We start from the raw sequence: 57,671 nt of genomic DNA, 5'->3' as shown, positions 1-57,671 counted from the left end.
GTCAGGCCGATATGGCCGTGGCCGAAGTTGTAGAACACCTGCGGCAGGCGCCGGGCCGGGCCGAGCACCGGCTTGCTGTCCGGCAGCGAGGAGCGGAAGCCCATCCAGCGCGACACCGGCTCGTGCTGCAGGCGCAGGAAGCGCCGCGTGCCGCGGGCCAGGTAGCGGTAGCGGGCCTCGGCGGGCAGCGCCTCCAGCCCGGCGAATTCCACCGTGCCGGCCACCCGCAGGCCCTGGGCCATGGGCGTCATGTAGAAACCGCCGGCGGCCCAGCAGACCGGGCGGTTGAGCACTTCGCCGGCATGCTCGAAGAGCACGTGGTAGCCGCGCTCGGTGTCCTGCGGCACGGCATCGCCCAGTTGCTGCGTGAGGTGCCGCGACCAGGCGCCGGTGCACAGCGCCACCCGCGCCGCGACGATCCGCTCGCCGCTGCTCAGATGGGCCTGCACGGCATCGCCGCCCTCGCCCGCCGGCTCGATGCCCAGCAGCTCGCCGCGGCGGAAGTCGCCGCCCAGGGCCAGGAAGCGCTCGAACAGGCGCCGGCTGAGGGCGTAGGGGTCGAGCGTGCGGCTCACCCCGGGCAGCTCCACCGCGCAGGCGGCGCGGGCGTTGAGCGCCGGCTCCAGCGCGTGCAGTTCCGGGCCTTCCACCAGGCGGATGGGCACCTCGAAGCGCCGGTGGTAGTCGACCATCTCCAGCGCCGCCTGGCGCTCGTGGGCCTCGAAGATGTACAGCGAGCCGTCGTGGCGCACCAGGTCGTTGGCCTGCGCATCGTCCAGCAGCACCTGCCAGGCGGCCATGCACGGCCGCAGCAGGCTGTTCAGGTCATGGCCGATGGCTTCCACCCGCTGCCGCCGCGATTCGGCGAGGAAGCGCCACAGCCAGGGGGCGATGCGCGGCAGATAGGCCGGGCGGATCGCCAGCGGGCTGTCCGGGCGCAGCAGCATGCCCGGCGCCTTGCGCCAGATGCCGGGGGTGGCCACCGGCTCCACGGAATAGGTGGCGAAGGTGCAGGCGTTGCCGAACGAGGTAGCCAGGCCCGGCGGGTTGCGGTCCAGCAGGCTCACCGCCCAGCCCTGGCGCTGCAGGCACAGGGCGGTGGCCAGGCCGACCACGCCGGCACCGACCACCAGGACGTTCCCTCGAAGGCTATCGGGCCGGCTCATGTGCCGCTCTTCACGCGGGTCCACAGGCGGGTGTTCAGGCGCATGCCGGCCGGGGACAGGGTGCGGATCGGGAACAGGCTGTCGAGCACTTCCTGCGGCGGGTAGACCGCGGGATTCTCACGCAATGCCGGGGCCACGTACTGCAGCGCCGCGGCGTTGCCGTTGGGATACTGCACGGCGTTGCTGATGTCGGCGATCACCTTGGGTTCGAGCAGGTAGTTCAGGTAGGCGTAGGCGCTGTCCAGGTGCGGCGCGTTCTTCGGGATGACCACGGTGTCCACCGCGATGGTGGTGCCCTCGCGGGGCAGACTGAAGCCGATCTTCACGCCGTTGCCGGCCTGCTGCGCGGTGCTCATGGCCTGCAGCACGTCGCCGCTGAAGCCGACGGCCACGCAGATGTTGCCGTTGGCCAGGTCGCTGACGTACTTGGACTGGTGGAAGTAGCGGATCGACGGGCTGATGGCGCGCAGCGCGGCCTCGGCCTTGGCGAAGTCGGCGGGCTTCTCGCTGGCGGGGTCCAGGCCGAGCACGCGCAGGGTGATGGGCACCATCTGCGTGGAGTTGTCGATCACCGCCACACCGCACTGGGCGAGCTTGGCGATGTTCTGCGGGTCGAACAGCAGTTGCCAGCTATGAGTGACGTCGGTATTGCCGAAGATGGCGCGGATCTTCTCTTCGTTGTAGCCGATGCCCACCGTCACCCAGAGGTAGGGCACGGCGTAGCGGTTGCCTGGGTCGCTGGCCTCCAGGACCTTCATCAGCTTGGGATCGAGGTTGTGCCAGTTGGGCAGCTTGGCGCGGTCCAGTTCCTGGATGGCGCCGGCCTGGATCAGCCGCGGCAGGAAGTGGTTGGAGGGGCTGGCCAGGTCGTAGCCGCTGGCGCCGGTCATCAGTTTGGCTTCAGTGGTCTCGTTGCTGTCGACCACGTCATAGGTGGTCTGGATGCCGGTCTGGCGGGTGAAGTTGGCCAGGGTGTCGTCGGCGATGTAGCCGCTCCAGTTGGCGATGGTGACGGTCGGCGCCGCCTGCGCGGTGCCGGCCAGCAGCGCCAGCGCCAGGCCGGCCAGGTGCGAGTGTCGTAGGTTCATGCTGCCCTCGTTTGTTGTTCTGGATGGGGGTGGATGGGAAGGAGTCGATCAGCCTTCGGCCTGCGCGCGGCGGACCTCCCAGGCCATGCGCAGCGCGGCGCCGATGTCGAAGAAGGGGCGCGGCGGCAGGTAGCCGGGGCGCGCCTGGGCCAGCACGTCGGCCAGCAGCGGCGAGTCGATGCCGGCGGCCATTTCCGCCAGCAGGCGGCCCCACAGGGTGCCGCGGGCCACGCCCGAGCCGTTGCAGCCGGCCACGGCGTGCAGGCCGTCGGCCACGCGGGCGAAATAGGGTTCGCCAGAGCGCGTGCCGCTGAGGTGGCCGGTCCAGCTATAGGCGATGTCCGCAGCCTGCAGGCCGGGGAAACGCTTCTGCAGGCCCTCCAGGTGGCGCTCCCGGCGCTGGGCCAGGGCCGGGCCGTCGAGGTCATGCCGGCGGTATTCCACGGTGTTGCGGATCAGCAGCCGGCGGCCGGGCAGCAGGCGCAGGGTGGCGCCGCCCGGCAGCGGCGCCAGTACGCCCCACTGGCGCTCGCCGAACAGCGCCTGCCAGTAGGCTTCGTGCAGTGGCCGGGTGATGCTGGCGCTCAGCTCCAGGGGGAAGGTGCCGCCGCCGCGCAGGCCGGTGCGGGCCAGGAAGGCGCCCACACAGACCAGCACCTGCGGCGCCGTCACCTCGCCCTCCCCGACGCGCACCGTCCACAGTCCGCCCGTGCGGCGCAGCCCGCTGACGTCGCTGTGCTCGTACAGCTCCACCTGCTCCGGCAGGCTCTCCGCCAGGCCGCGCACGTAGCGCGCCGGCTGCAGCAGGCCGTTGCCGCCGGCGCAGTGGATGGCCCGCGCGTAGAAGCCGCTGCCCAGGCGCCGCGCCAGGGCGTCGCCCTCCAGGTACTGCGCCGTGGCGCCCACCGAAGCCAGGGTGGCGAGGGTCGGTTCGGCGTCCAGGTGCGCGGGGTCATGGGCGGCGAAGTGGTAGCCGTCGTCGCTCAGCTCGCAGTCGATGCCCAGCTCGGCGATGCGCTGGCGGACTTCGCGGCCGGCAGCCACGCCGATGCGCGAGGCCAACTGGTAGGCGGCGTAACCGGGCTGGCCCAGCAGCTCGCCGGCGTGGGGCAGCTCATGGCTGACCACGAAGCCCGAGTTGCGCGCCGAGGCGCCCTGGGCCACGCGCTGGCGCTCCAGCAGCAGCACCCGCTGTTGCGGAAAGCGCCGCGCCAGGGCGTGGGCCGCCGACAGGCCGGTGATGCCGCCGCCGATGATCAGCCAGTCGGCCCGTTGCTGGCCGACGAGGCGCGGCCGGGGTGTGCCCTCGCCCGCCAGGGCGATCCAGCCGCAGTGATTGTTCATGGCCCGTCACTCCTTCAGAATCCATGCGCAGGGGGTATCCAGCGAATACCCTGCTTGCGCGTCGAATGCCGAATCTACGGGCTCTTGCTGGCCTCAGGCCAACGCTGATATTTCATCCAACCATTCGGAAAACGCATGGATAAACTGCTTCGCGTTCCCTCCCTGCAGGCCCTCCAGGCGCTGGTCCACGTCGCCGAGGCCAGCAGCTTCACCGCCGCCGCGCGCCAGTTGCACCTGACGCAGAGCGCCATCAGCCGGCAGGTGCAGCAACTGGAGGAGTACTACCGGGTGCCGCTGTTCGACCGCACCAGCCGCAAGGTGGTCCTGACCGACGCCGGGCGCGAGGTGTACGGCGTGGCGCGGGACATGCTCAAGGCCCTGCTGCGCCTGGAGGAGCGCCTGGCGCCGGTGCCCCTGGAGCGGCCCTTCCGCATCCGCATCTTCGTCTCGCTGGCAGTGCGCTGGCTGCTGCCGCGCCTGAGTTCGTTCTACGCCGCCAACCCCGGGCTGTGCCTGTCCATCGAGAGCGTCGGCGGCGAAGTGGTGGACGACGGCGGCGATTGCGACGCCTACGTGCTCTACCTGCCCGGCGGCCTGGACGAGCGCCCGCTCACCCCGCTGTTCGATGAGTACCTGGTGCCGGTCTGCGCGCCGCGTCTGGACGACGGCCAATCACCGCCGCGTTCGCTGGAAGAACTGGCGCGCCACGCGCTGATCCACGCCTCCACCGGCCGCCACGAGTGGACGCAATGGCTGCGCGCCCAGCCCGACAGCGCGCCACGCCAGTTCAAGCACATCCTGTTCAACCTCGACGACCTGGCCCTGGACGCCGCCACCCGCGGCCTGGGCATCGCCATGACCGACCGCATGCTGGCCCAGGACGCCCTGCAGCGCGGCGACCTCATCGTGCCCTTCGGCGAGGCGCTGAAGACCGACGGCGTCTACGCCCTGTGGCTGCGCGACAGCGGGGCGGCCCATCCGGCTTGTCAGACGGTGCTGGACTGGTTCGAGCAGCAGGGCAAGGGGGGTGTGCAGAGGGGGTGAAGCTGGTTGGCGTGCTTTGTGGCGGGCGCGTAAGGCGGCCGTGGGTCCGCCGGGTGTTCTGGTGCGTGGGGTCGAGACCGCCCCTCTCCCTAACCCTCTCCCTGAAGGGAGAGGGGACCGTTGGGCAGGGTTGGGGATTCTGGAGTCAGCCGGCAGCTCCGGTGGTTTCCAGCTGAAACCATTTCTTCTCTCGGCACGGACTAGCCCCCTCTCCCTTCAGGGCGGGGCGCGCAGCCGAGGGCTGGGGAGAGGGAACGGAGTCGATCCAAAACACCTCGGCCCCCGGAAAACACCCTCCACCATATTCTCCAAAATCGTAGGGCGCATAACACCCCAGCGTTATCCACCATTTCCACAAGCCAACCTACCTCACCGACTTCACACACCCATGGCGCACCTCCTTCGACGGCGGATACCCGTAGAAGGACGTGTAGCACTTGCTGAAATGGCTGGGCGAGACGAAGCCGCAGGCCAGGCCCACCTCGAACATCGGCAGATCCGAGTGCTGCAGCAGGCGGCGGCTTTCAGTGATGCGCAGCTCCAGGTAGTAACGCACCGGCGTGGTGCCCAGTTGCTGCTGGAACAGCCGCTCGATCTGCCGCTTGGAGCGGCCGACATAGCGCGCCAGTTGCTCCTGGCTGAGCGGCTCCTCGATGTTGGTGCTCATCAGGTTGATGGCCTCACGCAGCGGTTCGCTGAGCTTCTCGTGCAGCGCCGGCCGGGCGCGGCGGAAGCGCGATTCCTCGAAGGCGAGGATGTCCGCCACGGCCTCCACCAGCTCGCGGCCATGCAGTGCGTCCATCCACTCCAGCACCATATTGAAAGCCCCGGTGGGGCTGGCGGCGGTGAGGCGGTCGCGGTCAACCATGTAGCTCTCGCTGGTGACTTCACTGTGCCGGGCAATCTCCGCCAGGGCCGCGCGGTTCTCCGGATGCACCGCGCAGCGGTAGCCGTTCAGCAGGCCGGCCTGGCCGAGGAACCAGGCGCCGTTCCACAGCCCGGCGAGGGCCACGCCCTTCTCCGCCGCCAGTTGCAGCAGGCGCGTCAGTTCCGATGTGGCACGCAGCGGCGTGCGCAGGCCGCCGCAGAGCACCAGCAGGTCCAGCCCGGCGAGCGCTGCCGACGCCAGTACCGCGCCCGGGCAGATGACCAGGCCCAGGTCGCTGGTGACCGACTCTCCGTCCAGGCTGAAGGTGTGGGTGGCGAAGGCCCCGGCGCGGATCAGGTTGGCGGTGACCAGGGTATCCAGCGCCTGGGTGAAGGCCGGCAGGGAGAAATGCTCCAGCAGCAGGAAGCCCACCCGCCCCTGGCGTTGCGCGCCCGCCCGGGGCGCGGAAAGGAACCTGAGGTTGCGGCCCTGCATGGCGCCGCTGAATTGCCGCCGTTCGACCAATCGCGACTCCTGTCTTCAGCCGGCCGAACGCAACGGGTCGAAGCGGCTGCCGGCATGGGCGCCCTGGCGCCGGGTGATGAAGCTCAGCAGCACCGTGGCCACGGTCAGGCCGAGGGTGGAGCTCACCTCTACGCGGTGCTCCGGCAGGATGAGCATCACCACCAGCACGGTGCTGATGAAGGCGATCACCGCCCAGGTCAGCCAGGGGAACAGCCACATGCGGCAGGCGATCTCCTGGTTATTGCGCTGCAGATTGGCGCGCATGCGCAGCTGCGAGACGGCGATGGCCAGGTACACCAGCAGCGCGATGGAGCCGGAACTGGCGAGGAGGAAGTCGAACACCCGCGCCGGGGCGACGAAGTTCAGCACGGTGGTGAGCATGCCGATCAGCGTGCTGGCGATCACCGCGGCTCGCGGCACGCCGGCCGCCGAGGTGCGCTGGATGAAGGCAGGCGCGTCGTTGCGGCGGCTCAGCGAGTAGATCATCCGCGAGGCGATGTAGATCGAGGAGTTCAGGCAGCTGGCCACGGCCACCAGCACCACCAGGTCCATCATCAGCTTGGCGTGGGGCACGTTCATCAGCTCCAGGGCGCGCTGGTAGGAGCCCTGCGCCGTGAGCATGGGGTCGTCCCAGGGCACCACGGAGATGATCACCAGGATCGACAGCAGGTAGAACACGCTGATGCGCCAGATCACAGCCCGCGTGGCCTTGGCGATGTTGCGCCGCGGGTCGCTGGATTCGGCGGCGGCGATGGTCACCGCCTCGGTGCCGATGAAGCTGAACAGCGTGGTGATCAGCGCGGTGAAGATGGCGCCCCAGCCGTTGGGCAGGAAGCCGCCGTGCCCGCGCATCAGGTTGCCCAGGCCGCTGACCTCGTGCCCCGGCAGCACGCCGAGCAGCGCCGCCGCGCCCAGGCTGATGAACAGCACGATGGCGCCCACCTTGAGCATGGCGAACCAGAACTCGAACTCGCCGTACTTGGCCACGCTGAACAGGTTGGTGACGGTCAGCAGCAGCGTCATCACCAGGGCGAACACCCAGGTCTGCACCTGCGGGAACCAGCTGTTGAAGATCACCCCGGCGGCGATCGCCTCGATGGGAATCACCAGCACCCAGAACCACCAGTACAGCCAACCGATGGTGAAGCCGGCCCAGCGACCGATGGCCTGGTCGGCGTAGGCGGAGAAGGAGCCGGTGTCGGGGCGGGCCACGGCCATCTCGCCGAGCATGCGCATCACCAGCACCACCAGCAGCCCGGACAGCGCGTAGGCCAGGATGGCGGCGGGCCCCGCGGCGGCGATGGCATGGCCGGAACCGACGAACAATCCCGCGCCTATGATCCCGGCAATGGACAGCATGGTCACATGGCGCGGCTTGAAGCCCTGGACCAGTTCGCCACTGGCGCCTTTCGCACTTGGAATACTCATCGGTCGGCCTTTGTTGAATTTGTTATGCGGTGGCAAGGCGCCACCTGGCGGGCGTCCCGGACTGCGGGACGCGGGCACAACCCTATTCCAGGGCGTCATCCGGGCATTTGCCCAGGATCGCCATGGGCATGAGAAAAAACGACATGGCCTCGCCCGCGAGCGCCCAAGGCCGGGGCTGGCGATGCCATGAAAACGACATCAGCGGAGGGAAAGAGGAAGGGCAGCGGAGTTGCTGCTAGATGTAGCCACCATCCACGGACAGCGTCTACGTGGAGGTATAGGGCGCCCGGTCAGGGGCGAGGCAGGATGCGGCGTCGATCAGCGAGCGCCAGGCTGGCGGGTCGAGGTCGCGGAGCTTCGATTGCGAGCGGGAATTTTTCGGGCACAAACGAAAAGCCCCGCAATGCGATGCGGGGCTTCGGGCACCAGAAGGTGCGCTTACAGGGCTTGAACCTGCTCGGCCTGCGGGCCTTTGGCGCCGGCAGTCACGAGGAAGCTGACGCGCTGACCTTCGTCGAGGGTCTTGTAGCCGGTGGATTCGATCTGACGGAAGTGAACGAATACGTCCGGGCCGCTTTCCGGGGTGATGAAGCCGAAGCCCTTCTCAGCGTTGAACCACTTGACGGTACCAGTTTGGCGGTTTGCCATGATGTAGATCTCCAAGGTAGGAACGAGCACAGGCGACATGCCTGGCTGGAACTGAATGCAGAGTGAAGAGAAACCGAGGAGATGGAAATCAGAACGGACTGAACATCAATACGGAGCCGCTAAACTGGCAGGCAGTTGCAGCAGAATACAGGGTTCGGCGGATTTGAACAGCATTTTCTTTTCCGCACCGCGATTCTGGACGGCCGGTCGCCTTTCCATGCCGAGCAGAAGGCATCTCCCAGCACCTGTAGGAGCGGGCCCTGCCCGCGATTCGCGCGCAGGGCGCGCTCCTACCACACCGGTGGGGATGGCTTCTTGTAGGAGCGAGCTTACTCGCGAATGAGCCCCGCAGCGGAGTCTGTTCGCGAGCAAGCTCGCTCCTACGAAGAGCATCCCAGCGCGGTCTGCAAGACAGCCGCTCCTACATCCCACGAAAGCACCTCGACGCCCCACATACCCCGGGAGATGCACCTTCGGTGCCGCGGCGGGGTCGAATGGATAACGCGAAGAGCCCCGCTCAGCCCCTCCCGTCGAGCTGGTCCACCCAGCGCTCGGCCGCAACGAAAGAAGCCTCGAAGGCGGCCTCATGGGAATCCCAGGGCCCGATGACGACGTCCAGCGGCGACACGCTCGGCGGCACCTTCGCCAGCGAAAGCAGCATCTCGGCGACCTTGCCGGGGCCGGCGTAGCGCGGTGAGATGAGCACCGCCACCCCGCTGGAGGTGGTGTACTCGCTGGGCGGCATGAAGTTCGGTTGGCTGGCGTGCTGTTGCATGCATCGTTCCCCCCGGCCCGCTGGCAGGCCGTTCACATGGTTGGAGTTGCGCGAGATGGCGGACGGTCGCCCACCCTTTCACGGACTCTCCAGCTTGCCAGCGGTTCCGGCGGATCGCCCCTGCCGAAGGCATGGCCGCCGGGCGGTAGCCGGGCCGCCCTGCCCCGGCAGCGGGCTCAGGCGTTCGCGGCCAGGGCCTGCAGCGCCTGGTAGGCGCCCAGCAGGTGGTAAGGCGTGGTGGACGGCATGTCCGGGCGCAAGACCTCGCCGTCCGGCCCCAGCACCTCGTGCCAGCCGCCGTCGTGGAGGAAGCGCGAACGGAAGCGCTCGGTCCAGAGCGCCAGGGTATCGAGGGATCGGGCGCTACCCTCCACGGCCAGGGCGCGGGCGAACTCGGTCTGCGCCCAGATGCGCTGGGTGGCGTCCTGCAGGGTGCCGTCCGCCGCCAGTGCGGCGCCGACGCCGAGGCTGCCAGCGGCCACGCCATGTCGCTGTGCGAAGGCGAAGGCGCGGCGCAGCGCAGCCTCCAGGGCCGAACCGGCGAACAACGCCGGCTCTCCCATGACCAGGGAGAACCATTCGAACTGGTGCCCCGGCTCGATGCGGTTGCCCGCCTCACCCTGCGGCAGTTCGGCCACGCAGCCGCTAGCCGGATCGACGAAGCGCGCCAATACCGCGGCGCCGATCGCCTGCAGGCGCTCTCCGTACCAGGGGGCGCCGGCGATGGCATAGGCCGCCAGATAGGCCTCGGTGAGGTGCATGATGGGGTTCTGCAGCACGGGCGCGCCGTCGTCTGCGAAATCCTCGGCCAGCGCGGACAGGTACAACCCCTGGCCATCGGCGAAGCGCTGCTCGATCAGCTCGGTGGTGCGCGTCATCAGCTCCAGCGCAGCCGCGTTGCCACTGAGCTTGTGATACTGCGCGCAGGCGAACACCACGAAGGCGAAGGTGTAGAGATCGCGGCGGCTGTCCAGCGGCTTTCCGGCCGTGTCGATGCTGTAGAGCCAGGCCCCGTGGCCATCGCCGAAGTGGCGTTGCAGCGAGGCGAACAATGCCTCTGCCCGAGCAGCGCCGGCAGGCCCCGCGTGGCTGAAGACGAACAGCTGGCGGGCGCAGGCCATGGCGCGGTAGCGCACCGCGGGCAGGGGCTGCCCGCTGCGATCGTCGAGCGACTCGTAGGGCAGCTGTAGCGCCTCGTTCCAGCCGGCGGCGCGCCACAACGGCAGGACGGTGTCGGCATAGTGACGGGTCAACGCCGCGATACCGGCAGTGAGGGATGGCGCAAGGGACGACGGGACGGGCATGCGGCGAGTCTGCGTGAGGAAGGAAGGCGCAAGCGCAGAAGATAGAGGAAAAGCCCCCCGGAAAGAACCCGCCCGCGCAAGGACGGGTTCGCCAGCCGCTCGACTCGGCGTCCTGCGTGTGCGCCCCAGCCAGAGTGTAAGCCGGTGCCTGGCGCCGGCTCCGGGCACTGTTATGCTGGCGACCCATCGAAACACCGCCCAGGGAGTGGACTCATGGCCCCATTGACCGACGAGCAGGTAGTGGCGCTGGCGCTGCGCAACCCGATCAACGAAGCCTTGCTCGAGGTGCTGGCCAGGCTCGACCTGCCCGCCTGCATGCTCACCGCCGGCTGCCTGTTCCAGGCGGTCTGGAACCACCGCTGCGGCCGTGCCGCCGGCTGGGGCGTGAAAGACTACGACGTCATCTACTTCGACGAAGACCTGTCCTGGGAAGCCGAGGACCAGGTGATACGACAGGTGCGCCAGGCCTGCCACGACCTGGAGGCGAACGTGGAGGTGCGCAACCAGGCGCGGGTGCACCTCTGGTACGAAGGCCGCTTCGGTTCCGCCTGCCCTCCCCTGCAGGCCGTCACCGACGGGATAGACCGCTACCTGATCAACGCGACCTGCCTGGGGCTGGACGCGGGCAGCGGCGAACTCTACAGCACCCACGGCCTCGACGATCTGCAGGCCGGAATGTTGCGGAGCAACCCATTGAACCACCAACCCGAATGGTTCGCGCGCAAGGCCAGCAGCTACCAGGCGCGCTGGCCCTGGCTGACGATCGAGCCCTGAGCGCTTCGCCCGCCGCCTTTTTACCGGGAACCTCCATGAACAACCATCTCGAAGAACACGACCGTGAATGCATGCGCCTCGCCCTGGCCCAGGGACGCCGCGCGCTATCGAGCTGCCTGCCCAATCCGCCGGTCGGCTGCGTGATGACGGCCAACGGCATGCTCGTAGCCAGCGGCTTCACCCAGCCGCCCGGCGAGCCTCACGCCGAAGCCATGGCGCTGGCGCAGTTGGCTGGGGCCACGGCCGAACTCACCGCCTACGTGACACTGGAGCCCTGCTCCTTCGCCGGCCGCACACCCTCCTGCGCCCGCGCCCTGGTGGTCTGGGGCGTCAAGCGGGTAGTGGTCGCCATGCTGGACCCCGATCCGCGCAATGCCGGCGCCGGCATCGCGATACTGCGCGAGGCAGGTGTCCAGGTGAGCGTCGGGCTGCTGGAAGAAGAAGCCCGACGGGACATGGGGCCCTATCTACTGGGCGCTTGCAGCCACTGAGCCACCGAGGGCAACGACCTCACAACGAGCGACGACGGTACTCGCGGTAGCGCGGCGCCCAGAAGTTGCGCTCGATGGCGGCATGGAGCATGTCGTCCGGGGTTTCCAGCGCTACGCCCTCGGCCTGGGCCTGCTTGGCCACGGCGAAGGCGATGCGCCGGCTGACCTGCTGGATGTCGCGCAGCGGCGGCAGCACCGCGTCGCCCTCCCCCGTCACCACCGGCGAGCATTCGGCCAGGGCGTTGGAAGCGGCCATCAGCATCGCCTCGGTCACGCGCCGGGCGCCGGCGGCGATCACCCCCAGGCCGATGCCGGGGAAGATATAGGAGTTGTTGCACTGGGCGATGTGGATGCTGCGCCCGCCGTGCTCCACCGGCTGGAACGGGCTGCCGGTGGCGACCAGCGCGCGGCCCTCGGTCCACTGGAGGATTTCCGCCGGCGTCGCCTCGACCCGCGAGGTCGGGTTGGACAGCGGCATCACCAGCGGCAGCGGGCAGTGCTTGTACATCTCGCGGATCACCGCCTCGCTGAACAGCCCGCGCTGCCCGGAAACGCCGATCATCACCGTCGGCTTGGCCCGGCTGACCACTTCGAGCACGCCGATGCCGTCCTCGCCGCGCTGCCAGCCGGCCACGTCGGCGGCCTTCTGCGCCAGCTTGCGTTGGAACTCCAGCAGGCCGTCCATGCCTTCCACCAGCAAACCGTGGCGGTCGACCATGAAGATGCGCTGGCGCGCCTGCGCCTCGGACAGCCCTTCCAGCTGCATGGCGGCGATGATGTGCTCGGCGATGCCGCAGCCGGCGGAACCGGCGCCGACGAAGGTGATCACCTGCTCGCTGAGCTTCTGCTGCTTGACCTTGCACGCCGCCAGCAGGGTGCCGACCGCCACCGAGGCGGTGCCCTGGATGTCGTCGTTGAAGCAGCACAGCTGGTCGCGGTAACGCTCCAGCAGCGGCATGGCGTTGGTCTGGGCGAAGTCCTCGAACTGCAGCAGCACGCCCGGCCAGCGGCGCTGCACGGCGCGGATGAACAGCTCGACGAATTCGTCGTAGTCCTTGCCGCTGATGCGCGGGTGGCGCCAGCCCATGTACAGCGGGTCGTCCAGCAGCGCCTGGTTGTTGGTGCCCACGTCCAGCACTATGGGCAGCGTATAGGCCGGGCTGATGCCGCCGCAGGCGGTGTACAGCGACAGCTTGCCGATGGGGATGCCCATGCCGCCGATGCCCTGGTCGCCCAGGCCGAGGATGCGCTCGCTGTCGGTGACCACGATGATCTTCACCTTGTCCTTGGTGGCGCTGCGCAGCACGTCGTCGATGCGCTCGCGGTCCGGCCAGGAGACGAACAGCCCGCGGTGGGTGCGGTAGATCTTCGAGAAGTCCTGGCAGGCCTGGCCCACCGTGGGCGTGTAGATGATCGGCAGCATCTCCTCCAGGTGGCCTTCGAGCAGGCGGAAGAACAGCGTCTCGTTGTTGTCCTGGATGGAGCGCAGGTAGACGTGCCGGTCGAGGTCGGAGGCGCATTGCAGGTACTGCTGGTAGACACGCTCGGCCTGTTCCTCGATGGTCTCCACGGTCTGCGGCAGCAGGCCGATGAGGTTGAAGTCGATGCGCTCCTGCGGGCTGAAGGCGCTGCCCTTGTTCAACAGCGGCATCTCCAGCAGGGCCGGGCCCGAATAGTGGGTGTACAGCGGGTAGTTCGACTTGCGTTCGGTCATGGCTTTCTCCACTGCCTGCATGACGGGCTTCAGGAAACGACAGCGCCCCGTGCAGGGGCGCCGTAGAGGGTAGCGCGTGAAGCTTTCAATGATCCATCGATGCTTCGAGCGCCGAGGGTCCGGCGGCCAGTTCGCGATGCAGGGTTTCCTCGTCCAGCTCCTTGCACCACTTGGCTACCACAACGGTGGCCACGCCGTTGCCCACCAGGTTGGTCAGGGCGCGGGCCTCGGACATGAAGCGGTCGATGCCGAGGATCAGCGCCAGGCCGGCGACCGGCAGGTGGCCCACGGCGGACAAGGTAGCAGCCAGGACGATGAAACCCGAGCCGGTGACGCCGGCCGCGCCCTTGGATGCGATCAGCAGCACCGCCAGCAGGGTCACCTGGTGGATGATATCCATCTGCGTGTCGGTGGCCTGGGCGATGAACACCGCGGCCATGGTCAGGTAGATCGAGGTGCCGTCGAGGTTGAAGGAATAGCCGGTGGGAATCACCAGGCCGACTACAGTCTTGTCGCAGCCCAGTTTCTCCATCTTGGCGATCATCCGCGGCAGCGCGGACTCCGACGAGGAAGTGCCGAGCACGATCAGCAGTTCCTCGCGGATGTAGTTGATGAAACGCAGGATGTTGAAGCCGTGGAAGCGCGCGATGCTACCCAGCACGAGGAGCACGAAGAGGATGCAGGTGAGGTAGAAGCAGGCCATCAGTTCACCCAGTTGCACCAGCGAACCTACGCCATAGGCACCGATGGTGAAAGCCATGGCGCCGAAGGCGCCGATAGGGGCGACGCGCATGATCACGTTGATGATGTTGAACATCACCTGGGTGAAACGCTCGATGAACAGGAAGATCGGCTGGCCCAGGCTGCCCATGCGGTGCAGCGCGTAGCCGAAGAGCACGGAGAAGAACAGCACCTGGAGGATGTCACCGTTGGCGAAGGCGCCGACCACGGTGTTGGGGATGATGTTGAGCAGGAACTCGATGGTGCTCTGCTTCTCGCCGGCCGAGGCGTAGGCGGCGACCTTGCTGGTATCCAGGCTGGCCGGGTCGACGTGCATACCCACACCCGGCTGGACGATGTTGACTACCGCCAGGCCGATGATCAGAGCGATGGTGGAAACCACCTCGAAGTACAGCAGCGCCATGCCACCGGTCTTGCCCACCGCCTTCATGCTCTGCATGCCGGCGATGCCAGTGACCACTGTGCAGAAGATGATCGGCGCAATGGCCATCTTGATCAGTTTTACGAAGCCGTCGCCCAGGGGCTTCATCAGCACCGCGGTCTGCGGATAGAAGTGGCCCAGGGCGATGCCAATGGCAATGGCGATCAGCACCTGCACGTAGAGGCTCTTGTAGAAGGGTTTCTTGCTCATGGCGGCTACCTTTCTCCAGATCGGCGCCGGCCCTCCTGGCCACGGCACCCGACTCCACGAACGGGCCTCCCCATCCTCGAGAGCGCGTCCTGCAGACGGTGGACTCCCGGCGAGCAGTGGCGGTGGCCGGGAACTTGTTACCTATTGTTTCTGACTATAGGCGCTACACAGCGAGGCGAAGTTCCGAATGTCTGCCTGCCGAGCGGGCACGGCTTTTCGTAGGAGCGAGCTTGCTCGCGAATGAGCCCCGTCGCGGAGTCTGTTCGCGAGCAAGCTCGCTCCTACGAAGAGCACTACAGCCTGTAGACAATTGCTCCTACGGGCGCAGGAGACATGCCCTCGTAGGATGGCGTTGAGCGAAGCGATACCCATCACCATGGCCTCGCCTCACGTGTAGGAGCGGGCCCTGCCCGCGATATCGCGCGCAGGGCGCGCTCCTACAAGGGGAATGCAATGGCGCGGGTATCTGCTCCCATCGCCCCGGCTTTTCCGCGCCCCAAAGCAAAACCCCCGACCAGCCAGGCTGATCAGGGGTTTTGGGATAGGTGCTTGACGATGACCTACTCTCACATGGGGAAACCCCACACTACCATCGGCGATGCGTCGTTTCACTGCTGAGTTCGGGATGGGATCAGGTGGTTCCAACGCTCTATGGTCGTCAAGCAATTCTTTCGGATGCTCGTGGCTTGCGCTCACGCTCACCCAGATTCGGGTATGTGACAGGTCTTCTTTGCGGTTCACACGAACTTTCGGTTCGTCGACTTCACCGTCCAACACACAAATTGTTTGGGTGTTATATGGTCAAGCCTCACGGGCAATTAGTATCGGTTAGCTCAACGCCTCACAGCGCTTACACACCCGACCTATCAACGTCGTAGTCTTCGACGGCCCTTCAGGGGAATCAAGTTCCCAGTGAGATCTCATCTTGAGGCTAGTTTCCCGCTTAGATGCTTTCAGCGGTTATCTATTCCGAACATAGCTACCCGGCAGTGCCACTGGCGTGACAACCGGAACACCAGAGGTTCGTCCACTCCGGTCCTCTCGTACTAGGAGCAGCCCCTCTCAAATCTCAAACGTCCACGGCAGATAGGGACCGAACTGTCTCACGACGTTCTAAACCCAGCTCGCGTACCACTTTAAATGGCGAACAGCCATACCCTTGGGACCGGCTTCAGCCCCAGGATGTGATGAGCCGACATCGAGGTGCCAAACACCGCCGTCGATATGAACTCTTGGGCGGTATCAGCCTGTTATCCCCGGAGTACCTTTTATCCGTTGAGCGATGGCCCTTCCATACAGAACCACCGGATCACTAAGACCTACTTTCGTACCTGCTCGACGTGTCTGTCTCGCAGTCAAGCGCGCTTTTGCCTTTATACTCTACGACCGATTTCCGACCGGTCTGAGCGCACCTTCGTACTCCTCCGTTACTCTTTAGGAGGAGACCGCCCCAGTCAAACTGCCCACCATACACTGTCCTCGATCCGGATAACGGATCAGAGTTAGAACCTCAAGCATGCCAGGGTGGTATTTCAAGGTTGGCTCCACGCGAACTGGCGTCCACGCTTCAAAGCCTCCCACCTATCCTACACAAGCAGGCTCAAAGTCCAGTGCAAAGCTACAGTAAAGGTTCACGGGGTCTTTCCGTCTAGCCGCGGATACACTGCATCTTCACAGCGATTTCAATTTCACTGAGTCTCGGGTGGAGACAGCGCCGCCATCGTTACGCCATTCGTGCAGGTCGGAACTTACCCGACAAGGAATTTCGCTACCTTAGGACCGTTATAGTTACGGCCGCCGTTTACCGGGGCTTCGATCAAGAGCTTCGCTTTCGCTAACCCCATCAATTAACCTTCCGGCACCGGGCAGGCGTCACACCCTATACGTCCACTTTCGTGTTTGCAGAGTGCTGTGTTTTTAATAAACAGTCGCAGCGGCCTGGTATCTTCGACCGGCGTGGGCTTACGCAGTAAATACTTCACCCTCACCGGCGCACCTTCTCCCGAAGTTACGGTGCCATTTTGCCTAGTTCCTTCACCCGAGTTCTCTCAAGCGCCTTGGTATTCTCTACCCGACCACCTGTGTCGGTTTCGGGTACGGTTCCTAGTTACCTGAAGCTTAGAAGCTTTTCCTGGAAGCATGGCATCAACCACTTCGCTCTCTAAAAGAAAGCTCGTCATCAGCTCTCGGCCTTGAACACCCGGATTTGCCTAAGTGCCCAGCCTACAACCTTAAACTTGGACAACCAACGCCAAGCTGGCCTAGCCTTCTCCGTCCCTCCATCGCAGTAACTAGAAGTACAGGAATATTAACCTGTTTCCCATCGACTACGCATTTCTGCCTCGCCTTAGGGGCCGACTAACCCTGCGTCGATTAACGTTGCGCAGGAACCCTTGGTCTTTCGGCGTGGGAGTTTTTCACTCCCATTGTCGTTACTCATGTCAGCATTCGCACTTCTGATACCTCCAGCAAGCTTCTCAACTCACCTTCACAGGCTTACAGAACGCTCCTCTACCGCGCATCTTACGATGCACCCGTAGCTTCGGTGTGTGGTTTGAGCCCCGTTACATCTTCCGCGCAGGCCGACTCGACTAGTGAGCTATTACGCTTTCTTTAAAGGGTGGCTGCTTCTAAGCCAACCTCCTAGCTGTCTAAGCCTTCCCACATCGTTTACCACTTAACCACAACTTTGGGACCTTAGCTGACGGTCTGGGTTGTTTCCCTTTTCACGACGGACGTTAGCACCCGCCGTGTGTCTCCCACGCTGACACTTCCAGGTATTCGGAGTTTGCATCGGTTTGGTAAGTCGGGATGACCCCCTAGCCGAAACAGTGCTCTACCCCCTGGAGTGATACGTGAGGCGCTACCTAAATAGCTTTCGAGGAGAACCAGCTATCTCCGAGCTTGATTAGCCTTTCACTCCGATCCACAAGTCATCCCCTACCTTTTCAACGGGAGTGGGTTCGGTCCTCCAGTCAGTGTTACCTAACCTTCAACCTGCTCATGGATAGATCGCCCGGTTTCGGGTCTATACCCAGCGACTAAACGCCCTATTAAGACTCGCTTTCGCTACGCCTCCCCTATTCGGTTAAGCTCGCCACTGAATATAAGTCGCTGACCCATTATACAAAAGGTACGCAGTCACCCAACAAGTGGGCTCCCACTGCTTGTACGCATACGGTTTCAGGTTCTATTTCACTCCCCTCTCCGGGGTTCTTTTCGCCTTTCCCTCACGGTACTGGTTCACTATCGGTCAGTCAGTAGTATTTAGCCTTGGAGGATGGTCCCCCCATGTTCAGACAACGTTTCACGTGCGCCGTCCTACTCGATTTCACTTCCTGGAACCTTTCACATACGGGGCTATCACCCACTATGGCCGCACTTTCCAGAGCGTTCTGTTAGATTCCAAGAAGCTTAAGGGCTAGTCCCCGTTCGCTCGCCACTACTAAGGGAATCTCGGTTGATTTCTGTTCCTCAGGGTACTTAGATGTTTCAGTTCCCCTGGTTCGCCTCACACACCTATGGATTCAGTGTGTGATAACCAGCTTGTGCTGGCTGGGTTCCCCCATTCAGAGATCTCCGGATCAAAGTCTGTTTGCCGACTCCCCGAAGCTTATCGCAGGCTACCACGTCTTTCATCGCCTCTGACTGCCAAGGCATCCACCGTATGCGCTTCTTCACTTGACCATATAACCCCAAGCAATCTGGTCATACGTCTCGAACGTGAAGACGACATTCGCCGAAAATTCGCGCTTGAACTCGCAAATTTTACCTTGACTTGAATGATCACCAGTGAAAGAGATCATTCAGTCTACTTCTATCACATACCCAAATTTTTAAAGAACGGTTCCGGTACAAAGACCAGACAGCAAGGTTCGTTCTATCGAACATTCCTGTCTGAGCTTTACGACGATTGCGGAAGATGGTGGAGCCAAGGAGGATCGAACTCCTGACCTCCTGCGTGCAAAGCAGGCGCTCTCCCAGCTGAGCTATGGCCCCATCAGATCAAGGCACCACCACAACAATTGGTGGGTCTGGGCAGATTCGAACTGCCGACCTCACCCTTATCAGGGGTGCGCTCTAACCAACTGAGCTACAGACCCAATCGTTTCGGCCCTGCAGGTCGACCTCACCCTACTCTCAATCCAAGAGCCTGGGGTGCGCTCTAACCAACCGAGCAACAACCTAATCGTCTAACCAGTGAATCAAGCAATTCGTGTGGGAGCTTATGAGAAAGCTGAGATCATCGATTAAGGAGGTGATCCAGCCGCAGGTTCCCCTACGGCTACCTTGTTACGACTTCACCCCAGTCATGAATCACTCCGTGGTAACCGTCCCCCTTGCGGTTAGACTAGCTACTTCTGGAGCAACCCACTCCCATGGTGTGACGGGCGGTGTGTACAAGGCCCGGGAACGTATTCACCGTGACATTCTGATTCACGATTACTAGCGATTCCGACTTCACGCAGTCGAGTTGCAGACTGCGATCCGGACTACGATCGGTTTTCTGGGATTAGCTCCACCTCGCGGCTTGGCAACCCTCTGTACCAACCATTGTAGCACGTGTGTAGCCCTGGCCGTAAGGGCCATGATGACTTGACGTCATCCCCACCTTCCTCCGGTTTGTCACCGGCAGTCTCCTTAGAGTGCCCACCATAACGTGCTGGTAACTAAGGACAAGGGTTGCGCTCGTTACGGGACTTAACCCAACATCTCACGACACGAGCTGACGACAGCCATGCAGCACCTGTGTTCCGATTCCCGAAGGCACTCCCGCATCTCTGCAGAATTCCGGACATGTCAAGGCCAGGTAAGGTTCTTCGCGTTGCTTCGAATTAAACCACATGCTCCACCGCTTGTGCGGGCCCCCGTCAATTCATTTGAGTTTTAACCTTGCGGCCGTACTCCCCAGGCGGTCGACTTATCGCGTTAGCTGCGCCACTAAGATCTCAAGGATCCCAACGGCTAGTCGACATCGTTTACGGCGTGGACTACCAGGGTATCTAATCCTGTTTGCTCCCCACGCTTTCGCACCTCAGTGTCAGTATCAGTCCAGGTGGTCGCCTTCGCCACTGGTGTTCCTTCCTATATCTACGCATTTCACCGCTACACAGGAAATTCCACCACCCTCTACCGTACTCTAGTCAGGCAGTTATGGATGCAGTTCCCAGGTTGAGCCCGGGGATTTCACATCCATCTTACCAAACCACCTACGCGCGCTTTACGCCCAGTAATTCCGATTAACGCTTGCACCCTTCGTATTACCGCGGCTGCTGGCACGAAGTTAGCCGGTGCTTATTCTGTTGGTAACGTCAAAACAGCAAGGTATTAACTTACTGCCCTTCCTCCCAACTTAAAGTGCTTTACAATCCGAAGACCTTCTTCACACACGCGGCATGGCTGGATCAGGCTTTCGCCCATTGTCCAATATTCCCCACTGCTGCCTCCCGTAGGAGTCTGGACCGTGTCTCAGTTCCAGTGTGACTGATCATCCTCTCAGACCAGTTACGGATCGTCGCCTAGGTGAGCCATTACCCCACCTACTAGCTAATCCGACCTAGGCTCATCTGATAGCGTGAGGTCCGAAGATCCCCCACTTTCTCCCGTAGGACGTATGCGGTATTAGCGCTCCTTTCGGAACGTTGTCCCCCACTACCAGGCAGATTCCTAGGCATTACTCACCCGTCCGCCGCTGAATCCAGAAGCAAGCTCCCTTCATCCGCTCGACTTGCATGTGTTAGGCCTGCCGCCAGCGTTCAATCTGAGCCATGATCAAACTCTTCAGTTCAATACTGATCGGGTTTTGAGAAAACCCTAAACTTGGCTCAGCAATCGCAAAAAACTCTCGAATTCACGAGTGTTACTTGTGATGCTGATAATCTTGCGATCACCAGTCTTAGCTCACAAGCACCCACACGAATTGCTTGATTCAACTTGTTAAAGAGCAGTTGGTTAAGGCTTTCGTCTCAACCGAGGCCGCGCATTTTACAGCAACCTCACTTCCCGTCAACACCTAATTTAAAAAATATTTTCTTTAAATTCAGCGTCTTATGTAAAACCCTATGGGCTTTGCCAGTTGACGGGCGGCGAATTATATAGACCTCCGAATGGTTGTCAACACTTCTTTCAACATCGTGTTTCCCGATTGGAGCCATGCGGTTCAGGCCCGACTCCGGCGCCCGCCATGATTAGGCGGCCTCTATATAGATAGCGCCGCCACTCCACTGGCGCCACAGCCGGTCGCCCGACACTTGCCTGATCGCCAGCGCCCCGGCAGCATGTCCAGCGGCACCGCCAAGGAGACCCAGGCGACCGCCATACATTTCTATGAATTTCCCAGGGAACATTGGATATGGATATCAAGGTCATCGCATTCATCTGCCTGGCAGCTTTGGCATTGGAGCTGCTGCGCGTCTACCGCAGCTCCACCGACAGGCGCCGGGACCAGCGGCAGACCGGGCAGTAGGACTACTGCCCAAGGCAAGAGAGCTGATCCCCCACCTCACCGCTGAAGCATCGCCCGATGCCGGCGAGGCGGGGGAATCGCTTCTGTAGACAGCGCCACGGCGACAAGTTCCCCCTCCCCTGCATTTCTGCGCGCTGCCTTCTCCGCGAAGGACGCATTGGGCATCGATGCCTGCCGCTCCCAGGCCAGGTGTCGGGCTTACCGACCAACCCCACTTTCCTCTTCCACTCCCAGCAATTCCAACGCCACGTCGCGGAACTGCCGCACCACCCGGCTCTCGTTGTCCGGGTTGCACACCAGCGCCAGGCCAACGGTGCGCTCCTGGTGCGGCGTCTCCAGTTCCAGGAAGCACACCGGCGCCGCCGAATTGCGCGCGTGCAGCGCCGGCACCAGGGCGACGCCCAGGCCGCAGGCCACCAGGCTGATGGCCGCCTGCACCTGGGTGGTGGAATGCACCAGCTGCGGCACGAACCCCGCCGCCTGGCATAGCTGCAACAGCACGTAGTGCAGCCCTTCGCTGTGCGGGTAGTCGATCAGCGGCTGGTCGGCCACCTCGGCCAGGTGCACACGGCGGCGGCCATCGCCAGCCAGCGGGCTGTCGCGCGGCACCACCAGCATCATCGGCTCCCACTCCAGGGGAATCAGTTGCAACGACGTTGGCTGGGGCAGCGGGAAGCGCACCAGGCCGACGTCCGCGCGGCCGTTCTCGACCAGCTCCAGCACCCCGCTGGAAGGCAGCTCGCGCAGCTCCAGGGCGATGCCCGGGTAGCGCCGGCGAAACTCGGGGATCAGCCGCGGGACCAGCGACAGCGTCGCCGAACCCACCGAGCCGAGGGTCAGCTGGCCGCGAGCGCCGGCGCCCGCTTCCAGCGCGTAACGCTGCGCCTGCTGCAGGTGCAGCAGCACCTTGCGCAGCTCCGGCAGCACGGCCTGGCCCGCTTCGGTCAGGCTCACCTGGCGCGTGGTGCGCTCGAACAGCGGCAGGCCGATCTCCTCCTCCAGCTTGCGGATCGACACCGACAGCGGCGGCTGGGACATGTGCAGGCGCTCGGCGGCCTCGCGGAAGTTCAGGGTCTCGGCGAGGGCGAGGAATTGGTGAATCTGGCGCAGCTCCACACTGATACTCCATACGTATCAATAATGCGCCAAATAATATTGGATGAACGAGGATACCGACCATAGCCTGAAGCCACTCGATGCCAACAATCCCAACAGGAGAGTGACTCCATGGCGCACAACGAAATCGCCCTCGGGCAAGGCTATCACTGGCAGGACCTCGAACCCGGCCAGCGCTTCCGCACCTACCGCCGCACCGTCACCGAGGCCGACCTGATCGGCTTCGTCGGCGTCACCGGGCAAACCGAGGTCATCTTCATCGACAGCACCTTCGCCGGCGCCATCCAGGGCCGCCCGGTGCCCGCCGCGCTGAGCTACAGCCTGATCGAGGGCATCCTCATGCAGACCATGCTGCAGGGCACCGGCCTGGCCCTGCTGGAACTGCACAAGAGCGTACGCGGCCCGGTGGTGGTGGGCGACACCCTGGAAGCGCTGGTGGAAATCGAGGAGGTCCGCCCCACCTCCAAACACGGCCGCGCCGTGGTCACTTCCCGCGTCAGCGTGCTCAACCAGCGCGCGGAAACGGTGATCGAATATCAGGTCAAACGCCTGCTGGCCGGACGGGGTGAAGGCTGATGCTCGAAGCCCTCGACTTCCGCCCCCTGCCGCCCCGCCACGAGGCCCTGCGCAGCGAGCTGCGCACCTTCCTCGCCGAGCGCCTGGGCGACTATCCGCTGGACCTGCGCGCGCGCAGTTGGCAGGGCTTCGACGCCGACTTCAGCCGGGCCCTGGCGGCGCGCGGCTGGGTCGGCCTGACGCTGCCCCGCGAGTATGGCGGCGCCGGCCTCGACCCCCTGGCCCGTTTCGTGGTGGTGGAAGAGCTGCTCTGCGCCGGCGCGCCGGTAGCCGCCCACTGGATCGCCGACCGCCAGAGCGGGCCGCTGCTGCTGCGCTTCGGCAGCGAGGCGCAGAAGCGCTTCCACCTGCCGGCGATCTGCCGTGGCGAGCAGTTCTTCTGCATCGGCATGAGCGAACCCAATTCCGGCTCGGACCTGGCCAGCGTGCGCACCCGCGCCGAGCGCAATGCCACCGGCTGGCGGCTCAATGGCCAGAAGATCTGGACCACCTACGCCCAGCACAGCCACTACATGATTGCCCTGGTGCGCACTTCCGGCAGCGCGGAGGACCGCCATGGCGGCCTGTCCCAGGTGATCGTCGACCTGACACTGCCAGGCGTGAGCATCCGCCCGATCCGCGACCTCACCGGCGCCGAGCACTTCTGCGAGGTGTTCTTCGACGACGTGCAGCTACCCGAGGGCGCCCTGGTCGGCAAGGAAGGCGAAGGCTGGAAGCAGGTCACCGCCGAGCTGGCCTTCGAGCGCAGCGGGCCGGAACGCATCTACTCCAGCATCGCACTGCTCGATGCGTGGATGGACTGGCTGCGCGTACGGCCGCAGCCCGGCCATGAACGCCTGCTGGGCCAACTGCTCGGCGAACTGATGGTGCTGCGCGCGCTTTCGGTGAGCCTCGCCGCGCAACTGGCCGACGGCCGCAGCCCGGTGGTCGAGGCCGCGCTGGTGAAGGACCTGGGCACCGCCTTCGAGCAATCCATCCCCGCCCTGCTCGGCGACGTGCTGGGCGCCATCGACGGCGCCGAGGCGCCGCACCTGCTGCGGCGCACCCTGGCCTACCTGGAACGCATGGCCCCGGTGTTTTCCCTGCGCGGCGGCACCCGCGAAATCCTCCGCGGCGTAGTCGCCCGCGGCCTTGGCCTGCGATAGGAGCCCGCCATGAACCTCGACACCCTGATCATCGACGCCTTCGGCCAATGGCTGGAAGGCGAAGTCAGCCCCGAACGGGTCCGCCGCATCGACCTGGGCGAGCCTGCCGATGCCCTCTGGCGCTCACTGGCCGAACACGGCTTCGCCGACCTGCTGTTGCCCGAAGCCCAGGGCGGCGCCGCGGCCAGTGCGCAAACCGCCTGCCGCCTCCTGTTCGCCGCCGGCGGCGCGGCCCTGCCGTTGCCCCTGGCCAGTACCTGGTGGGTACGCGCGGCGCTGGCCGAAACCGGCCTGCCGCTGCCCGAAGGCCCCATCGCCCTGGCAACCGGCCGGCGCGAGGGCGCCACCCTGGGGTGCCGCCAGGTGCCCTTCGCCGCCAGCGCCCAGTGGCTGCTGGCCGAGCTGCCGGATGGTGCCTGGCTGCTGCCGCTGGCCTCGGCGCAACGCCAGGCCAACGGCGTCTACGCCAGCCTGGCCCAGGACCTGAGCTGGCCCGGTCTGCCCGCAGACGCCCTGCGCCTGCCGGCCGGGCGCGACTGGCGCGCCCTGGGCGCCGCCTTCAGCGCCGCGCTGATCGCCGGCGCCGGCGAACGCGTCCTGCAGTTGACCCTGGAATACGCCAATACCCGCCAGCAGTTCGGCAAGCCCATCGGCCGCTTCCAGGCCATCCAGCAGCAGCTCAGCGTATTGGCCGAGGAAGTCTTCGCCGCACGCATGGCGGCACAGCTGGCGCTGCATGGCGCCTCGTGGCCGGCCAGCGTTCCGGCCGCGGTGGCCAAGGCGCGCTGCAGCGCTGCCGCCGAACGCATCTGCGCCATCGCCCACGGCGTGCTCGGCGCCATCGGCGTCACCGAGGAGTACGACCTGCAACTGTACACCCGGCGTCTCCACGAGTGGCGCGCCGACTACGGCAGCGAGTCGGCCTGGCAGCCGCTGATCGGCCGCGCGGCCCTGGATGGCCCGGGAAACAGCCTGGCCTTCCTCGAACGCCACCTGCCCGCCGCCTGATCCGCGGCACCCGTGCTTCTCATAACAATCACAATGGAGAACACCCATGGCCCAGCTACTCAGCCAAACCCAGCAGGCCCCGGCGCTCGCCGGGGCCGCCCCGCGCGCCGGCACGCCCATCGCCTGGCGCACCATCGTCGCCGGTAGCATCGGCAACACCGTGGAATGGTTCGACTGGACGGTCTACACCGCCTTCGCCCTCTACTTCAGCCACCAGTTCTTCCCCTCCGACAACGAGACCACTGCGCTGCTGGCCAGCTTCGCCGTATTCGCCATCGGCTTCGCCATGCGCCCGCTGGGCGGCTGGGTGATCGGCGTGTTCAACGACCGCGCCGGACGCAAGGCGGCGCTGAACCTGACCATCCTGATGATGGCCCTGCCTTCGCTGCTGATCAGCCTGATGCCCACCTATGCCAGCATCGGCATCGCCGCGCCGCTGCTGATGGTCCTGGCGCGCATGGTCCAGGGCCTGTCGGTGGGCGGCGAATACGGCGCCGCGGCGACCTTCCTCGCCGAGTCGGCGCCGGCCAGCCAGCGCGGGCTCTATTCGGGCTTCTTCTTCGCCAGCATCGCCCTCGGCCTGCTGGTGGCCTCCGGGCTGGCCTGGCTGCTCAGCCAGTGCCTGAGCCGCGAGCAACTGATGGATTTCGGCTGGCGCATCCCCTTCTTCATCGGCGGCCTGGGCAGCCTGGCGGGTTTCTGGATCCGCCATGGCGTGGAGGAGACCGCGGCCTTCCGCAAGGGCCACGAACAGCGCCGCGGCCAGCGCCTAGAGCAGCCGCTGCGCACGCTCTGGCGCGAGCATCCGCAGGCGGTGAAACGCCTGGTGGGCATCAGCCTGCTGGGGGCCTTCGCCTTCTACCTGTTCGTCAGCTACCTGCCGGTGCACGCCATCCGCAGCCTCGGCGCCTCGCCGGGCACCGCCTACGGCGCCAGCAGCCTGGCACTGGTGGTGTTCATGCTTTCGCAGCCGCTGTTCGGCTGGCTGTCCGACCGCATCGGCCGGCGCCCGCAGCTGATCGTCTTCGCCCTCGGCTACGCCCTGCTGCTGTACCCGGTGGTGCGCTCGATGAACGCCTCCTTCGGCGCCATCCTCGCCGTGGAACTGTTCGGCCTGCTGCTCTACGGCCTGTACTCGGCCATCGCCCCGGCGATCAAGTCGGAACTGTTCAGCACCGACATCCGCGCCCTGGGCATCGGCCTGCCCTACAACCTGGTGGTGGCGATCTTCGGCGGCACCACCCCATACCTGATGACCTGGCTGCAGAGCCGCGGCGACGAGCAGTGGTTCCTGGTCTACGTCTCGGCCATGGCCGTCATCACCCTGGTGGCCTTCCTGCGCATGCCGGAAACCCGTGGCCAACCCCTGCACTGATTCGGAGAACAGCATGAGCAACACGCAAGCCACCCACCAAGGCCCGCTCGCCGGCCTGCGCGTCCTCGACCTGTCGCGGGTCCTGGCCGGCCCCTGGGCCACGCAGGTCCTCGGCGACCTGGGCGCCGACGTGATCAAGGTGGAACGCCCCAGCCGCCGCGACGACACCCGTACCTGGGGCCCACCCTTCCTGGAAGACAGCGGCCAGACCTGGGACGCCGCCTACTACTTCTGCGCCAACCGCAACAAGCGCGCCATCGCCGTGGACTTCGGCCATCCGGACGGCGCCGCCCTGCTGCGCCGGCTGGCCGCCTCGGCGGACGTGCTGGTGGAGAACTACAAGGTTGGCACCCTGGCCCGCTACGGCCTGGACTACGCCGCACTGAAGGCGCTCAACCCGCGCCTGGTGTACTGCTCGGTCACCGGCTTCGGCCAGACCGGCCCCTACGCCGGGCGCGGCGGCTACGACTTCCTGGTGCAGGGCATGAGCGGGCTGATGAGCATCACCGGGCACCGCGACGACGAGCCCGGCGCCGGGCCTCTGAAAGTCGGGCTGCCGGTCAGCGACCTGTTCTGCGGCCTGTACGCCACCATCTCCATCCTCGCCGCCCTCAACCACCGCCATGCCAGCGGCGAGGGCCAGCACATCGACTGCGCGCTGCTCGACAGCCAACTGTCGCTGATGGCCAACCAGGCCATGAACTTCCTGGTCGGCGGCCAGGTGCCGCAGCGCCTGGGCAACGCCCACCCCAACGTGGTGCCCTACCGCGACTTCGCCTGCAGCGACGACTACATCCTCGTGGCCTGCGGCGCCGACGGCCAGTTCCAGGCGCTGTGCCGCCTGCTCGGCCGCGATGACCTGGCCGGCGACCCGCGCTTCACCCGCAACGCCGGGCGCAGCCAGCATCGCCGCGAACTGGAAGTGGAGCTGGCGAAGACCATCGGCACCTGGCGCGCCGCCGACCTGCTGGCGGCCATGGAAGAAGCCGGCGTCCCCGGCGGGCCGATCAACGACCTGCAACAGGCCCTGGCCGACCCGCACGTGCAGGCCCGCGGCATGCTGCAAACGCTGCAGCGCCAGGACGGCACGCCGGTCACCCTGCTCGGCTACCCGGCCAAGTTCTCCGCCACGCCGCCCAGCTACCGCCTGGCGCCGCCGGTGTTCGCCCAGGACACCGCCAGCCTGCTGGGCGAGGAACTGGGCCTGGCGACCGCGCAACTGGCCGAGCTGGCCGCCAAAGGCGCCATCGCCCTGGCCCAGCCATCGACCGTACGCGCCGCCAAGGCCGGTTGAGGTTCAGCCCGGCAACCGCTCCACCCCGCGCAAGTGGGCCAGCACCTGGTCCACCGCGCGGTCCAGGCAGCCCTTGAAGAAATGGTTGGCGCCGGCGAACAGGGTGACCGGGCGCTGTTCGGGCCGCGCCCAGTCCAGCAGATTGGCCAGCGGCGCCATTTCATCGGCCTCTCCGTGCAATAGAAGGCAGTCCGCCGGTAGCGCCATGGGTTCGTAGTGCCGGCCGCCGGGCACCGTGCCCACCGGCAGGCCCATCAGCACCAAGGCCTCGGCCGGCTGCGCCAGGTCGCGGGCGGTGCGGGCAAACACGTAGGCGCCGAAGGAAAAGCCCACCAGCGCCAGGGGCAGGTCCGGGTAGCGCTCGCGCAGATAGGCAACCACCGCCTGGCTGTCCTGCGCTTCGCCGATGCCCTCGGCGTACTCGCCCTCGGTGCCGTCCACCCCGCGGAAGCTCGGGCGCACCGCCAGCCAGCCGGCCTTGCTCAGGCGCCGCGCCAGGGTCAGCGGCACCAGGTGCCGCGGGCTGCCGCCGAGCAGCGGCTGCGGGTGGCTGACCATGGCCACGCCGCGGGCCGGGCCGGCCGGGGCGTCGATGAGCAGCTGGACCCGGCCTGCCGGGCCATCGATCAGCAGCGGGTTGCGGTCTTCATCGGGCATCGCGGTGTTCTCGTTCGGAAAGCGGGTGGCCAGGGTAATCCAGGCAGTCCCCGGGGTGGGCAAAAAGCACGCATGCGACCGCCCATGCCCCGCCTCTGCCATCCCCGGGCGAGCTGATACACTGCTCTACTGCCGCCGGGCCCGGGGCCTGGCGTCGAACAAGCAGTGAACGAGGACAGTATGAAAGCCGATTTCGCGACCACCCACCTGCAAGCGGCGGTGACAGCATGATCGAGGTAACCGAGGTTTCCATTGCCGAGCTGCGCGACGCGCTCGAGTCCGGCAGCACCACCGCGGTCGAACTGGTCAAGGCCTATCTCGCGCGGATCGATGCCTACGACGGCGCCGACACCCCCACCGCGCTGAACGCAGTCGTGGTGCGCAACCCCGATGCGCTGGCGGAGGCCGAGGCGTCCGACGCGCGCCGCGCCCGGGGCGAGACGCTGGGCCCGCTGGACGGCATCCCCTACACCGCCAAGGACAGCTACCTGGTGAAGGGCCTGACCGCGGCTTCCGGCAGCCCGGCCTTCAAGGACCTGGTGGCCTACCGCGACGCCTTCACCATCGAGCGCCTGCGCGCCGCCGGCGCCATCTGCCTGGGCAAGACCAACATGCCGCCCATGGCCAACGGCGGCATGCAGCGCGGCGTATATGGCCGCGCCGAAAGCCCCTACAACGCCGCCTACCTCACCGCGCCCTTCGCCTCCGGCTCGTCCAACGGCGCGGGCACGGCCACCGCGGCCAGCTTCTGCGCCTTCGGCCTGGCCGAGGAAACCTGGTCCAGCGGCCGCGGCCCGGCCTCGAACAACGGCCTGTGCGCCTACACCCCGTCGCGCGGGGTGATCTCGGTGCGCGGCAACTGGCCGCTGACGCCGACCATGGACGTGGTGGTGCCCTACGCCCGGACCATGGCCGACTTGCTGGAAGTACTGGACACGGTGGTGGCCGAGGACGCCGACAAACGCGGCGACCTGTGGCGCCTGCAACCCTGGGTGCCGATCCCCGACGTCGCCTCGGTGCGCCCGGCGTCCTACCTGGAACTGGCCGCCAAGGCCGACGCCCTGGCCGGCAAGCGCCTCGGCGTGCCGCGCATGTTCATCAACAAGGATGAAGTGGCCGGCACCAGCGAGAACCCCGGCATCGGCGGGCCGACCGGGCAGCGCATCCACACCCGGCCCTCGGTGATCGCCCTCTGGGAACAGGCCCGCAAGGCCCTGGAAGCGGCCGGCGCCGAAGTGGTCGAGGTGGACTTCCCGCTGGTTTCCAACTGCGAGGGCGACCGCCCCGGCGCGCCGACGGTGTTCAACCGCGGCATCGTCTCCAAGGAATTCCTCCACGACGAGCTGTGGGAGCTGAGCGGCTGGGCCTTCGACGACTTCCTGCGGGCCAACGGCGATCCCAGGCTGAACCGCCTGGCCGACGTGCAGGGCGAGCTGATCTTCCCCCACGACCCCGGCACCCTGCCCAACCGCGAGGGCGACCTCGCCGCCGGCATGGACGAATACGTGCGCATGGCCCAGCGCGGCATCAAGCCCTGGGACCAGATCGCCACCCTGCCCGACGGCCTGCGCGGCCTGGAGAAGACGCGCAAGCTCGACCTGGAAGACTGGATGGACGAACTCGGCCTCGACGCCGTGCTCTTCCCCACCGTGGCCGACGTGGGCCCGGCGGACGCCGACGTCAACCCGGCCTCGGCGGACATCGCCTGGAGCAACGGCGTGTGGGTCGCCAACGGCAACCTCGCCATCCGCCACCTGGGCGTGCCCACGGTGACGGTGCCCATGGGCGTGATGGCGGACATCGGTATGCCGGTGGGCCTGACCTTCGCCGGCCGCGCCTACGACGACTCGGCCCTGCTGCGCTTCGCCGCGGCCTTCGAGTCGACCGGCAAGCGCCGCATCGTCCCCCCGCGCACCCCGCCGCTGGCGCACGGCTGACGAGGCCACGGGCGGGTCGGCGCGCAGGCGCCGGTCCCGCCCGCTGCAGAACGACATCGAAGCGCCAAGGAGGGCCGCCCGCCATGAACGAACCCACCCTCAGGCCGGCACTGGCCAGCGACCTCCCCTTCGTCTACCGCGGCGAGCTGGCCTACATCCGCCAATGGGAGCCGGCCCACGAGGACGACTGGTACCGGCAACTGGAGCGGCACCTGACGCGCTGGGTCGAGCATCTGGAGCGCCTGACCATCGCCACCCTGGAAGGACAGCCCGTAGGCTACAGCCTCTGGATGCCGGACGAGGGCCATGCCGAACTCTGCACGCTCGGCGTCTGCGCCGCTTTCCGCCGCAAGGGCGTTGGAGATGCGTTGCTCCAGGCCTATATCGCCGCGGCCAGGGCCGAAGGCTTCAGCCACCTCACCCTGAACGTGCGCCAGGACAACCCGGCACGCCGTCTCTACGAACGGGCGGGCTTCCGCCACCTGGGCACCTCACCCAACGGCTACCTGCGGTACATGCTGCAAGCGGCGCCATGTAAGGCGCATGGGTAGCCGCCCTGCCCCCACAGCAAACACCTACGACATTCCCCTCAGCCGGAAATGAAAGCCCGGTCGCAGGAAAAATCCTCCTCTGCCGACAGCACGTAGGGCGAATAACCGTTCGCGGTTATCCGCCGCTGGCCGGAGCACCGATGTCCGACGACTCGCATGGCCGGTGGCCAATCGCGGACGGAGTCCGCTCCTACGTTGCAGGTGGGCACGGCTTCTCGTAGGAGCGAGCTTGCTCGCGAACAAGCGCGATGCCATGCGGTTCGCGAGCAAGAACTAGGCGTCCCCCTCGATCCTACGAAGAGCGCCCCGGCGCGGCCTGCAAGACAGTCGCTCCTACGTCCGTACTCCCCCGGAACCGTAGGAGCGGACTCCGTCCGCGATGATCCCTCCTTGGAAACAACCGTCCCTCAAGGCCACCTCGGTGATTGTTTGTAAATGCTAATTGTTTTTATTTACAACATATTTACCTTTCCTTACCATTTTGCCGACGGAGAAATCCCTCTCCGATTTCCTACGTAAACAAGAATCGCAGCCGGCCTCTGCCACGGCCTCATGCGGCTTACATCCGACCAGGACCCTGCAAAATGAGACAAGTAGTATCCAGCGCCCTGTTGCTAAGCCTCTCCGCCCTCCCCCTGGCCATCCAGGCCGCGGCCAAGGATGACCGTGTGGACCTGGGCGCCACCGAGGTGCTCGGTACCCAGGACCCCGCCGCAGCCGCCACCACCGAAGGCAGCGGCTCCTACACCACCAAGGCCATGCGCACCTCGACCAAGATCCCCATGTCGATCCGCGAGACGCCGCAGTCGGTCAGCGTGGTGACCCGCCAGCGCATGGACGACCAGGGCATGAACGACCTCAACGACGCGGTGAAGGGCGTCACCGGCCTGACCGTCCAGCAGTACGGCCCGGCGCGGGTGAGCTACGCCTCGCGCGGCTTCGACGTCGACAACATCATGTACGACGGCCTGCCCACCAGCATCTCCACCTACACCCAGGACGTGATCTCCGCGGCGGACCTCGCGATGTTCGACCGCGTCGAAGTGGTGCGCGGCGCCACCGGCCTGATGCAGGGCGCCGGCAACCCGGCGGCGGCCATCAACATGGTGCGCAAGCGCCCCACCCAGGACTTCCACATGAGCCTGGAAGGCAGCGCCGGCACCTGGGACCGCTACCGCAGCGAAGCCGACGTCTCCGGCCCGCTGAACAGCGAAGGCACCCTGCGCGGCCGCGCCGTGATGGCCTACCAGACCAAGGACAGCTTCCAGGACTACGTCAGCAGCGAGCGCGGCGTGCTCTACGGCATCACCGAGGCCGACCTGAGCCCGGACACCACCCTGGCCATCGGCGCCTCCTATCAGGACGACAACCGCAACGACAACTGGGTGGGCCTGCCCGCCCCGCTGGGCGGCCGCCACCTGGACCTGAAGCGCTCCGACTACTACGGCGCCGACTGGTCCTACTGGGATACCAAGACCACGCACCTGTTCAGCGACCTGACCCACCGCTTCGACAACGGCTGGCAGATGAAGCTGGCGGCCGACAAGCTGTGGGCGCGCATCAACATGCTCGGCCTGTACAACAGCTGCTACTACACCCAGGACTGCCCGACCATGACCCAGGGCGCCGGCAAGTACGACTACACAGACGACCACGAAAGCTACGACGCCTTCGCCAACGGCCCCTTCCAGCTGCTGGGCCGCGAGCACGAACTGGTGGTGGGCGCCAGCTATCGCCAGGAGCGCTTCGACGGCCACGGCGGCTGGGGCGACCTGTTCAAGAAGGACGGCACGCCGCTGGGCGCGATGGACCCGACGCAGTGGGACCCGGCCTCGACCCTCAAGCCGAACATCGACATGAACCTCTGGGGCATGAAGCTCGACCAGGAGCAGAAAGGCACCTACGTCACCACCCGGCTGAACATCGCCGACCCGCTCAAGGTCATTCTCGGCGGCCGCCTGGACTGGTACGAGGCCGACGCCCACGGCGACACCGACGTCTTCAAGGTCACCCGCAAGGTCACCCGCTACGCCGGGGTGATCTACGACCTCAACGACACCTACTCGGTCTACGCCAGCTACACCGACATCTTCAAGCCCCAGGACACGCTGGACGCCACCGGCAACGTACTCACCCCCATCACCGGCAAGAACTACGAGATCGGCCTGAAGGGCGAGCACTTCGGCGGCGCGCTGAACTCGCAGATCGCGCTGTTCCAGGTGGACCAGGAAAACCGCGCCACCGACGACACCAGCAGCCCCAACCCGTGCCCGGCCAACCCCAGCTCCTTCGACTACTGCCAGCGCGCCTCCGGCAAGGTCCGCAGCCAGGGCGTGGACATGGAACTGAGCGGCGAGCTGAGCCAAGGCTGGCAGGCGATGGTGGGCTACACCTACGTCGACGCGAAGTACAAGCATGACGCCGACGAATCCAACGTCGGCAAGCCCTTCGACCCGAGCAAGCCGCGCCACCTGTTCAAGCTGGCCACCACCTACAACCTGCCGGGCGACCTGCACAAATGGCGCGTGGGCGGCAACCTGACCACCCAGAGCCAGACCGAGGACACCACCACCGGCTTCCAGCAGGGCGGCTACACCGTGGTCGACGCCATGCTCGGCTACCGGGTCAGCGAGAACATCGACACCCGCGTCAACTTCAACAACATCTTCGACAAGTACTATTACAGCGGCATCAGCTTCGGCAACCTGAACTACGGCGAGCCGCGCAACCTGATGTTCAGCGTCAAGTACTCCATGTAACGCCCCTGGAGCACCGTAGGAGCAACTGCCTTGCAGGCTGCGCCGAGGTGCTCTTCGTAGGATCGAGGGGGACGCCTAGTTCTTGCTCGCGAACAGACTCCGCTACGGGGCTTGTTCGCGAGCAAGCTCGCTCCTACGAGAAGCCGTGCCCGTTCGTACCTTAATCCACGATCACCAATACACGCCGGCCAACCCCTTGCACCCTCCCTGTAGGAGCGGGCCCTGCCCGCGAATCGCGCGCAGGGCGCGCTCCTACATGGGAATGGCAGGGGTATGAGACTCCGTCCGCGGTCACCGATACACGCCGGCCTGCCGGCCGGATCGCGGATGAATCCGCTCCTACGGTTTGCCCCTTGCACCGTCCCTCCCCGTAGGAGCGGATCTTATCCGCGATCCGCAGCGGAACCTCCGGCTATCGCAGACAAACCCCGCCCCCCGGCAAGACCGCCGCTCCCGCTCACGGCCGCCGTCCCGCCCCGCTGCGGGCTATCGGCTCGCCGCCCTGGCGCGGTTTGTAGAACAGGAAATGCTCGGTCCGCGCCGTCCTCAGGTAGGTCCTCGCCCAGGACGGCCTGACGTGGCGGTCGTGGAAGTACAGCGCGCCGTCGGTGCGATCGGGCAACTGGCGGTTGAGCGCCTTGCGCGCTATGTCGCGGGCCAGGTCGTAGCGCTTTTCCTCCACCACCTGGTCGGGGCGGCCATCGCACCACCAGGAGAACTGGCAGCTCCTGCTCTCCGAACCCTGCTTGACCACGGCGCAGACGGTATCGGGGAAGTCCTTGCTGGCCACCCGGTTCATCACCACGTTGGCCACCGCCTCCATGTCCCCGCGCGATGCGCCCTTGGCCTCCCAATAGACGGAGCGGGCCAGGCAGGTGATGGCGTCGTCCAGCGGCGCCTCCCCGGCCGGGTCCACGGCGCGGGCCTCGCTGCGGGTGATGGGCCTGACCTGGGCGGCCGTGCCGGTCGCCCCCTGCTCGGCCGCCTGCTCCTCGAGCACCTCGGCCTTGTTCTCCGCCACCGCGGCCTTCTGCCCGAGCGGCCCGGCGAATGCCGGGGCGCCGAACAGCAAGGCGACGATGCACGCTACCCGGACTGTCCAGCGCATGATCGACCTCACTCGCCGGCACCTGGCGCGCCACGCCTGTTCGCGGCGCTGCCGACCGGCTTCGCTCGGTTCTGTAGACCGCCGCGCTGGTGGATCATTCATATTTATTCCGCCACAGCCCACGGCTGGCGCGGCCTGTAACGCAACGGCAGGTGTCCGCGAGGGCTCTGGCACGGTTCTCGCCGGCCTCGCTCAGCCCAGGAAGGCGCACACCTGCGCCAGCACCTCGGCGGCCTTCTGCCGGTGCGGAACATGGCCGCAGTCCGCCAGCAGCTTCATGGTGGCGGGCCCGGCGGCGCGGGCGACGAAACGCTCGGGGTGGCGGGCCGAGCCGAACTCGTCCTGCTCGCCGTGCAGGCACAGCAACGGGCACTGCAGGCGCGCCAGCTGGTCATCCAGGTTCCAGTCGCCGAAGGCATCGGACAGCCAGGTATCCACCCAGGCCCGCAATACCCAGTGCGCCTTGTCGCCGTGGTATTTCGCCAGGCGTTCCAGTTCGCCCGGCCGGGCGAAGTCGCGCTCGGCGGCGCGGATGCCTTCCAGGGTGCGGTCTTCGACGAAGGCCTGGGCCGACTCCAGCACCAACGCCTCGCAAGCCGCGCCGAAGGCTGCGGCGCAGCCCACCGCCATGCCGCCGCCAACGCTGTGGCCGAAGGCGACGAAGCGCTCGAAGCCCAGTTGTTCGCGCAACGCGGCGAAGCCCTGCCGCGCCTCGTCCTCGACGAAGCCCCGCGCCAGCGTCCCCGGATGGGCGTCGGACTGGCCGAAGCCCAGGCGGTCGTAGGCGATCACCTCACGCCCGCTGGCCCGCGCCAGTTGCTCGGGGAATTCGCGCCACAGCGCCACGCAGCCCAGGGAGTCGTGGAACAGCACGATGGGCGCCGCGGCGCCGCCCCCACTCGGCGTCCAGCGCCGGGCGAAGAGCCGGCCGTGCGGCGTGTCGATCCAGTGTTCGCGGGTGCTGACCGCTGTCATGGGGGCTTCCTCTGCTGCTCCGGTGGCCGGCCACCGCCCGGCGGGGCGGCGGCACGCTGAAGGGATTCGCTTTTAGGCCGGCGGCGGCCGGAATGCAAGCCCGGCGACATACGGCCGACGAGGGAACCACAGGCGGGTCGATACTGATGAACATGCCCTGCCCTGCCCAGTAGTCGATCCCCCGGCCACGCGGCGCAGAGGCGGGGCAGCGGCTCCGTCGGCCAAGCGCAACGGCCACGCGACGCCATGGGCCGCCACGCCTGACCGCCGGGCAAGACTTTGTGAACGCCTGCGAACGGGCACCCTCGACGGTTCAGCTCTTACCGGGGAGGCGCGGGCCATGAATACCTTTTTCATCCTGCTGATCATCGCCGTGGCGGCTCTCATCATCATCATGGACCTGGGCCACCGCTAGGGCGCCAGCAACGGCTTTCGAATCCGACGGCAGCCCCCATGGCGGCTCGCAGGGCAAGCGTGGCCGTCTTTGCCAGAACAGGACGACGACACCAGGGACAGCCCTGCGCCCCCATGCCGATCATCTTCTCATCGTCGGAGAGGCTTTACAGAGATACTGTATGCACATACAGTATTTTCCACAGGGCCAATCAGCCACTTCCCAGACGCCAGGGGGACACCATGCACGCCGATACCTACCAGCAGCTCGCCGCCCGGGTTAACGCCCAGATCGCCGCCCACGACGCCCGCCAGCGCCCCGGCCTGACCCTGCAGCGCATCCCCGGCGACGACGCCAAGGCCTGGGAACGGGTGCTGATGGAACTGCGCGGCGCGGACAACCTCACCGTGCTGCCGCTGCGCGACGGCGCGGTACGCCTGGCCTGGCACAGCTGGCTGGACTGAGCCGGGGCGAACGCGTCCCTACGGGCCGTGCAGCCGCAGCCACTCGTCCACCATATCGCCCATGGTCGCCGGGGCGCCGCTGCGTATCCAGGCCATGAAGGCGCGGTCGAAACGGAAGCCCTCGCCGCACTGCTCGCGCAGGAAGCGGCGGACGTTCTGGGTGTTGCGGTAGCCCGGATCGACCGGGGTTTGCCGGGTGATCGGTTGGCTGTGCCAATCGAAGCGCATGGGACCACTCCCTGGTTGCGGCATGGAGGGGGTCAGCCTGACAGGATGCGGCGTGGCCGACCAGGGTCCATGCCGCCGTTGCGAAACGCACAGCCGCCGGCTACGGGCGGCGGCGTCCATGGCTCAGGCGTCCTGCTCCACATCCGAGCGGGACGTCAGCCAGGCCAGCGCAGCCGCGGCCAGCAACAGTGCGGCACTGGCCGCAAAGGTGCTGCGATAGCCGCTGCCGTCGAAGAGCAGGCCGCCCACCGTCGAACCCAAGGCGATGGCCAGTTGCACCACAGCCACCAGCAGCCCGCCGCCGGCCTCCGCGTCGCGGGGGAAGGTCCTGGCCACCCAGCCCCACCAGCCGACCGGCGCGGCGGTGGCGAGCAGCCCCCAGAGCCCGAGCAGCACGACGACCACGGCTTCACTTCCGCCGAAAACGATCAGCGCCAGGGCGATGGCGGCCATCAGCATGGGGATGGCGACCAGCGTCGGGTAGAAGCCGCGCTTGAGCACCAGGCCGATGAGGCTGGTGCCGATGAAGCCGGTGACGCCCATGGCCAGCAGGATCAGCGAGAGGCTGGAGACGCCCGTCCCCGTTACCGTTTCCAGGAACGGCCGCACGTAGGTGAACAGGGTGAACTGGCCCATGAAGAACAGGCTCGCGCCCAGCATGCCCAGGGCCGCCACCGGCCGCCGCAGCAGCGTGAAGATGTTGCCCACACCAGCCCTGCGGCCTTCGACGGGCATGGACGGCAGGCTGATCCACTGCCAGGCGAAGGCGAGCAGCGCCACCGGCACCAGGCAGAAGAAGGCGCCGCGCCAGCCGATGACGGCCCCCAGGTAGCTGCCCAGGGGCGCGGCCACCACCGTGGCCAGGGCGTTGCCGCCGTTGAAGATGGCCAGGGCGCGCGGCACCTGGCTCACCGGCACCAGACGCATGGCCGTGGCCGCCGACAGGGACCAGAAGCCGCCGACGACGATGCCGATGAGCGCGCGGCCGAGCATGTAGGTGAAGTAGTTCGGCGCCAGGGCGATGACCGCGCCGGACAGCGCCATCACCCCGGTCAGCCCCAGCAGCAGCGTCTTGCGGTTCAGGCTGCCGGCCAGCGTCGAGATGAACAGGCTGGTGACCACGGCGAAGGCGCCGGAGATGGCGATGCCCTGCCCGGCCATGCCTTCGCTCACCCGCAGGTCCGCCGCCATGGGCGTGAGCAGGCTGACGGGCATGAACTCCGAGGCGATCAGGGCGAAGACGCACAGCGTCATGGCCAGCACGCCGCCCCAGAAGGCGGGCTCGCGCCCGGCAGCCTGTCGGCATCGGGTATCGCCCACAGGGGCGTCGCATAGGTTGGTCGTCATGGATTACCGGTTCGTCAGAGGTTGCCGCGCAGGTCCGTCCGGACGCACGCGGCAAGGGGAAAATGAGGGCGTCAGTCCTGGACGGGTTCGATCCGCACCTGCAGCGGCCCGCGGCGCTGCAGCGCGGGCAGGCCGGCATCCACCCGGCCCAGCGGCAGCAGGCCCGAGGCGTAGGACCGGCCCTTGACGAAGATCGCCAGGTTGCCCCAGGGGGCGTAGTAGGTGATGTCGCCAGCCTGCGGCGTCATGCCCGCGGGCGCCTGCACCGTGGACAGCTTGCCCGGCAGGTCGGCGATCCGCTCGATGACCGCGTAGTCCTCCAGCGTCAGCGACAACGGCAGCAGTGCCGCGAAATCCCGCGCGGCGGGGTTGTCGTAGAGCGTGGCGTCGACGACCTGGTCGTCGACGTGGATGCGGATCTTCATGGCGGCCTCCTTCGGTTGCAGGGGCGAGGCCGCCGAGCCGCCCGGCAGGCACGCCATGAGCGCCAGGCAAGAGGCAGCCAGCAACAGCCGCACGCTGCGGCGGATACCAGGGTCGAGGTCGGGCATCCCGGGGCCCGTCAGTTCAGCGCCGCGCGGAAGAACCCCACCAGCTTGTCGAAGGGAATCAGCTCGACCCTGTCGTAGAGGTCGACGTGGCCCGCGCCCGGCACCACGTAGAGTTCCTTGGGCTCTCCGGCAAGCCGGTAGGCCTCTTCGCTGAACTCCCGCGAGTGGGCATCCCCGCCGGTGATGAACAGCATCGGCCGCGGCGAGATGGTCTGGATGTCGTCGAACGGGTAGAAGTTCATGAACTTGACGTTGCTGGTGAGCGTCGGGTGCGTGGTGAGCTCCGGCGACTGCCCCTGGGGCGTGAACTCGCCCCGCGGGGTGCGGTAGAAATCGTAGAACTCCCGCTCGATAGGCGTGGAAGCGTCGGTCAGCTTGTGTACCGTCCCGCTGGTGTAGGCCGTGTCGCCGCCGGTGAATTCGACGTAGCGCTGCTCGGCGGCCTGTTCCAGCACCTGCCTGCGCTGTTCGAGGCTGAGCGAATGTCTCAGCCCGTTGCGGTTGGCGCCGCCCATGTCATACATGCTGACCGTGGCGATGGCCCTCAGGCGCGGGTCGATCTTCGCGGCGCTGATGGCGAAGCTGCCGCTGCCGCAGATGCCGATCACGCCGATGCGCCCGCGCTCGACGAAGGGCCGGGTGCCCAGGTAGTCCACCGCCGCGCTGAAGTCTTCGGCGTAGATGTCCGGCGCCACGGCGTTGCGCGGCTGCCCTTCGCTCTCGCCCCAGAACGACAGGTCCAGGGACAGGGCGACGAAGCCCTGCTCGGCCATCCGCGTGGCGTAGAGGTTGGCGCTCTGCTCCTTCACCGCGCCCATGGGGTGCCCGACTATGATCGCCGGGTGCCTGGCGCTGGTGTCCAGCCCCTTGGGCAGGAACAGATTGCCCGCGACCCGCATGCGGTACTGGTTCAGGAAGGTGACCTTCTGCACGGTCACCTTGTCGCTTTGGTAGAAGTTGTCGGCACCGCGAGACATGTCCGCTCCCATGGCAGTGAAGGAACCGAGCAGGAGGCCAAGCATCAGGAAGAGTCTTTTCATGGGTCCTGCCTTGTTGAAGGACCCCGGCGGCACGGGATGAGCCGGCGGGGTGCGGGCATTGTCGCGAAAGCGGGAGCCGCTTATTAGCTAATGAATCCTGAATATCCCTATAATCCCTGCTAATCAATCAGAGCGAGCGGCCATGGCCAGGCACAACCTCAACGATCTGCAGGCGTTCGTCACGGTCGCCCGCGAGGGCAGCTTCACCCGCGCCGCCGCCCGCCTGGGCGTCAGCCAGTCGGCGGTCAGCCAGGTGGTCTCGGCCCTGGAGGCGCGGCTGAAAATCCGCCTGCTCACCCGCACCACCCGCAGCGTGTCCCTGACCAGCGCCGGCGAACGCCTGTTCCAGGCGATCGGCTACCGCTTCGACGAGATCGAGGCGGAGCTGGACGCCCTCACCGAACTGCGCGACAAGCCGGCGGGCACGGTGCGCATCACCTGCGGCGACCACGTCATCAGGACCACCCTGCTGCCGAAGCTGATGCCGCTGCTGCGGGAATACCCGGACATCAAGCTGGAACTGGACGTCAACTACGGCTTCCGCGACATAGTCGCCGACCGCTTCGACGCCGGCGTGCGCTTCAGCGAGACAGTGGACCAGGACATGATTGCGGTGCCCATCGGCCCCGAGCTGCGCATGGCGGTGGTCGCCGCGCCGGCGTACTTCGCGCAGCACCCCATCCCGAAGACGCCGCGGGACCTGGTGGCCCATCGCTGCATCAACATCCGCTTCCCCACCTACGGCGGGCTGGACGCCTGGGAATTCGAGCGGCGCGGCCAGAAGCTGAAGGTCCGCGTCGACGGCCAACTGGTCTTCAACACCACCACCCACATCGCCGAGGCCGCCGTGGGCGGGATGGGCATCGCCTACCTGCCGGAGGAAGAGTTCGCCCCGCACCTCGCCGAAGGGCGCCTGCGGCGCGTGCTGGAAGACTGGTGCCCGCCCTTCTCCGGCTACCACCTGTACTACCCGAGTCGTCGACAGCCCTCCCCAGCCTTTTCCCTGGTGGTGGACGCGCTGCGGGTGCGGCTTCCGGGCAAGCGCGCCTGAACTATCCTTCCGGAACCCGATCGCACGGCGGGCAGAGGGATGAGCCGCATCATCATCATCGACAACCACCCCATCACCTGCGTGGGCGCCAGGGCCCTGCTGGAAAGCCAGGGCCACCAGGTCGTCGGCGCGGCCGACAATGGCATCGACGGCCTGGACCTGTGCCGGCGGCTGGCGCCGGAGCTGGTCGTGCTCGACCTCAAGGTGCCGCGCCTCGGCGGGCTGGACGTGATCCGCCGCATCCGCGCCCGCCAGGAAGGTACCCAGGTGCTGGTGTTCACCGACCTGCCGGCGGACGTCTACGAGCACGCATGCGTGGAGTGCGGCGCCGCCGGCTTCGTCGCCAAGTCCGACACCCGGGCCCCGCTGCTGGAAGCGGTGTCGGCGGTGCTGGCCGGGCGGACCTTCTTCAAGGTCGGCGCCCTGCGCCCGGAGCCCATCGGCACGGCGGCCCAGGGCACGGCCCAGGCCGAAGTGCTGACGCCGCGGGAAATCACCGTCCTGCACTACCTGGCCGACGGCTACCGGGTCAAGGACATCGCCGCCGAGCTGGCGATCAGCGACCGCACCGTCAGCACCTACAAGGCCCGGCTGCTGGAGAAGACCAATACCAATTCGCTGGTCGAGCTGATCCAGGTCGCCGCGCAGCACGGGCTGGTGGAGCGCCCGGTCGACACGCCCGCGCCCGGAGGCGCCCGGCAGCCTTTCGACAGCCTCATCGACCGCGTCCCCTACCCGCTGAGCCTGCGCGACGGCGAAGGCCGCGTGCTGGCGGCGAACGCGGCCTTTCTCCGGCTGACCGGCCTCAGCCATGACCAGGTCGCGGGCAGCACCATCAGCGAGCTGGGGGTGGTGGACGCCGAGCACCTGGAGTACGTGCGCAAGACCTTCCAGGCCGCGGTGCAGGCCAGGATCCCGTACATGACGGTGTGCGTGGTCCACATCAACGGCGTGCGCCACGTGTTCAAGCAGGGCGGCATCCCCGTCAGCGGCGAGGATGGCGGGTTCATCGGCATGCTCTGCTCGGCCGTCGACATCGGCGAGCAGGACCAGGAGATCCAGATGCTGCGCGACAGCCTGGAGCAGGTCCGCAGCATCCGCACCCGGCGCGGACGCTACCTGGTCGACTTCGGCGAACAGGCCCTGCGCGAGCTGGCGGCGCTGCAGCAGCCCGGCCAGGACGACGCCCTCGCCCAGGGCCTGGCCCGGTTGCGCGGCGACATCGAGCTGCTGACCGACCTGGCCCGCCTGGAACTGGGCCAGATGACGCCCATGCCCAGCCGGGCCGATCTGGATGCCTTGACCGAGCAGGCCCTCGCCACCCCCGCAGCGCCGGCTTGCCGCTTGCAGAAGGCTGGGACGCAGCCCTGGGCCTGGGTGGACGCGCAGCGCTACCGCCAGCTGGTCGGCGCCCTGCTCCTGTATGCGCAGAGCCTGGGCGCCGGCCAGGTCGACCTGGCGGCGAAAGCCATCGAGGTCTCCGGCGCCCGCCTGCAGTGGCGGCTTTCGCTGCGGGCCGGGGCGTTGCCGGCATGCGCGCCCCCCTTCGTCGCAGCCCTGGTGCTGGCCGAGACGCTGGCCGGCCTGCTCGGCGGCAGCCTGCAGGTCCATGAGCAGAACGGCGCGAAGCTGCACGTCGAACTGCATCTGGAACTACCCCGCAGCGCACGGCAGCCCTGACGTCTCAGGGACGCACTACAAGCCTTTCGTGGCGCGCCTGATTAATCCCCGCAGGGAATTCCCCAAAGCTTTCTCCTAGCAAATTTCCTAGGAGACAAGCGATGAAACATCGCCATTCGGGGAACCGCGGCCCCTCCCCTCTGCCGCTGCACACGCTCTGCGTCGCGATAGCCCTGGCCTCGGCCGGCCTGTCGCTGCAGGCCCAGGCCGACGCCCTGCCCGAGGACGGCCAGGTGGTCGGCGGCCAGGCCAGCATCACCCGGAACGGGCCGAACATGGAGGTGAACACCGCCAGCGCGCGCACCGCCATCGACTGGCAGCGCTTCAACGTCGGCCCGGACAACAGCATCACCTTCCGCCAGCCCGACGGCCGCTCGGTGACCCTCAACCGGGTGATCGGCAGCGATCCGTCGAAGATCTATGGCGCCGTCACCTCCAACGGCCAGCTGATCCTGGTCAACCCCAACGGCATCTGGCTCGGCCCGAACTCGCGCATCTCCGCCAGCGCCCTGGTGGCCAGCGCCGGCTTCCTCAGCGACGAGCAGGCCAAGGAGTTCACCCGCAGCGGCAAGCTGGACCTGCAGCTCAAGGGCCTGGTCAGCAACCACGGGCGCATCACCGTGCACGACAACGGCATGGTCGCCCTGCTCGGCGCCCAGGTGGAGAACCACGGCGTCATCCAGGCGCGCAAGGGCAGCGTGCAACTGGCCACCGGCCCGCGCGCGACCCTCGACTTCCATGGCGACGGGCTGATGAACATCGCCGTCCAGGGCACCCCGGGTGACAAGGACAGCGTCAACGCCGACGTCACCGGCGGCGTGCACAACAGCGGCGAGATCGACGTCGGCAACGGCGTGGTGGCCATGAGCGCCGAGCGCGCGGCCAGGCACCTGGACTCGGTGATCAACCTCGGCGGCAAGGTGGCCGCCGACTCGGTGAGCGAGCAAGGCGGCAGCATCGTCCTGGGCAACGCGGCGCAGACCAACGTCAGCGGCCAACTGAGCGCCAAGGGCGCCAGCGGCGGCAGCGTGAAGGTGCTGGGCGACGCGGTGAACCTCGCCGCCGGCGCCAGGATCGACGCCTCCGGCAGCCAGGGCGCCGGCGGCAAGGTGCTGGTCGGCGGCAGCTACCAGGGCCAGGGGCCGGAGCCGGCGGCGAAGTCCACCAGCGTGGCCAAGGGCGCGCAGCTCAGGGCCGATGGCAGGACCGACGGCGGCCAGGTGGTGGTCTGGAGCGACGGCACCACCCACTTCGCCGGCAACGCCAGCGCCAGGGGCGGCGAACGCGGCGGTGTGGTGGAAACCTCCGGCCGGCAGTTGACCGTGGCCCCGGAGGCCCAGGTCGACGCCGGCGGCGGCAAGGCCTCGGGCAAATGGCTGCTCGACCCGGACACGGTGGACATCGAGGCCAATGGCGGCGACGTGGGCAGCGGCACCGTGGCCGCCAGCGCCATCGTCAACGGCCTGAAGACCAACGACGTGGACATCAGCGCCAGCGGCCGCATCAACGTCAACTCGGCGATCATCGCGCAGAGCATCGGCAGCAATGCCAACGGCTACTACGCCCTGCGCCTGTTCTCCACCGGCAACGTCGGCGCGGTGTCCGAGTACAAGGACAGCGGCGACCCCTTCGCCGATGCCAAGCGCAACGACAGCGGCTCGGTGTACATCAACGCGCCCATCCTGCTGAAGAACGGCCACCTGGTGATCGTCGCCACCGGCGACGTGCTGCTCAGGGACAACGCCGGCAACATGAGCGGCGACGACGCCTACCTGAACCGCGCGATCCTCGACGTCGGCAAGGGCACCATCTGGATCAAGACCGCCAACACCGCCTCGGTGATCCAGGACGCCAATACCGCGCTGATCGCCGACAAGCTCGCCGTGCAGGGCGCCAGCGTGCTGCTCGACAGCCCGCTGAACTCCGCCGGCACCCTGGCCGGCAAGGCCAGCAACGGCGTGTTCCACTACAACCAGACCAGCGCCGACGGCAAGGTCGCCACCGGCAAGGTCGCCTCGCCCTACAGCGTCAGCGGCGGCATGCCGGAAAGCATGGACGGCGTCAGCGCGCAGACCATCCGCAAGATCGGCGAGCAACTGGTCATCAGCAACGCCTCCAGCGGCGAGCGCCAGGCCACCCTGGGCTACGACGACCAGCCCTTCGACTACCTGGTGTTCGACGCCATCCAGTACGTCGACGCCAACGGCAAGCCGGTCAACGTCAGCGCCAACGACAGCTCCGACTACCTGGTCAGGCAGATGAAGTTCACCGACGCCGCCGGCAGCGTCTGGATACTGTCCGCCGACGCCAGCAAGGCCACCAAGGTCAAGGTGCTGAAGGACGGAGTGGAGACCGACGAACTGCCGCCGGGGCTGTCCTTCGACGCCTACCCGGGCCAGGTGGTGGCCTACCGCAACGCCCAGGGCGTCGACCAGGGCTGGGGCGTGCGCCAGTTCGACGACGCCCCCGGCGCCTCCATCACCGACGAGATCCAGCACAACAAGAACACCGGCGCTTCCGAGCAGATGGTGGTCGACCTGGGCGGCAAGACCAAGGCCGTCGACACCACCTTCTCCTGGCTGTTCAACGAAAACGGCGCCCACGAAGCGGCTCGCGTGCAGTTCATGAACACCACGGACAACAGCGCCAACGGCGTGCAGTTGCAGGCGCAGAAAGCCCAGGTGCAAGGCAAGGTCAACGACGCCAGTCGCGAATACGGCGAGGCCAACCCGACCTTCTCCAGCTCGTCCCTGGGGTTGGCCGCCGACGCCAGCGACAACTCGAAGAACGTCAAGGCGCTGGACGACTTCGTCGACCGCCAGCTGGGGCAGGACCGCTTCCAGCCCGGCACCAGCTACAGCACCGCGGCGACCCCGCAATCCAACGTCGGCGACTACGCCATCAAGGGCCAGGTCGACCCCGGCGAATTCGTCGCCCGGCGCTACGAAACCCAACTCGCCGACGGCAACCTGAAGGTCACCCCGGCCGAACTCACGGTCACCGCCAACGACAAGAGCAAGGTCTACGGCGACGCCGACCCGGCGCTCGACTACGGCGTGTCCGGCGCCAAGCTCGGCCAGAACGGCGCCGACCTACTGCAGGGCAATCTCGGCCGGGTCGCCGGCGAGAACGTCGGCCAGTACGGAATCCAGCAGGGCAACCTGGGCCTGAACAGCGGCCTGGGCGGCAACTACACACTGAAGTTCGTCGACGGCAAGCTGCAGATCACCCCCGCCGCCCTCACGGTCACGGCCCAGGACAAGAGCAAGGTCTACGGCGACGCCGACCCCGGCCTCAGCTACTCGGTCAACGGCCTGAAGAACGGCGACAGCGCCGCTGGCGTGCTCAATGGTGGCAGCCTGCAGCGCCAGCAGGGCGAGAACGTCCGGCCCCAGGGCTACGCCATCGGCCAGGGCGACCTGGGCCTGGCCAGCGCCAACTACACCCTGGTGTTCAAGGACGGCACCCTGCGGATCACCCCGGCGCAACTGGTGGTGACTGCCGACGACAAGAGCAAGGTCCAGGGCAGCGCCGACCCGCGCCTGACCCACTCGGTCAACGGGCTGAAGAACGGCGACCCGGCCACTATCGCCCAGGGCTCGCTGCGCCGCGCGCCGGGCGAGGAACCCGGCAGCTACGCCATCGGCCAGGACCAGGCGTTCAGCGCCGGCAGCAACTACAGCGTGGTATTCCGCGACGGCGCCCTGACCATCACCGGGCCGCTGGAGCCAGTGACGCCGCCGCCCGCCCCCGGGCGGGAAGCGGTGGCCGTGCCCCTGACCGCCCAGGCCCCCGGCAACACCCGCTGCACCGCGCTGGAATCGCCCTCGGCGGTCTCGGCCAACTACTCGGTATCGCCGGCGGTGATCCGCACCTACGCCGTGCAACTGATCTGTAAACCCCGCGCCTACGGCGGCAAGACCAGCACCACGCCGGACATCCGCGACGTGCTGACCTACGCCAACAGCCTGATCAAGGACGGCCAGTTCGTCGCCCCCGACTGGAACCGCAGCGTAATCCCGCACGACCTGAAGGCCGGCCAGAAGGGAGGGAAATAGCCATGAAACCGCTTCCGTCGAAACTGAGCATCCTCGCCCTGGCCGTCTGCTCCGGCCTGTTCGCCGCCGGCGCGCTGCAGGCCGCCCCGCTCGGCCAGCTCAACCCCGGGCGGGTCGAAGTGCCGGACGCCTCCGGGCACCGCAACGCGCCGACCGAAATGGCCGCCACGCTGCAATTGCCGGACACGGTGGTCACCCCGAGCGCGGAGGAGGTTCCCGCCGAGATGACCGCGCTGCCCGGCGGCGAGACCCGCTTCAAGGTCACCAAGGTCACCCTCACCGGCGTGACCAGCTACCCGCCCGCCACCTTCGCGCCGCTGCTCGCGCGCCTGGAGGGCAACAGGGTGTCGCTGCCCGAAGCGAACGCCGTGGCCGACATCATCACCCAACGCTATCGCCGCGCCGGCTTCCTCCTGGCCAAGGCCTACGTGCCCGAGCAACGCCTGGAGAACGGCAACCTGGTCATCCACGTCTTCGAGGGACGGATCAACCAGGTGACCTTCCAGGGGCCGAGCAACAAGGCCCTGGAAAGCTACGCCGGCAACATCCGCAAAGAGGTGCCGGTGACGAGCGCCACGCTGGAACGCAACCTGCTGCTGATGAACGACGTGTCCGGCAACCAGAGCCGCGGCACCTTCAGCCCCTCGCCGGCCGCCGAGGGCACCGACCTGCTGGTGGAGAACAGTCAGCGCAAGTACGAGGGCTTCTTCGGCTTCGACAACCGCGACAGCCGCTACTTCGGCCCCTGGCAGGTGTACGGCGGCGTGGGCGTCAACGACCTGACCGGCCACGGCGACCACCTGGGCGTGCGCGCCGGCAAGTCGGTGGAAGGCGACAAGATGACCTTCTTCGAAGGCCAGTACGAAGTCCCGGTCGGCAGCCGCGGCGACGTGCTCAGCTTCCTCGCCCAGCACAACGACGGCCACGCCGACACCTACTCCTTCCTCGACGCCAACAGCTCCGGCGACACCTTCGCCGTGCGCGTCACCCGGCCGTGGATCCGCCAACGCGACGAGACCTTCAAGACCTCGGCGGCCTTCACCTGGTTCAACGGCAAGTCCGAGTACCTCGACGACCCGCACAGCCCGCCCTCCAGCGACGACCGCATCCGCGCCCTGCGCCTGGGCGCCAGCTACGACTTCTTCGACGGCTACGGCGGCAAGAACCTGGTCAAGGCGGAGCTGAGCCGCGGCCTGAAGATCATGGGCGCCAGCAGCGAAAACCGCGCCAACCCCTCGCGCGAGGGCGGCGAGACCGACTTCACCAAGCTGCAGGTGGATGCCCAGCGCCTGCAGGACCTGTCGAAGATCATGGACGGCCTCAACCTGTACCTGGCGATGACCGCGCAGACCTCCTTCGGCCAGCCGCTGCTCAGCCCCGAGCAGTTCGGCGTGGGCGGCAGCGAGTTCGGCCGCGGCTACGACCCGTCGGAAATCACCGGCGACAAGGGCTTCGCCGGCAAGGTCGAGCTGCAGTACAACCGCCTGCACACCTTCAGGGACCACGAGGTGCCCACGCAGTACTACGCCTTCTGGGACTTCGGCAAGGTATGGAACGAGGAGCCGAGCTGGGTCAGCGCCGAAAGCCTGTCCTCGGCCGGCGTCGGCGCCCACCTGCAGGTGTTCAAGGACATGTACGTGTCGCCCGAGCTGGCCTTCCCGCTGACGCGCAAGGTCTCGGCCGAAGAACTGGACGACGACAACGGCAAGGCGCCGCGCTTCTACCTCAACTTCCTCAAGCTGTTCTGAACCCGCCGCGCCGGAGCCTCCAGGGTTCCGGCGAGTGAGGACGGGCAACGCAGGATGGGTGGAGCGAAGCGATACCCATCGCCACGGCCACATGGGTTTCGCTCACCCCATCCTGCGAAGAGCGCCGTGGCCGGGGCACCCTGGCCTCAGCGCCGGGTTCGTATGTTTGTATGAAAACCCGCCGCCCAATCGTTAGAAATGCACGATGGGTGGCGCCGGCGCTGCTCGGCGAGATTATGGGAAACAACAACCCATGGGCTCTCGCCATGAAACGCTCCCTCTGGCTCCAGGAAATTGCCGACGAACTCACCCCGACCGCGCCCCTGCGGGAGGACCTCAGCGTCGACGTCGCCATCATCGGCGGCGGCTTCGTCGGGCTATGGACGGCGCTGCGCCTGCTGGAGCTCGAACCGCAGTGCCGGATCGTGATCCTCGAGCGCGACATCTGCGGCGGCGGCGCCTCGGGGCGCAACGGCGGCTTCGTGATGTCCTGGTGGCCGAAGATCAGCTCGCTGGTGGCGCAGTGCGGCAAGGAAGAAGCCCTGCGCCTGGCCCGCGCCTCGGAAGCGAACATCGGCGAGATCGGCGAATTCTGCGCGCAGCACGGCATCGACGCGCACTTCCGCCGCGGCGGCTGGCTGTGGACCGCCACCAGCGACGCCCAGCGCGGCGCCTGGAAAGGCGTGCAGCGCACCTGCGAAAGCCTGGGCGAGCAGGTCTTCCGCTCGCTGCCGGACAACGAAGTGCAGCGCCGCGCCGGCTCGCGCCAGCACCTGGAAGGCGTGATCGAGGCCAGCAACGCCACCGTGCAGCCCGCCCGCCTCGCCCGCGGCCTGCGCCGGGTGGCGCTGGAGAAAGGCGTGCGGATCTTCGAGAACACGCCCGTGGACGACATCCAGCGCAGCGAACCGGCGGTGCTGCGCACGCCCTCGGGCTCGGTCACGGCGCGGCGCGTGGTGCTGGCCACCAATGCCTGGGCCGCGCAGATCCCCGAACTCAGCCGCGTCGTCCTGCCGGTCACCAGCACCATAGTGGCGACCCACCCGATCCCCCAGCGCCTGGAACAGATCGGCTGGACCGGCGGCGAGTCGATCACCGATTCGCAGCTGATGGTGGACTTCTACCGCACCACGCAGGACGGCCGCATCGCCTTCGGCAAGGGCACCGGCATGATCAACTACGCCAGCCGCATCGACGCCAGCTTCGACGACAACCCGCGGCTGAGCGAAGAGACCGAGAAAGACTTCCGCCGCACCTACCCCGACCTCGCCGACGAGGCCATCAGCCACGCCTGGTGCGGCCCCATCGACCGCACCTACGACAGCATGCCGGTGTTCGGCCACCTGGAAGGCGCGCCGCACATCTTCTATGGCATCGGCTGGAGCGGCAATGGCGTCGGCCCCAGCCGCCTGGGCGGGCGCATCCTCGCCAGCCTGGTGCTGGGGCGCAACGACGAGTGGAGCCGCTGCGGCCTGGTGGGGCGCCGGCCCAAGAGCTTCCCGCCGGAGCCCATCCGCTACTTCGGCGGCCTGCTGGTGCGCGGCGCGGTGCAGCGCAAGGAGGAGCAGGAGGCGCAGAACCGCAAGCCGTCCTGGCTCGACCTCAGGCTGAGCAAGTTCGCCCCCGTGGGCCTGGAAGACAAGAGCGCCTGAACAGGCAAGGAGACCTTCGATGCAGCACCTGATCCATCTGCCCGATACCGCCCGCTTCCCGCTGCCCGCCGGCGTGCCGGCCAAGGCGCCGGTCGGCACGCCGGTGGCCGAGGCCGCCACCTACGCCGCCGAAGGCCAGGGCGGCCTGCTGACCGGCGTGTGGGAATGCACGCCGGGGCGCTTCCGCCGCCAGGTCATGGAGCGCGAGTTCAGCCACTTCATCAGCGGCCACGGCTTCTTCATCCCCGACGAGGGCGAGCCCATCGAGCTGCGCGCCGGCGACGCCATCCTGTTCCCGGCGAACTGTCACGGCACCTGGGACATTCGCGAAACCCTGCGCAAGAGCTTCGTGATCATGCCTTGAGGCCGGCGATGTCCGCCGCGCGCAGGGCGATCCACAGCACGGCGACGTCCTCGGTGGAGTCCAGCGAGAGGCCGGTGATCTCCTCGATGCGGCGGATGCGGTAGACCAGTGTCTGGCGGTGCACGTTGAGCCGCTCGGCGGTCTTCTGCCAGGAGCGGTTCTGTTCGAGGAACACCTGCAGCGTGTGCTGCAGCTGCGCGCCCTGCTGCTGGTCGTAATCGGCCAGGGCGCCCAGGGCGCGGCGGTAGACCAGCAGGGCTTCCTCCAGGCTGGACGGCAGCCACAGCAGCTCGCCGGAGGCCCGCCCGTAGTGGGCGACCTGGCGGCCGGCCGAGGTATGCGCCAGGGCCAGGCGCGCCTCGCGCAGCGCCTCCGGGGTGCGGCCCGAATGCCCCAGCGGGTTGGACAACCCCAGCGGGCAACCGAGCACCTGCTGGACCTGCTCCGCCGCCGCGTCCGAGGCCAGCAGCAGGATCAGTTCCTCGCCCTGCACACGCGACAATAACGCCACGCCCTGCAAGTGCAGCCGCTGCGACCAGCGCTCGGGCAAGTCCGCCTGGCAACGGGCGACGGCGAAGACCGCCTGGCCGACGGGGTAGCCCAGGGCGCCCAGGCGCTCGTGGGCGGGCCGCTCGCTCAGGCGCTGCTGCAACAGGTCATCCAGCAGCTCCCAGCCCTGGCGCAACAGGCGCTCATGTTCGACCTGCTGGCGCTCCAGCTCGATGCCCAGCACCGCCGTCACATGGTGCAGCAGGCCGTAGTCGACCAGGCCGCCGCCGCACGCGAGAATCTTGCAGGCCGGCACCGAAGGCAGCGCCATGACCAGGGCGTCGCCCTCCTCCGTCGAATGACGGGTCACCGTGGTGGTGGTGTTCGCACGCTTGCCCAGGGCCGCCCGCCAGTGCGCCGGCAGCGGCGCCAGGCCCGCATGCCAGGGCTCCAGCGAGGCGGCGTCGAACAGGTAAAGCTGGGTGCGCAAGTCCGCCGCCAGGCGTTGCAGCAGGAACTCCACGCCGACGTGGCGCAGGCCCATGCGCGCGCTTTCGTAGATGCGCGCCACCGCGCTGCGGCGTTCCTGCTCCTCCTGCTTGCTGGCGTCGATGATCGCCCGGGCGACCGCCGAGAACGGCACCGAGCTGTGCGTCAGCAGCAGCGGGAAATCCAGCTGCATGGCGGTATCGAACAGCGCTTCCATGTCGCTGGGCGCGTGCATGTTCTCGCCGATCATCAGCCCCGCCACCCGGGCCCTGGCCAGCCGCTCGATGTACTTGCGCTGCGCCGCGGCATCGGCGGGAATGCCCAGGCCGGTGGTCATCAGCAGCTCGCCCTCGCCCAGCCATTGCGAGGGGTCGGGCAGCTCGCAGACATGCGCCCAGCGCAGCAGCCGCCCGACATGGCTGGCGCCGCTGACCAGGCGCGTGGACAGCGCGTTGTCATCGAGGATGTCCTGAATCGAAATCGGCACGGCGCCTCCGGCAGGTGGGTTCGCAGCAGCGAAACAGAGGATCGCATCGGCCCCGGGCCGTTGAATCCATACAAAGGTATGAACCAGCTGCTGGCGAATTGTAAATCTGTCTGATGTCGCCGCGCCCGGGCCCTGGGGAAACTGGAGGTCAGGCCGCGCGCAGTCCAGCGCCCCGGCCCATTGCCCTCACCGGACATTCCCTCGACTCATCGGAGCCCATAACAATGCCAAAGTCTCTGAGCAGCGTCATCGCCGTTTCCATCGCTTGTCTTTCCACCCACGCCCTGGCCGACCTCACCGTGGCCTCCCAGGGCGGGGCGAACAAGAACGCGCAGCAGCAGGCCTACTACCAGCCCTACAGCGCGCAGACCGGCAGCCGGATCATTGCCGACGAATTCAACGGCGAAATGGCCAAGGTCAAGATCCAGGTCGACACCGGCAGCGTCTCCTGGGACGTGGTGGAGCTGGAAACGCCGGAACTGCTGCGCGCCTGCGACGAGGGGCTGCTGGAGGAGATCGGCGACGACCCGGCCATCGCCGCCCTGGCGCCCAAGCTGGTCAAGGGCGCGCTCAACACCTGCGGCGCGGGCATCTTCGTCTGGTCCACGGTGCTGGCCTACAACGCCGACAAGCTCAAGACCGCGCCCACCGGCTGGGCCGACTTCTGGGACGTGAAGAAGTACCCGGGCAAGCGCGGGCTGCGCAAGGGCCCGATGTACACCCTTGAGTACGCGCTGATGGCCGACGGCGTGCCGTACAAGGACATCTACGCCGTGCTCGCCACCAAGGAAGGCCAGGACCGCGCCTTCCGCAAGCTCGACGAGATCAAGCCGTACATCCAGTGGTGGGAAGCCGGCGCGCAGCCGCCGCAGTACCTGGTCTCCGGCGACGTGGTGATGAGCGCCGCGTACAACGGGCGCATCTCCGCCGTGCAGAACGAAAGCAACCTGAAGGTGGTGTGGAACGGCGGCATCTACGACATCGAGTCCTACGCCATTCCCAAGGGCGCCAAGCACGCCGAGGAAGGACGCAAGTTCATCCGGTTCGCGCTGCAGGAGCCGCAGCAGAAGGCCTATTCCGACCACATCGCCTATGGGCCGGTGAACCTCGAGGCTGCGGCGCAGATAGCGCCTGCGCAGAGCCGGGACCTTCCCAGCGCGCCGGATAACCTGGGCAAGCAGCTGGCGATGGATGCGGCGTTCTGGGCGGATCATGGGGAGCAGCTGCAGCAGCGGTTCAATGCCTGGGCGGCGCGCTGATCGTTTGGTGTGTTGGTTTGGCGGGGGTGTTTACATCCTGGCCTTGGCTCCCTCTCCCCAGCCCTCTCCCTGAAGGGAGAGGGGGCCGTCCTGAGCGACGTATCGGTCAGGCGTTATCCTTCCACGCCTATCTCCCCCTCGTCATTCCCGCGAACGCGCACTACTGTCCGGAATATTTATCGGGGAAAGTCTGGAGGGCTTGCGGGGGCTGAAGGCACGGGTTAAACCGTTGAGCGCCAACTCAACCTCACAGCCCCCGCAAGATGTTCAGGATAAGCCGTTTTCACGATGTTCTAAAAGCGCTGCCTCGCGGCGTCTTCGATCGACTGGTCGCCGAACAAAACGCCGACAAGCACAGCAAGCGCTTTGGCAGTTGGGATCACCTGGTCGCCATGGTGTATGCCCAACTGGCCGGCGTGAGCAGCCTGCGGGCGCTTGAAACCAGCTTCAACAGCCATCCCCATCAGCACTATCACCTGGGTACAGGCCCGATCCGGCGTTCCACCCTGGCCGACGCCAACGAACGCCGTAATACCGAGGTCTTCGCCCAGGCAGCGCACTACCTGATGGCGGGCGTCTGCCGGCAGTTACGCCGTGACGGGAAAGAACTGCTGTACCTGCTGGATTCCACCACGATCCCCCTCAAGGGCCCTGGTTTCGACGAATGGACGCTGTCCAATCGAACCCGCTCCCAGGGGCTGAAAGTCCATGTGCTGTATGCCGAGCAGGCGGCTGCGCCCGTGCACTGCAGCTTCAGCGCAGCCAACGTCAACGACGTTGATGAAGGCAGGAGGCTGAACATCGAACCGCAGGCCACCTACGTGTTTGACAAGGGTTATTACGACTTCAACTGGTGGGCGAGCCTGGATGCCCAGAAGGCCCGCTTCGTCACACGATTCAAGTCCAATGTGCAGCTCAAGGTCCTGGCCTTGCGCGAAGTCCCCCAGCAAGACCGGGAAACGATCCTGCGAGACGAAGAGGTGAGCTTCTCCAACCGCAACCCAGGTGGCCGGCGGCGTAATCACTACACCCAGCCCCTGCGGCGGATCCTGGTGAACCGCCCAGGCGATGAGCCACCTCTGAGCCTGGCGACCAACGACCTGAGTAGCCCGGCGGCAGAAATCGCCGAGCGCTACCGGGATCGCTGGCGGATCGAGCTGTTTTTCAAATGGATCAAGCAACACCTGAAGGTCAGGCGTTTCCTGGGCCGTAGCGAGAATGCCGTGCGCATCCAGATTCTCTGTGCGCTGATCAGCTATTTGCTGCTGAGTCTTTACCAACGCAGAACGGGAACGCAGCAGAGCCTGTGGATGCTGATGGTGGAGGTACAGGCGACGCTGTTTCAGCGTCCTGGCCTGGAGGCTGAACGTTACCGACGACGGCAAGAGCGAATACGCGAGATCAACCTGCGTCAGGGGCAACTGTTAATAGCATGAGGCGTGCCGGACAGCAGTGCGCGAACGCGGGAATGACGGGGTGAGGTTAGGCGCTTCAGGATGACTCAGGGTTCGCCCCAACTCCGAACAGCCCCCTCTCCCGCTTGCGGGAGAGGGTTGGGGAGAGGGCGCTCTTCGGGCACAACACCACTTCCCCCTACAAACTCCCCCTGACCGCTTCCAACCCCGGCCGCCCATCGACGGTCGCCACATCCTTCAACCACGGCTCCAGCATCTGCGGGTTCTTCTTCAGCCAGGCTTTCGCCGCGTCCTCGGGTTCCATCTTGTCATCCAGGATGGAGCCCATGATGGTGTTCTCCATGTCCAGGGTGAAGCTGAGGTTCTTCAGCAGTTGCCCCACGTTCGGGCATTCGTCCACGTAGCCCTTGCGGGTGCTGGTGTAGACGGTGGCGTCGCCGAAGTCCGGGCCGAAGAAGGCGTCGCCGCCGGTGAGGAAGCGGATCCTGAAGCGGGTGTTCATCGGGTGCGGTTCCCAGCCCAGGAAGAGGATCGCGTTCTTCCTGCGGATGGCCCGGTCGACCTGGGACAGCATGCCCGACTCGCTGGACGCCACCACGTTGAAGCCGGCGTCCTTGAGGCCGAAGGCGTTCTGCTCGATGGCCTTGAGCACGGCGTTGTTGCCGCCGTCGCCCGGCTCCAGGCCGTAGATCTTGCCGTTGAGTTCATCCTTGAATTTCGGGATGTCCGCGAAGTCCTTCAGCCCGCGGTTCCAGAGCTCCTCCGGCACCGCCAGGGTGTACTTGGCGTGCTTGAGGTTGACGCGGACGATGTCGATCCTGCCGGCGTCGCGGTAGGGCTTGAGATCCGGCTCCATGGTCGGGATCCAGGTGCCGAGGAACACGTCCATGTTCTTGCCTTCGGCCAGCGCCTTGTAGGTCAGCGGCACCCCCAGCAGGGTCACCTTGGTCTTGTAGCCCAGGCCCTTGAGCAGGGTGTTGGCGATGGCGGTGGTGGACTGGATGTCGGTCCAGCCGGGGTCGGACATCCTGACCAGTTGGCACTGCGCGGGCTCGGCGGCCTGCGCCGCGGCGGGGAGAACGGCCAGGGCGCCCAGGAACAGCAGGGATGCAGCTTTCATCGGGAGAATCCTCAAGGCAAGGTTTTGTTTTTGTGGGTTGCGCCTGCGCAGGGCAGGCCCGCCTCACCGGCGTATGCCGATGGTCTTCCCGCAATAGCCGGGGTGCCGGGCCCCCTGGAACTGCCGGAAAAGCTCGGAAATCCGCGAATCCACCGCCCCGGCGAAGGCACTGGACCTGCCGGTTCGGCTGTCGATGTTCATCAGCATCTGCTCGCTGACGGCCAGGGGCTCGGCCGCGCCCTCGCGGTAGAGGTTGTGCACGATGTGCAGGCGCTTGAGGTCGCGGTCGATGAACGACGTGCGCACTTCCAGCGCCTCGTGCAGCTTCGCCTGGGCCAGGTAGTTGATGTGCGCTTCGAGGGTGAACAGGGTGTGCCCGGTGTCGGCCCGGCCCGCCGCGTCCAGGCCGATGCGCGCCATCAGCGCATCGGTGGCGTAGCTGAAGATGAGGAAGTAGAAAGCGTCGCGCAGGTGCTCGTTGTAGTCGATCCATTCGCGCAGCACGGGCGTTCGATAGGTCAGCATGGCGTGTCCTGCTCTTGGGGGGAGTTGGCTTACAGGTCCAGTTCCAGGGTCGCGGAAAGCGCCCGGGACACGCAGACCATCAGGGTGCGGTTGGCCTTGCGCTCCGCCTCGCTCAGCACGCTGTCGCGGTGGTCGGGGATGCCGGCCAGCACCCGGGTCTCGCAGGAGCCGCAGGTGCCCTCGCGGCAGGAGTTCTCGACGCAGACGCCGTTGGCCTCCAGCACCTGCAGGATGCTCTGCCCGGCCGGCACCTCCAGGCACTTGCCGCTGCGCGCGAGCTTGAGGGTGAAGGGCGCGTCGGCCCCGGCCTTCTCCACCTGCCGAGGCGTGAACCATTCGAAGTGCACCTGCTCGGCGGGGAAGGCCCTGGCCGCCGCCTCCACCGCCAGCATCAGGGGCGTGGGGCCGCAGGTGTAGAGGTGCGCCCGCGCCGGCAGGCGGGCCAGGTTGCCGGCGATGTCGAACAGCCCGCCGGCCTCTTCGTCGGCATGCAGGGTCACCCGGCTGCCGTAGGCCGCGAGCTGGTCGAGGAAGGCCGCGCGCTCGCGGCTGCGCACCAGGTAGAACAGCCGCCAGGGGCGCCGGTTCGCCTCGCACCAGTGGATCATCGAGAGGATCGGCGTGATACCGATGCCGCCGGCGAAGAAGACCAACTCGGAGGCGTCCTCGAACAGCGGGAAGTGGTTGCGCGGCGGCGTGACGCTGAGCAGGTCGCCGACGCGCAACTGCTGGTGGATGTAGCGCGAACCGCCGCGGCTGGCCGGCGCCAGGCCGACGCCGACGCGGTAGGCGTCGCGCTGCCGGGCGTCGCCGCATAGCGAATACTGGCGCACCAGGCCGCCGGGCAGGTGCAGTTCGATGTGCGCGCCGGGGGTGAAGGCCGGCAGCTCGCCGCCGGCGGGATCGCGCAGTTCGATGACCAGCGCGTCCCGGGCGGCGCTGGCGATCTCCGCCACCCGCAGTGTCAGACGTTGGACCGACATGATGACCTCTGCTCCTGGATCGGGGACTACGGCTGGCGGAGCGCTTGCTCCCCGCCAGCCTGCGAACGACCTCGACGGCTTATTTGCGCCGCAGGTTCGCGGTGGTCTTGAGCATCGCGGTGATCAGCTCGTCGCGGGCCCGGGAAAGCTCCGCCTGGGTACCGTCGGCGGACTCGGCGGCCACGCCCTGGACCAGCAGCGCCGCGGTTTCGGCATCCAGCCGCGGGTCGCCCAGGTCGTCCCACCAGCGGTGGAAGCTCTCGGCGTACTTCTGGCAGAAGGACTCCAGGCCGCCGGGCCCGCCGCCCAGGTGGAACAGCAGTGTCGGCCCCATGGCCGCCCAGCGCAGGCCGGGCCCGGCCCACACGGCGGTGTCGACGTCCTCGACGCTGGCCGCGCCGATCTTCACCAGGTGGATCGCCTCGCGCCAGAGCGCGGCCTGCAGGCGGTTGGCGACGTGGCCGGGGACTTCGCGGTGGACGCGGATGGTCACCTTGCCGACCTGCTCGTAGAAGCGCTCCGCGCCCTCCACCGCATCCTGCGCGGTGCGCTGGTTGCCCATGACCTCCACCAGCGGGATCAGGTGCGGCGGGTTGAACGGGTGGCCGAGGACGAAGCGCGACGGGTCCCGCCAGCCAGCCTGCATCTCGCTCAGCGGCAGGCCCGAGGCGGACGACGCGACTATGGCGCCGGCCTTCAGCAGCGGTTCGATTTCGGCATAGAGCGCATGCTTGATCCGAATGCGCTCGGGCACGCTCTCCTGGATGAAATCGGCGTGCTTCACCGCGTCGGCGGCGTTGCGGTGGAAGCTCAGCTCGC

General features: G+C 66.9%; 43 protein-coding genes, 2 tRNA genes and 3 rRNA genes (2 of these 48 cut by a window edge). 20 read left to right on the top strand and 28 right to left on the bottom strand.

Annotated features, from left to right (window positions below):
* The 3 genes in view from M8R19_RS31415 to M8R19_RS31405 are tightly spaced (at most 48 nt apart) and all read right to left on the bottom strand, a layout consistent with a single transcriptional unit that may run on beyond the window.
* Window positions 1-1,166: the 5' portion of an NAD(P)/FAD-dependent oxidoreductase gene (locus M8R19_RS31415; RefSeq protein WP_249919934.1), read on the bottom strand. 100 nt of this gene lie to the left of the window's left edge; the window shows 1,166 of its 1,266 coding nt (coding positions 1-1,166); the start codon lies at window positions 1,164-1,166; its stop codon lies off the left edge, out of view.
* Window positions 1,163-2,254 (bottom strand): polyamine ABC transporter substrate-binding protein, encoded by a 1,092-nt coding sequence (locus M8R19_RS31410; protein ID WP_249919933.1) that lies wholly within the window; start codon window positions 2,252-2,254, stop codon window positions 1,163-1,165. Before M8R19_RS31410 ends, M8R19_RS31415 begins: the two co-directional genes overlap by 4 nt.
* Window positions 2,255-2,302: 48 nt before the next feature.
* Window positions 2,303-3,598 carry an NAD(P)/FAD-dependent oxidoreductase gene (locus M8R19_RS31405; RefSeq protein ID WP_249919932.1) on the bottom strand — a complete coding sequence of 432 codons (1,296 nt, stop codon included), beginning with the start codon at window positions 3,596-3,598 and terminating at the stop codon, window positions 2,303-2,305.
* Window positions 3,599-3,733: 135 nt separating this feature from the next.
* On the opposite strand from M8R19_RS31405, the gene M8R19_RS31400 reads away from it, so the two are divergent.
* Complete coding sequence (locus tag M8R19_RS31400) at window positions 3,734-4,642, top strand: LysR substrate-binding domain-containing protein (RefSeq protein WP_249919931.1); 909 nt, start codon at window positions 3,734-3,736, stop codon at window positions 4,640-4,642.
* A 364-nt stretch (window positions 4,643-5,006) separates the two neighbouring features.
* Here M8R19_RS31400 and souR read toward each other — a convergent pair whose 3' ends face one another.
* The 5 genes from souR to M8R19_RS31375 all read right to left on the bottom strand — a co-directional run bounded on the left by souR (window position 5,007) and on the right by M8R19_RS31375 (window position 10,139).
* A complete protein-coding gene (gene souR, locus M8R19_RS31395) occupies window positions 5,007-6,005 on the bottom strand; it encodes a transcriptional regulator SouR (protein WP_249920257.1) in 999 nt (332 codons plus the stop codon).
* A 45-nt stretch (window positions 6,006-6,050) separates the two neighbouring features.
* Window positions 6,051-7,463: a GABA permease gene (gene gabP, locus M8R19_RS31390; RefSeq protein ID WP_249919930.1), complete on the bottom strand. Its 1,413-nt coding sequence runs from the start codon at window positions 7,461-7,463 to the stop codon at window positions 6,051-6,053.
* A 438-nt stretch (window positions 7,464-7,901) separates the two neighbouring features.
* Window positions 7,902-8,111, bottom strand: coding sequence for a cold-shock protein (locus M8R19_RS31385; RefSeq protein WP_074982570.1), 210 nt, complete (start codon window positions 8,109-8,111; stop codon window positions 7,902-7,904).
* A gap of 517 nt (window positions 8,112-8,628) precedes the next feature.
* Window positions 8,629-8,886, bottom strand: a complete 258-nt coding sequence (locus M8R19_RS31380; protein ID WP_249919929.1) for a hypothetical protein — start codon at window positions 8,884-8,886, stop codon at window positions 8,629-8,631.
* A 176-nt stretch (window positions 8,887-9,062) separates the two neighbouring features.
* On the bottom strand, window positions 9,063-10,139 hold the full coding sequence (locus M8R19_RS31375; RefSeq protein WP_249919928.1) for an AGE family epimerase/isomerase: 1,077 nt from the start codon (window positions 10,137-10,139) through the stop codon (window positions 9,063-9,065).
* Window positions 10,140-10,403: 264 nt separating this feature from the next.
* On the opposite strand from M8R19_RS31375, the gene M8R19_RS31370 reads away from it, so the two are divergent.
* Window positions 10,404-10,964 carry a nucleotidyltransferase family protein gene (locus tag M8R19_RS31370; RefSeq protein WP_249919927.1) on the top strand — a complete coding sequence of 187 codons (561 nt, stop codon included), beginning with the start codon at window positions 10,404-10,406 and terminating at the stop codon, window positions 10,962-10,964.
* Between the two features lie 35 nt (window positions 10,965-10,999).
* Window positions 11,000-11,455, top strand: coding sequence for a bifunctional diaminohydroxyphosphoribosylaminopyrimidine deaminase/5-amino-6-(5-phosphoribosylamino)uracil reductase RibD (locus M8R19_RS31365; protein ID WP_249919926.1), 456 nt, complete (start codon window positions 11,000-11,002; stop codon window positions 11,453-11,455).
* A gap of 19 nt (window positions 11,456-11,474) precedes the next feature.
* On the opposite strand, the gene M8R19_RS31360 is transcribed toward M8R19_RS31365, so the two are convergent.
* The 8 genes from M8R19_RS31360 to M8R19_RS31325 form a co-directional block, all read right to left on the bottom strand.
* On the bottom strand, window positions 11,475-13,169 hold the full coding sequence (locus M8R19_RS31360; RefSeq protein ID WP_249919925.1) for an NAD-dependent malic enzyme: 1,695 nt from the start codon (window positions 13,167-13,169) through the stop codon (window positions 11,475-11,477).
* 85 nt (window positions 13,170-13,254) lie between these two features.
* Window positions 13,255-14,541: a dicarboxylate/amino acid:cation symporter gene (locus M8R19_RS31355; RefSeq protein ID WP_064583035.1), complete on the bottom strand. Its 1,287-nt coding sequence runs from the start codon at window positions 14,539-14,541 to the stop codon at window positions 13,255-13,257.
* Window positions 14,542-15,088: 547 nt separating this feature from the next.
* Window positions 15,089-15,204, bottom strand: a 5S ribosomal RNA gene (gene rrf, locus M8R19_RS31350).
* A gap of 134 nt (window positions 15,205-15,338) precedes the next feature.
* Window positions 15,339-18,228 (bottom strand): 23S ribosomal RNA (locus M8R19_RS31345).
* A 236-nt stretch (window positions 18,229-18,464) separates the two neighbouring features.
* Window positions 18,465-18,540: transfer RNA gene (locus M8R19_RS31340), tRNA-Ala, on the bottom strand.
* Window positions 18,541-18,567: 27 nt separating this feature from the next.
* A tRNA-Ile gene (locus M8R19_RS31335) sits at window positions 18,568-18,644 on the bottom strand.
* 148 nt (window positions 18,645-18,792) lie between these two features.
* Window positions 18,793-20,329 (bottom strand): 16S ribosomal RNA (locus M8R19_RS31330).
* Together the 16S, 23S and 5S rRNA genes with 2 tRNA genes alongside form the textbook arrangement of a ribosomal RNA operon.
* A gap of 876 nt (window positions 20,330-21,205) precedes the next feature.
* Window positions 21,206-22,123 carry a LysR family transcriptional regulator gene (locus M8R19_RS31325; RefSeq protein ID WP_074984551.1) on the bottom strand — a complete coding sequence of 306 codons (918 nt, stop codon included), beginning with the start codon at window positions 22,121-22,123 and terminating at the stop codon, window positions 21,206-21,208.
* Between the two features lie 111 nt (window positions 22,124-22,234).
* Here M8R19_RS31325 and M8R19_RS31320 point away from each other — a divergent pair, with 111 nt between their 5' ends.
* From M8R19_RS31320 to M8R19_RS31300, 5 genes are read left to right on the top strand one after another with little or no spacing between them, the layout of a single operon-like run.
* Complete coding sequence (locus M8R19_RS31320; RefSeq protein WP_074984549.1) at window positions 22,235-22,699, top strand: MaoC family dehydratase; 465 nt, start codon at window positions 22,235-22,237, stop codon at window positions 22,697-22,699.
* Entirely contained in the window at window positions 22,696-23,844 is a 1,149-nt protein-coding gene (locus M8R19_RS31315) for an acyl-CoA dehydrogenase family protein (protein WP_502943077.1), read from the top strand. Before M8R19_RS31320 ends, M8R19_RS31315 begins: the two co-directional genes overlap by 4 nt.
* A gap of 9 nt (window positions 23,845-23,853) precedes the next feature.
* On the top strand, window positions 23,854-24,852 hold the full coding sequence (locus M8R19_RS31310) for an acyl-CoA dehydrogenase family protein (protein WP_249919923.1): 999 nt from the start codon (window positions 23,854-23,856) through the stop codon (window positions 24,850-24,852).
* Window positions 24,853-24,898: 46 nt separating this feature from the next.
* Window positions 24,899-26,227 carry an MFS transporter gene (locus M8R19_RS31305; RefSeq protein ID WP_074984542.1) on the top strand — a complete coding sequence of 443 codons (1,329 nt, stop codon included), beginning with the start codon at window positions 24,899-24,901 and terminating at the stop codon, window positions 26,225-26,227.
* A 13-nt stretch (window positions 26,228-26,240) separates the two neighbouring features.
* Window positions 26,241-27,521 carry a CaiB/BaiF CoA transferase family protein gene (locus M8R19_RS31300; protein WP_074984540.1) on the top strand — a complete coding sequence of 427 codons (1,281 nt, stop codon included), beginning with the start codon at window positions 26,241-26,243 and terminating at the stop codon, window positions 27,519-27,521.
* A gap of 3 nt (window positions 27,522-27,524) precedes the next feature.
* Here M8R19_RS31300 and M8R19_RS31295 read toward each other — a convergent pair whose 3' ends face one another.
* Window positions 27,525-28,178, bottom strand: a complete 654-nt coding sequence (locus tag M8R19_RS31295; protein ID WP_249919922.1) for an alpha/beta hydrolase — start codon at window positions 28,176-28,178, stop codon at window positions 27,525-27,527.
* Between the two features lie 227 nt (window positions 28,179-28,405).
* Between M8R19_RS31295 and M8R19_RS31290 the strand changes: the two genes are divergently transcribed.
* The 3 genes from M8R19_RS31290 to M8R19_RS31280 all read left to right on the top strand — a co-directional run bounded on the left by M8R19_RS31290 (window position 28,406) and on the right by M8R19_RS31280 (window position 33,425).
* Window positions 28,406-30,115, top strand: a complete 1,710-nt coding sequence (locus M8R19_RS31290) for an amidase (protein WP_249919921.1) — start codon at window positions 28,406-28,408, stop codon at window positions 30,113-30,115.
* A gap of 83 nt (window positions 30,116-30,198) precedes the next feature.
* Window positions 30,199-30,666 carry a GNAT family N-acetyltransferase gene (locus M8R19_RS31285; protein ID WP_249919920.1) on the top strand — a complete coding sequence of 156 codons (468 nt, stop codon included), beginning with the start codon at window positions 30,199-30,201 and terminating at the stop codon, window positions 30,664-30,666.
* 584 nt (window positions 30,667-31,250) lie between these two features.
* The gene (locus M8R19_RS31280) at window positions 31,251-33,425 is read left to right on the top strand and encodes a TonB-dependent siderophore receptor (RefSeq protein WP_074984533.1); all 2,175 of its coding nucleotides are present in this window, start codon (window positions 31,251-31,253) and stop codon (window positions 33,423-33,425) included.
* 457 nt (window positions 33,426-33,882) lie between these two features.
* On the opposite strand, the gene M8R19_RS31275 is transcribed toward M8R19_RS31280, so the two are convergent.
* Both M8R19_RS31275 and M8R19_RS31270 read right to left on the bottom strand, forming a co-directional pair.
* On the bottom strand, window positions 33,883-34,533 hold the full coding sequence (locus M8R19_RS31275) for a cell wall hydrolase (RefSeq protein WP_249919919.1): 651 nt from the start codon (window positions 34,531-34,533) through the stop codon (window positions 33,883-33,885).
* A 192-nt stretch (window positions 34,534-34,725) separates the two neighbouring features.
* Window positions 34,726-35,508 carry an alpha/beta fold hydrolase gene (locus tag M8R19_RS31270; RefSeq protein WP_074984528.1) on the bottom strand — a complete coding sequence of 261 codons (783 nt, stop codon included), beginning with the start codon at window positions 35,506-35,508 and terminating at the stop codon, window positions 34,726-34,728.
* 636 nt (window positions 35,509-36,144) lie between these two features.
* Here M8R19_RS31270 and M8R19_RS31265 point away from each other — a divergent pair.
* Entirely contained in the window at window positions 36,145-36,366 is a 222-nt protein-coding gene (locus M8R19_RS31265; RefSeq protein ID WP_058489475.1) for a DUF1654 domain-containing protein, read from the top strand.
* Window positions 36,367-36,384: 18 nt separating this feature from the next.
* Here M8R19_RS31265 and M8R19_RS31260 read toward each other — a convergent pair whose 3' ends face one another.
* The 4 genes from M8R19_RS31260 to M8R19_RS31245 form a co-directional block, all read right to left on the bottom strand.
* Window positions 36,385-36,594, bottom strand: a complete 210-nt coding sequence (locus M8R19_RS31260; RefSeq protein ID WP_249919918.1) for a DUF6434 domain-containing protein — start codon at window positions 36,592-36,594, stop codon at window positions 36,385-36,387.
* A 123-nt stretch (window positions 36,595-36,717) separates the two neighbouring features.
* Entirely contained in the window at window positions 36,718-37,848 is a 1,131-nt protein-coding gene (locus M8R19_RS31255) for an MFS transporter (RefSeq protein ID WP_249920256.1), read from the bottom strand.
* Between the two features lie 164 nt (window positions 37,849-38,012).
* Window positions 38,013-38,366, bottom strand: coding sequence for a cyclophilin-like fold protein (locus M8R19_RS31250; RefSeq protein WP_249919917.1), 354 nt, complete (start codon window positions 38,364-38,366; stop codon window positions 38,013-38,015).
* A gap of 137 nt (window positions 38,367-38,503) precedes the next feature.
* Window positions 38,504-39,532, bottom strand: a complete 1,029-nt coding sequence (locus tag M8R19_RS31245) for an alpha/beta hydrolase (protein WP_249919916.1) — start codon at window positions 39,530-39,532, stop codon at window positions 38,504-38,506.
* Window positions 39,533-39,674: 142 nt separating this feature from the next.
* Here M8R19_RS31245 and M8R19_RS31240 point away from each other — a divergent pair, with 142 nt between their 5' ends.
* From M8R19_RS31240 to M8R19_RS31215, 6 genes are all read left to right on the top strand, one after another.
* Complete coding sequence (locus M8R19_RS31240; protein ID WP_074984521.1) at window positions 39,675-40,583, top strand: LysR family transcriptional regulator; 909 nt, start codon at window positions 39,675-39,677, stop codon at window positions 40,581-40,583.
* Window positions 40,584-40,622: 39 nt separating this feature from the next.
* The gene (locus M8R19_RS31235) at window positions 40,623-42,263 is read left to right on the top strand and encodes a response regulator (RefSeq protein WP_249919915.1); all 1,641 of its coding nucleotides are present in this window, start codon (window positions 40,623-40,625) and stop codon (window positions 42,261-42,263) included.
* A gap of 101 nt (window positions 42,264-42,364) precedes the next feature.
* Entirely contained in the window at window positions 42,365-46,321 is a 3,957-nt protein-coding gene (locus M8R19_RS31230; RefSeq protein ID WP_249919914.1) for an MBG domain-containing protein, read from the top strand.
* A gap of 2 nt (window positions 46,322-46,323) precedes the next feature.
* Window positions 46,324-48,069 carry a ShlB/FhaC/HecB family hemolysin secretion/activation protein gene (locus M8R19_RS31225; protein ID WP_249919913.1) on the top strand — a complete coding sequence of 582 codons (1,746 nt, stop codon included), beginning with the start codon at window positions 46,324-46,326 and terminating at the stop codon, window positions 48,067-48,069.
* 266 nt (window positions 48,070-48,335) lie between these two features.
* Window positions 48,336-49,721, top strand: a complete 1,386-nt coding sequence (locus M8R19_RS31220) for an NAD(P)/FAD-dependent oxidoreductase (RefSeq protein ID WP_249919912.1) — start codon at window positions 48,336-48,338, stop codon at window positions 49,719-49,721.
* 19 nt (window positions 49,722-49,740) lie between these two features.
* Window positions 49,741-50,085 carry a cupin domain-containing protein gene (locus M8R19_RS31215; protein ID WP_009620142.1) on the top strand — a complete coding sequence of 115 codons (345 nt, stop codon included), beginning with the start codon at window positions 49,741-49,743 and terminating at the stop codon, window positions 50,083-50,085.
* Here the strand turns inward: M8R19_RS31215 and M8R19_RS31210 are convergent.
* Complete coding sequence (locus M8R19_RS31210) at window positions 50,075-51,550, bottom strand: PucR family transcriptional regulator (protein WP_249919911.1); 1,476 nt, start codon at window positions 51,548-51,550, stop codon at window positions 50,075-50,077. The genes M8R19_RS31215 and M8R19_RS31210 overlap by 11 nt on opposite strands.
* Before the next feature lie 224 nt (window positions 51,551-51,774).
* Here M8R19_RS31210 and M8R19_RS31205 point away from each other — a divergent pair, with 224 nt between their 5' ends.
* A complete protein-coding gene (locus tag M8R19_RS31205) occupies window positions 51,775-52,809 on the top strand; it encodes an ABC transporter substrate-binding protein (protein ID WP_249919910.1) in 1,035 nt (344 codons plus the stop codon).
* A 263-nt stretch (window positions 52,810-53,072) separates the two neighbouring features.
* Window positions 53,073-54,245, top strand: coding sequence for an IS4 family transposase (locus M8R19_RS31200; RefSeq protein WP_249919909.1), 1,173 nt, complete (start codon window positions 53,073-53,075; stop codon window positions 54,243-54,245).
* A 157-nt stretch (window positions 54,246-54,402) separates the two neighbouring features.
* On the opposite strand, the gene choX is transcribed toward M8R19_RS31200, so the two are convergent.
* The 4 genes from choX to M8R19_RS31180 all read right to left on the bottom strand — a co-directional run.
* A complete protein-coding gene (choX, locus tag M8R19_RS31195; protein ID WP_249919908.1) occupies window positions 54,403-55,344 on the bottom strand; it encodes a choline ABC transporter substrate-binding protein in 942 nt (313 codons plus the stop codon).
* A 63-nt stretch (window positions 55,345-55,407) separates the two neighbouring features.
* Window positions 55,408-55,869, bottom strand: coding sequence for a thioesterase family protein (locus M8R19_RS31190; RefSeq protein ID WP_043273825.1), 462 nt, complete (start codon window positions 55,867-55,869; stop codon window positions 55,408-55,410).
* Window positions 55,870-55,898: 29 nt separating this feature from the next.
* A complete protein-coding gene (locus tag M8R19_RS31185; RefSeq protein ID WP_249919907.1) occupies window positions 55,899-56,852 on the bottom strand; it encodes a PDR/VanB family oxidoreductase in 954 nt (317 codons plus the stop codon).
* A 79-nt stretch (window positions 56,853-56,931) separates the two neighbouring features.
* Window positions 56,932-57,671 carry the 3' portion of a 3-hydroxyacyl-CoA dehydrogenase NAD-binding domain-containing protein gene (locus M8R19_RS31180; RefSeq protein ID WP_249919906.1) on the bottom strand. It continues 196 nt past the right edge of the window, so only the last 740 of its 936 coding nucleotides appear in the window; the start codon falls outside the window, past its right edge; the stop codon is at window positions 56,932-56,934.

Source organism: Pseudomonas sp. R3.Fl (genome assembly GCF_023516765.1).
Taxonomy (GTDB): Bacteria; Pseudomonadota; Gammaproteobacteria; order Pseudomonadales; family Pseudomonadaceae; genus Pseudomonas; species Pseudomonas citronellolis.
Note: the sequence above shows the minus strand (reverse complement) of the source record. Positions and strands in the feature narration are given on the sequence as shown.

What these genes read in the sequence shown, in the direction of transcription:
- M8R19_RS31410 (WP_249919933.1), bottom strand. Translation starts at nt 2,254, where the DNA reads ATGAACCTACGACACTCGCACCTGGCCGGCCTGGCGCTGGCGCTGCTG.
- M8R19_RS31405 (WP_249919932.1), bottom strand. Translation starts at nt 3,598, where the DNA reads ATGAACAATCACTGCGGCTGGATCGCCCTGGCGGGCGAGGGCACACCC.
- M8R19_RS31400 (WP_249919931.1), top strand. Translation starts at nt 3,734, where the DNA reads ATGGATAAACTGCTTCGCGTTCCCTCCCTGCAGGCCCTCCAGGCGCTG.
- souR (WP_249920257.1), bottom strand. Translation starts at nt 6,005, where the DNA reads ATGCAGGGCCGCAACCTCAGGTTCCTTTCCGCGCCCCGGGCGGGCGCG.
- gabP (WP_249919930.1), bottom strand. Translation starts at nt 7,463, where the DNA reads ATGAGTATTCCAAGTGCGAAAGGCGCCAGTGGCGAACTGGTCCAGGGC.
- M8R19_RS31385 (WP_074982570.1), bottom strand. Translation starts at nt 8,111, where the DNA reads ATGGCAAACCGCCAAACTGGTACCGTCAAGTGGTTCAACGCTGAGAAG.
- M8R19_RS31380 (WP_249919929.1), bottom strand. Translation starts at nt 8,886, where the DNA reads ATGCAACAGCACGCCAGCCAACCGAACTTCATGCCGCCCAGCGAGTAC.
- M8R19_RS31370 (WP_249919927.1), top strand. Translation starts at nt 10,404, where the DNA reads ATGGCCCCATTGACCGACGAGCAGGTAGTGGCGCTGGCGCTGCGCAAC.
- M8R19_RS31365 (WP_249919926.1), top strand. Translation starts at nt 11,000, where the DNA reads ATGAACAACCATCTCGAAGAACACGACCGTGAATGCATGCGCCTCGCC.
- M8R19_RS31360 (WP_249919925.1), bottom strand. Translation starts at nt 13,169, where the DNA reads ATGACCGAACGCAAGTCGAACTACCCGCTGTACACCCACTATTCGGGC.
- M8R19_RS31355 (WP_064583035.1), bottom strand. Translation starts at nt 14,541, where the DNA reads ATGAGCAAGAAACCCTTCTACAAGAGCCTCTACGTGCAGGTGCTGATC.
- M8R19_RS31320 (WP_074984549.1), top strand. Translation starts at nt 22,235, where the DNA reads ATGGCGCACAACGAAATCGCCCTCGGGCAAGGCTATCACTGGCAGGAC.
- M8R19_RS31310 (WP_249919923.1), top strand. Translation starts at nt 23,854, where the DNA reads ATGAACCTCGACACCCTGATCATCGACGCCTTCGGCCAATGGCTGGAA.
- M8R19_RS31305 (WP_074984542.1), top strand. Translation starts at nt 24,899, where the DNA reads ATGGCCCAGCTACTCAGCCAAACCCAGCAGGCCCCGGCGCTCGCCGGG.
- M8R19_RS31300 (WP_074984540.1), top strand. Translation starts at nt 26,241, where the DNA reads ATGAGCAACACGCAAGCCACCCACCAAGGCCCGCTCGCCGGCCTGCGC.
- M8R19_RS31295 (WP_249919922.1), bottom strand. Translation starts at nt 28,178, where the DNA reads ATGCCCGATGAAGACCGCAACCCGCTGCTGATCGATGGCCCGGCAGGC.
- M8R19_RS31290 (WP_249919921.1), top strand. Translation starts at nt 28,406, where the DNA reads ATGATCGAGGTAACCGAGGTTTCCATTGCCGAGCTGCGCGACGCGCTC.
- M8R19_RS31285 (WP_249919920.1), top strand. Translation starts at nt 30,199, where the DNA reads ATGAACGAACCCACCCTCAGGCCGGCACTGGCCAGCGACCTCCCCTTC.
- M8R19_RS31280 (WP_074984533.1), top strand. Translation starts at nt 31,251, where the DNA reads ATGAGACAAGTAGTATCCAGCGCCCTGTTGCTAAGCCTCTCCGCCCTC.
- M8R19_RS31275 (WP_249919919.1), bottom strand. Translation starts at nt 34,533, where the DNA reads ATGCGCTGGACAGTCCGGGTAGCGTGCATCGTCGCCTTGCTGTTCGGC.
- M8R19_RS31270 (WP_074984528.1), bottom strand. Translation starts at nt 35,508, where the DNA reads ATGACAGCGGTCAGCACCCGCGAACACTGGATCGACACGCCGCACGGC.
- M8R19_RS31265 (WP_058489475.1), top strand. Translation starts at nt 36,145, where the DNA reads ATGCACGCCGATACCTACCAGCAGCTCGCCGCCCGGGTTAACGCCCAG.
- M8R19_RS31260 (WP_249919918.1), bottom strand. Translation starts at nt 36,594, where the DNA reads ATGCGCTTCGATTGGCACAGCCAACCGATCACCCGGCAAACCCCGGTC.
- M8R19_RS31255 (WP_249920256.1), bottom strand. Translation starts at nt 37,848, where the DNA reads ATGACGCTGTGCGTCTTCGCCCTGATCGCCTCGGAGTTCATGCCCGTC.
- M8R19_RS31250 (WP_249919917.1), bottom strand. Translation starts at nt 38,366, where the DNA reads ATGAAGATCCGCATCCACGTCGACGACCAGGTCGTCGACGCCACGCTC.
- M8R19_RS31245 (WP_249919916.1), bottom strand. Translation starts at nt 39,532, where the DNA reads ATGAAAAGACTCTTCCTGATGCTTGGCCTCCTGCTCGGTTCCTTCACT.
- M8R19_RS31240 (WP_074984521.1), top strand. Translation starts at nt 39,675, where the DNA reads ATGGCCAGGCACAACCTCAACGATCTGCAGGCGTTCGTCACGGTCGCC.
- M8R19_RS31235 (WP_249919915.1), top strand. Translation starts at nt 40,623, where the DNA reads ATGAGCCGCATCATCATCATCGACAACCACCCCATCACCTGCGTGGGC.
- M8R19_RS31230 (WP_249919914.1), top strand. Translation starts at nt 42,365, where the DNA reads ATGAAACATCGCCATTCGGGGAACCGCGGCCCCTCCCCTCTGCCGCTG.
- M8R19_RS31225 (WP_249919913.1), top strand. Translation starts at nt 46,324, where the DNA reads ATGAAACCGCTTCCGTCGAAACTGAGCATCCTCGCCCTGGCCGTCTGC.
- M8R19_RS31220 (WP_249919912.1), top strand. Translation starts at nt 48,336, where the DNA reads ATGAAACGCTCCCTCTGGCTCCAGGAAATTGCCGACGAACTCACCCCG.
- M8R19_RS31215 (WP_009620142.1), top strand. Translation starts at nt 49,741, where the DNA reads ATGCAGCACCTGATCCATCTGCCCGATACCGCCCGCTTCCCGCTGCCC.
- M8R19_RS31205 (WP_249919910.1), top strand. Translation starts at nt 51,775, where the DNA reads ATGCCAAAGTCTCTGAGCAGCGTCATCGCCGTTTCCATCGCTTGTCTT.
- M8R19_RS31200 (WP_249919909.1), top strand. Translation starts at nt 53,073, where the DNA reads ATGTTCAGGATAAGCCGTTTTCACGATGTTCTAAAAGCGCTGCCTCGC.
- choX (WP_249919908.1), bottom strand. Translation starts at nt 55,344, where the DNA reads ATGAAAGCTGCATCCCTGCTGTTCCTGGGCGCCCTGGCCGTTCTCCCC.
- M8R19_RS31190 (WP_043273825.1), bottom strand. Translation starts at nt 55,869, where the DNA reads ATGCTGACCTATCGAACGCCCGTGCTGCGCGAATGGATCGACTACAAC.
- M8R19_RS31185 (WP_249919907.1), bottom strand. Translation starts at nt 56,852, where the DNA reads ATGTCGGTCCAACGTCTGACACTGCGGGTGGCGGAGATCGCCAGCGCC.